Source organism: Paenibacillus sp. NPDC058174 (assembly GCF_042883865.1).
GTDB lineage: Bacteria > Bacillota > Bacilli > Paenibacillales > Paenibacillaceae > Pristimantibacillus.
In genome coordinates this window covers 1-56810 of sequence record NZ_JBHVUY010000014.1, presented here as the reverse complement: position 1 = coordinate 56810, position 56810 = coordinate 1, and the positions used below count along the sequence as shown (strand labels likewise).

The following is a 56810-nucleotide window of genomic DNA, read 5'->3' as shown; positions in this document are numbered from 1 at the left end:
CACCGGCAAAGGGCAATAAAAAAAGGTGGCCGCAAGGGTCCACCCTTTATCTACCACAGCCCAAACAGCTGTACCGCCCTAAGGCGGCTTCAGCTAAATGTGCATGTGTTACGCGCGGTCAACCAGTTCCAAATACACCATTGGCGCAGAGTCGCCACGGCGGGGTCCCAGTTTCAGAATCCGCGTGTATCCGCCCGCACGTTCCGAGTAACGGGTGGCCAGCTCGGAGAACAGTTTTTGGATTGCATCTTGCTCTCCATCAATAGTCTCACGACGAACAAAAGCAGCTACTTGGCGACGAGCGTGCAAGTCACCTTTCTTTGCTTTCGTGATCAGCTTTTCAGCGATCGAACGAACTTCTTTCGCTTTCGCTTCCGTTGTTTGAATACGCTCATAAAGGAACAGGTCAGTAACGAGGTCACGGAACAAAGCTTTCCGTGCACTAGCGTCACGGCCCAATTTTTGATATGCCATCTTGATTTCCCCTCCCTTGCCTAAAGTCTGTACTAGATGTTCTTGCTACTCTTCCATGCGAAGGCCAAGACCCAGCTCTTCCAGCTTCTCTTGAACTTCCTCAAGCGACTTGCGGCCCAAGTTGCGAACCTTCATCATGTCCTCTTCGGATTTCGTGATCAGCTCTTGAACCGTGTTGATGCCAGCGCGTTTCAAGCAGTTGTAAGAACGTACGGAAAGATCCAGTTCCTCGATAGTCATCTCCAGAACTTTCTCTTTTTTGTCTTCTTCCTTCTCGACCATAATTTCTGCGTCTTTGGCTTCGTCAGTCAGACCAACGAAGAGATCCAAATGTTCCGTCAGAATTTTTGCGCCGAGGCTCACGGCCTCTTCCGGTCGAATACTGCCATCGGTCCATACTTCAAGTGTTAATTTGTCGTAGTTGGTTACTTGACCAACGCGAGTATTCTCAACGCTGTAATTTACACGCGTAATTGGCGTATAAATCGAGTCAACGGGAATAACCCCAATCGGTTGATCGTCCCTTTTGTTGCGGTCCGCTTGCACGTATCCGCGTCCCCGATTAGCGAAAATTCGCATATGGAGGCGCGCACCGGAGGCCAAGGTCGCGATATGAAGATCAGGGTTCAAAATCTCGACATCGCTATCAGCTCGAATGTCGCCAGCCGTAACGATTCCATCGCCTTCAGCGTCGATTTCCAACACCTTTTCTTCATCAGAGTGGATTTTCAACGAGAGGCCTTTCAGGTTCAGAATGATTTCGGTAACGTCCTCAATCACTCCTGGAACCGTGGAGAACTCGTGAAGCACTCCGTCGATTTGAACGGATGTCACAGCTGCGCCCGGCAGCGACGACAGCAAAATTCGGCGAAGCGAATTTCCCAGCGTCGTCCCGTATCCGCGCTCCAGCGGCTCAACGATGAAACGTCCGTATGCTCCATCATCGCTCAAATCTACGGTCTCGATTTTCGGCTTTTCGATCTCAATCACTAATAGTACCCTCCTTCAAACGTCGCTCCGTTACCATACCGTTTTTTTAGTCAAATCTCGTAGTATGCCAAACCTTCACAACCATTATTCACAAGTTGCAGTTATTTGATACCACAGTGAATCAACTATACGCGACGACGTTTCGGCGGACGGCATCCGTTGTGAGGAACTGGCGTTACGTCTTTAATCAGGTTAACTTCGAGGCCAGCTGCTTGAAGCGAACGAATCGCTGCTTCGCGGCCTGCGCCAGGACCTTTAACCATTACCTCTACAGCTTTCATGCCATGCTCCATAGCTGCTTTAGCTGCGGATTCCGCTGCCATTTGCGCTGCAAACGGCGTGCTTTTACGGGAACCCTTAAAGCCCATGTTACCGGAGCTTGCCCACGAAATTGCGTTGCCGTGCGGGTCAGTGATCGTTACGATCGTGTTATTGAATGTCGAGCGGATGTGCGCTACGCCAGATTCAATATTTTTACGGTCACGACGTTTTGTACGAACGACTTTTTTAGGTTTTGCCATTGTCCTATTTCACCCCTTTATTATTTCTTCTTGTTAGCTACAGTCCGACGAGGACCTTTACGCGTACGCGCATTCGTTTTCGTGCGTTGACCGCGAACAGGCAAGCCGCGACGGTGACGAACACCACGGTAGCAACCGATTTCGATCAGGCGTTTAATGTTAAGCGAGATTTCACGACGCAGGTCGCCTTCTACTTTAACGGATTTGTCAATTGCTTCGCGCAATTTTGCCAGCTCATCTTCAGTCAAATCCCGAACACGAGTGTCAGGATTAACGCCTGCTGTGCTGATCAGCTTTTGCGAAGTTGTTGTGCCAATACCGAAAATGTATGTCAGGGCGATCACGACGCGTTTGTCACGCGGCAAGTCTACACCAGCTATACGTGCCATATGCCTAAGTCCCTCCTTTATCCTTGTTTTTGTTTGTGTTTCGGATTTTCACAAATCACCATAACGTTGCCTTTGCGACGAATGACTTTGCATTTTTCGCAGATCGGCTTTACCGAAGGTCTAACCTTCATTGTGATTACCTCCCGAATCCTTCGCAAGCATACCGCTGCCGGTCTACTTCCGATAGGTGATGCGCCCTCTGGATAAATCATAAGGCGATAACTGTATAACCACTTTGTCCCCAGTCAGAATCCGAATGAAATGCATTCTGAGCTTGCCGGAAACATGTGCGAGAATTTGATGACCGTTCTCCAGCTCCACCTTGAACATGGCATTCGGCAGCGGTTCAATTACCGTACCCTCGACCTCAATGACGTCTTCCTTTGCCACCGTCATTCTCCTTTCGCATGTGCGTACTTCTGAATCACATAACGTAACTTGGCATTGGTCACTCTGCCCGATTCAAGCAAGCTGTCTGTTACTTCGCTGCTTATAACGGGTTGTAACTCGAGATGCAGAACGTTCTTCTTCTTCGGCTGATCGAATCGCCGCTTATCACCGTCAACGATCATAACGAATCGCTCGTCTACGACAGTCAGGATGATCGCATAGCTGTTCTCATCTTTTCCCCGAAGCACCTTAACGATTTGTCCGACCTGCGGCTGTTTCTCCATATGGATTACCCCGATTTCGGCAGCATCGTCAAAATTTCAAAACCGTCCTCCGTTACGGCTACAGTATGCTCGTAATGAGCGCACCATGAACCGTCTTCCGTTACGACCGTCCAATTGTCTTCAAGCGTGCGTACATATCGTTCGCCGATGTTGACCATAGGTTCGATGCAAAGCACCATTCCCGGCTTTAGCTTTGGCCCGCGATCCGGTAAGCCGTAATTCGGTATCTGCGGTTCCTCATGAAGGTCCCTGCCGATTCCGTGTCCGACAAATTCGCGTACGACCGAGAAGCCGGCCGCTTCGACCACCTGTTGCACCGCATGCGATACGGTAAACAATCGAACATCCGGACGAATGAGTGCAAGCGCTGCGTACAGCGATTGCTCCGTCACCTCGAGCAGCTTAGCCACTTCATCCGATACCTCTCCGACCTTATAGGTCCAAGCGGAATCGCCATGAAAGCCGTTGTACTGCGCGCCGATGTCTATGCTTATAATATCGCCTTCGTTCAACGTTCGGGTTCCCGGAAAGCCGTGCACCAGCTCGTCATTCACAGAAGCGCAAATGCTGGAAGGAAAACCATTGTAACCTTTAAAGGATGGAACGGCGCCTTTGCTGCGAATATACGCTTCAGCGATTTGGTCAAGCTCTAGTGTCGTAACCCCAGGCTTTACCGCCTCTTTCATTAACTGATGCGTCTCCGCTACAATGCGGCCGGCTTCCCTCATCACTTGCAGCTCCGAATCGGATTTGCAAATGATCATTACAATGAACCTCGCAAGAGAGTCACGATGTCGGCCGTAACCGCATCGATTTCTTTCTCGCCGTCGACTTCGCGAAGAAGATTTTTACCGTTGTAATAGTCAAGAAGCGGAGCGGTTTTGGAAATATATTCGTCAAGCCGCGTGCCGACTTTCTCTTCCGTATCGTCCGACCGTTGATACAATTCGCCGCCGCATTTGTCGCAGACGCCTTCTTGCTTCGGCGGATTGAAAATCACATGGTAGGTCGAGCCGCATGCTTTGCAGATGCGTCTTCCCGTCAAACGAGCGAGCAGAAAGCCGCGGTCAACTTTTAAATTAATAACGTGGTCAATGCCCCGGTTCAATTCCGCGAGCATTACATCAAGCGCTTCAGCCTGCTGCAATGTGCGTGGAAAGCCGTCAAGCAAAAACCCTTTGTTGCAGTCGTCCAGTGCGAGACGTTCTTTTACAATCCCGTTCGTAATCTCATCGGGAACGAGCAGCCCTTGATCGACATACTCTTTCGCTTTGAGACCTAGCGGAGTCCCTTGTTTCATCGCAAGGCGGAATGCATCGCCAGTAGAGATATGCGGAATGCCAAACTCTGCAACGATACGTTCAGCTTGCGTTCCCTTGCCGGCTCCCGGAGGGCCCATGAATAAGATGTTCATTGACGTCTTCCTCGCTTTAAGCACAATAGGCTCATGCGGGTTCCGCAACATCGCATGCGACGAACACGGAATCCCGATCAGAACCTATTGTTATTTATTGATAAACCCTTTGTAATGGCGTTTGATCAACTGGCTCTCGATTTGCTTCATCGTGTCAAGGGCAACGCCGATAACAATCAGAAGCGAGGTGCCGCCGAGCTGCACCGTACGCGGCAATCCAGCAAGTGTTCCGAAGAGCACCGGAAGAATCGAAATAACCGCTAGGAAAATTGCACCCGTCAATGTAATCCGCGACATAACGCGAGTCAGATAAGAGGAAGTAGGTTTACCCGGACGAATGCCTGGGATGTAACCGCCATTCTTCTTCATTTGATCCGCCATTTGAACCGGATTAATTTGAACGAAGGTGTAGAAGAAGGTGAAACCGATGATTAACAATACATACAACACCATGCCAAGCGGCTGATCGTAGTACAGATTGTTAATGATCCAGTTCGCCCAACCCGCCCCGTTCCAGAACTGGGCAATCGTGATCGGGAACATAATGAGCGATACCGCGAAAATGACCGGAATAACGCCAGCGCCGTTCACTTTCATCGGAATGTGCGTCGACTGTCCGCCGTACATTTTTCGACCAACTACGCGCTTTGCGTATTGAACCGGGATTTTACGAATGCCTTGCTGAACGAAGATAACGCCTACGATGATTGCGATGATCGCGATAAGGATCAGAACCATCTTGCCAATGTTCAGGAACAGTTGGCCGTCTGCGTTAATGAATTGATCTTGGTAGATCGTACGGATATGTCCAGGAATACCTGCTGCAATTGCCGCAAAGATCAGGATCGAAATACCGTTGCCGATACCACGTTCCGTAATCTGTTCGCCGAGCCACATCAGGAAGGACACACCCGCTGTCAATATGATCGCGATGAGCAGGTAATCTACGAATGTAGCACCCGGGATCATTTGGCTGTTATATTGACGGTTGAAACCAACAGCTGTTGCAAAACCTTGTACCAAACCAAGAATAACCGTGCCGTAACGCGTGATTTGAGCGAGCTTCTTCTTCCCGTTCTCGCCTTCCTTCGCCCATTCCGCAAACTTCGGAATAACATCCATCGATAACAGCTGAACGATGATCGACGCTGTGATGTAAGGCGTTATGCCGATAGCAAAAATAGAGAATTGGAAGAGCGCACCGCCGGAAAAAGTGTTTAGCAAACCAAACATATCAGCGCCAGCAGCGTCTACTTGTTTGAATACGTTCTTGTCAACACCTGGCACCGGAATGAACGCACCGATGCGATATACGAGCAGAATGAAAAGGGTGAACAGGATCCGCTTGCGCAAATCCTCCACTTTCCAAATGTTGGACACGGTTTTGAACAATTAGATCACCTCGGTTTTACCGCCGGCAGCCTGGATCTTCTCTACCGCAGATTGAGAGAATTTACTTGCTTTTACAGTCAGTTGAACCTGGATTTCGCCATTACCCAAAATCTTAATACCTGCGAGTGGATTTTTAACAATCCCCTGCTCAAGAAGAACTTGTGGAGTAACTTCGGTACCTGCTGCAAAGCTGTTCAATTCTTCAATGTTGACTACGGCATATTCTTTGCGGAAACGGTTGTTGAAACCACGTTTCGGAAGACGACGGTACAATGGGTTTTGACCACCCTCGAAACCAGGGCGTACACCGCCGCCGGAACGAGCGTTTTGACCTTTGTGGCCTCTGCCTGCTGTTTTGCCGTTACCGGAGCCAATACCGCGGCCTTTGCGCTTGTTAACTTGCTTAGAGCCTGGTGCTGGTGCGAGTTCATGCAATTTCATCGTTCTTGCACCTCCTTATAGATTTCTGCTTGCATCTATTACTAAACTTCTTCGACTTTGATCAAGTGGCTAACCGAGCTAACCATACCGCGAACGGCTGGGCTGTCGTTCAGTACAACCGATTGACGAATCTTGCGAAGACCGAACGATTCGACGGTTGCGCGTTGTTTCTCGTTGCGGCCGATCAAACTGCGAACGAGGGTGATTTGCAATTTTGCCATCTTATTTCCCTCCTTAACCTAACAGCTCTTCGACAGTTTTTCCGCGAAGCTTCGCAACGTCTTCCGCACGTTTCAGACGGGAAAGACCTTCGAGCGTTGCGTTAACCATGTTCATGGAGTTCGAAGAACCGAGGGATTTCGTCAAAATATCGCCTACACCAGCCAGTTCAAGTACTGCACGAACTGGGCCGCCGGCGATAACACCAGTACCTTTGGAAGCTGGTTTCAGAAGAACTTCACCAGCGCCGAAGTGACCAAGCACAAGGTGAGGAATAGTTGTACCAACGAGTGGTACGTGGATCAGGTTTTTCTTAGCATCTTCGATACCTTTGCGAATCGCATCTGGTACTTCGCCTGCTTTACCGATCCCTGCGCCGACGTGACCTTGGCCGTCGCCGACAACTACGAGCGCGCTAAAGCTAAAACGGCGTCCGCCTTTTACTACTTTTGCTACGCGGTTGATATGAACCACTTTTTCAGTCAGTTCACCCAACGTATTCGGATCTATACGCAAGTCGTTTACCTCCTTTTAAGTAAATTCGACTAGAATTCCAGACCAGCTTCGCGAGCTGCGTCAGCAAGCGCCTGAATTCTGCCATGATACAAGTAGCCACCACGGTCAAATACGATTGCCGTATGACCTTTCGCTTTTGCACGTTGTGCTACCAATTCGCCGACCTTACGAGCAGCCTCAACGCTGCCGCCGTTGCCGATCGCTGTAGCCAGTTCTTTATCCAGCGTGGATGCCGATGCTACAGTTACGCCATTCACATCATCAATCAGTTGAGCGTAGATGTGCTTGGAAGAACGGAACACCGAGAGACGCGGACGAGCAACCGTTCCAGTGATTTTTTTACGAACACGCAAGTGTCTTTTCAGACGAGCCTTGTTTTTATCGCCTTTCGTAATCATTCAAGGTTCACTCCTTTCCTTATGCCTTATACCGCTATTTTAAGCAGCCCAATCAGACTGCTTATTTCTTCTTACCAGCTTTACCTTCTTTGCGGATGATGCGTTCGCCTTCATACTTGATACCTTTGCCTTTGTAAGGCTCAGGCTCACGTACGGAGCGGATTTGAGCAGCAACAGCGCCTACGCGCTCTTTGTCGATACCGCGAACCGTGATTTTCGTGTTCGCAGGAACATCGAACTCAATGCCTTGCTCAGGAGTGATCTCCACAGGGTGGGAGTAACCAACGTTAAGAACGATCTTATCGCCAGTTTTGTTAGCACGGTAACCTACACCTACGAGCTCCAAATTTTTCGAGAACCCTTCAGTAACGCCGCTCACCATGTTAGCGATGACGCTGCGTGTCGTTCCGTGCAGGGAACGATGCAATTTATTGTCAGAAGGACGTTCTACTACGATCTCGCTCTCCGCAACATTGATTTTCATGTCTTTGTGCAGTTCGCGGGACAGCGTACCTTTCGGTCCTTTAACGGTAATGACTGTGTTGTCCAAGTTGATGGATACGCCGTTAGGCACTTGGATTGGTTTACGACCAATACGGGACATTGTTACACCTCCAATCGTTGTGACTTGTTACTTACCAAACGTAGCAGACGACTTCGCCGCCAGCTTTGCTTTGACGAGCTTCTTTATCGGTGACAATCCCTTTGGACGTGGAAATGATAGCAATTCCCAGACCGCCCAACACGCGAGGGACTTCAGTCGATTTTGTATAAACACGCAGACCTGGTTTCGAAATACGTTTCAAACCAGTGATAACGCGCTCTTGGTTAGGGCCGTATTTCAAGAAAATACGGATAATCCCTTGTTTGTTGTCCTCGATATATTCAGCATCGCGGATAAAGCCCTCGCGCTTCAGAATTTCAGCGATTTGCTTCTTAACTTTCGAAGCGGGCATTTCCACGGTTTCGTGACGAACGACATTCGCGTTGCGAATGCGCGTCAGCATATCTGCAATCGGATCAGACATAACCATTTGTGTTAACCTCCTTCCCGAACTAGGCTGATTACCAGCTTGCTTTTTTAACGCCAGGAATCTGGCCTTTGTATGCTAACTCGCGGAAACAAATCCGGCAAATTTTAAACTTTTGCAAAACAGAGTGCGGACGGCCACAACGTTCACAGCGCGTGTATGCACGCACTTTAAATTTCGGTGTACGTTGTTGCTTCACTTTCATCGAAGTTTTTGCCACTGGGTATTACACCTCCTAAAAGTGGATTACTTCGCGAACGGCATGCCCAATTGGGTCAGCAGTTCACGAGATTCTTCGTCCGTTTTTGCCGTAGTGACGATAACGATGTCCATACCACGAACTTTATCGACCTTATCGTACTCGATCTCTGGGAAGATCAATTGCTCTTTCAAGCCAAGCGTGTAGTTACCGCGTCCGTCGAATGCTTTCGTCGACACACCGCGGAAGTCACGAACGCGTGGGAGCGAAATGTTGAACAGCTTGTCAAGGAAGTAGTACATGCGCTCACCGCGCAGTGTTACTTTAACCCCAATCGGCATGTTCTCACGAAGTTTAAAGCCGGCAATGGACTTCTTCGCGCGAGTAACAACAGGTTTTTGACCGGAAATGATGCGAAGCTCTTCGACAGCCACATCAAGCACTTTGGAGTTAGCAACTGCTTCGCCAACACCCATGTTGATTACGACTTTCTCGATTTTCGGCACTTGCATTACAGTCGTATAGTTGAACTTCTGCATTAGAGCAGGCGTAATGTCATTAAGAAAACGATCTTTCATTCTTGCAGCCATTTTCATGGACCTCCTTTCCTACGGTTAACGATTAGTCGATCACTTCGCCGGAACGTTTAGCGATCCGGACTTTTTTGCCGTTGTCCAGCACTTTGTATCCGATACGAGTTACTTTGCCGCTCTTCGGATCAATGTGCATTACGTTCGATACGTGAATCGGAGCTTCTTGCTCAATAATACCGCCTTGCGGGTTAACCTGCGAAGGGCGAGTATGCTTCTTCACCATATTGACGCCTTCTACGAGTACGCGGTTTTCACGCGGATACGCAGCGATTACACGGCCTTTTTTGCCTTTGTCCTTACCGGAGATGACGATGACCGTGTCGTCTTTTTTGACGTGCAATTTGTTGTTGTGCGATTCAAGAATTTTTTTCAGTCTTGGCATTGATTACACCTCCTGCTCACTTAAGCTTTAAGCGTTAAGCATTCTATCGGGGCCCCCGCAAAGTATTCGGAATCATCTTCAAGACTACGCTTCACTTTGTGGGGTGTACATTAGATAACCTCTGGAGCAAGCGATACGATTTTCATGAAATCTTTATCGCGCAGCTCACGGGCAACTGGTCCAAAGATACGAGTGCCGCGAGGGCTCTTATCTTCTTTAACGATAACCGCTGCATTCTCGTCGAATGCGATGTAGGAACCGTCTTTACGACGAACCGCACGCTTCGTACGAACGATAACCGCTTTTACTACATCACCTTTTTTGACAACGCCGCCTGGTGTTGCTTGTTTGACGGAGCACACGATCAGATCGCCGATTGCACCGACACGGCGTCCAGTACCGCCAAGAACACGAATACACATCAGTTCTTTCGCACCAGAGTTATCAGCAACTCGCAAACGAGTAAATGGTTGAATCATTTTAACGTCCTCCTTTACATCAGGATCTTTGAACCATGTTCAAAAGAACGTAGCTCAAATCACTCATTGTTCTAAGCGTCGCTTGTATTAAAGGACAACGGCCACTTCAACAACTTCAACCAGTCTGAAGCGTTTGTCTTTCGAAAGCGGACGAGTCTCCATGATTTTCACGATGTCGCCAATTTTCGCTTGATTGTTCTCATCATGCGCTTTGAACTTCTTCGTGTACTTGATGCGTTTATGGTACAAATCATGTTTTTTGTAAGTTTCTACAGCAACCACGATTGTTTTATCCATTTTATCGCTAACGACTTTTCCGATTTGAACTTTGCGGGCATTGCGTTCGCTCATGTTCTTCCTCCTTCCTTACACCTTGGTATGATCAAGGTCAGCTTAGTTAGCTGCTATACCGAGTTCTCTTTCATGCAAAATGGTTTTAGCGCGAGCAATGTTCTTACGCACGTCACGAATACGTGTCGGGCTTTCCAGTTGGCCGGTAGCCAATTGGAAACGAAGGTTGAAGAGCTCTTCTTTAAAACCAGCGATTTTTTGTTCTATCTCAGCAGAGGTAAGGTTGCGAAATTCACTAGCCTTCATTTGCTTCACCACCCACTTCTTCGCGTTTCACGAACTTCGTTTTGATCGGGAGTTTGTGGGACGCGAGGCGCATCGCTTCACGAGCGATTTCTTCGGAGACACCAGCCAGCTCAAACATGATTTTGCCAGGTTTGACTACTGCAACCCACTTCTCAACGTTACCTTTACCGCTACCCATACGAACCTCGAGAGGCTTTTGAGTGATCGGCTTATCAGGGAAAATCTTAATCCATACTTTACCGCCACGTTTGATGTAGCGAGTCATAGCGATACGAGCCGCTTCGATCTGACGGTTAGTGATCCATGAAGGCTCAAGTGCTTGCAGGCCGTATTCGCCGAAAGCTACGTCAGTGCCGCCTTTAGCGCGACCTTTCATGTGACCGCGTTGTTGTTTGCGGTGTTTGACACGTTTAGGTACCAACATAATTAGTTGCCTCCTTCCTGGGGAGCTTTCTTCTTAGCTGGAAGGACTTCACCGCGATAGATCCATACTTTTACGCCGATACGGCCGTAAGTCGTATGCGCTTCAGCTGTGCCATAGTCAATATCAGCACGCAGCGTATGAAGCGGAACTGTTCCTTCGCTGTAGCCTTCCGAACGAGCAATTTCAGCACCGCCGAGACGACCGCTAACCGCAGTTTTGATCCCTTTAGCGCCTGCACGCATCGAACGTTGGATCGCTTGTTTCAAAGCACGACGGAATGAAACGCGACGCTCAAGTTGTTGCGCGATGCTTTCAGCTACAAGAATAGCGTCCAGATCTGCTTGTTTGATTTCGGAAATGTTAATGTGTACTTTTTTGCCTTTAGTGATCTTGCCAAGCTCCGTGCGCAGGTTTTCCACTTCGGAACCGCCTTTGCCGATAACCATGCCCGGCTTAGCTGTTTGAATCGTCACGTTAACGCGGTTAGCCGCGCGCTCGATCTCGATGTGGGATACTGCCGCATCTTTCAGTTTGTTCTTCAGGTACTCACGAATTTTCACGTCTTCAAGAAGAAGATCGCCGAAATCTTTGCCTGCGTACCATTTGGATTCCCAATCACGGATAATCCCTACACGCAAACCGATTGGATTTACCTTTTGACCCACACGTTATCCCTCCTTATTTTTCAGATACCACCAAAGTGATGTGGCTGGTTCTTTTGTTGATCCGGCTTGCACGTCCCATAGCACGAGGGCGGAAACGTTTCATTGTCGGACCTTGGTTCACGAATACTTGCGTGATAACCAGTTTGTTCACATCCAATTGGTAGTTGTGCTCAGCGTTAGCAATAGCAGAGTTCAGCAACTTCTCAACAATCGGGGAAGCAGATTTCGGCGTGTGACGCAAAATAGCGATCGCTTCGCCAACCTTTTTGCCGCGAATCAAATCGACAACCAGCTGTGCTTTACGAGGAGCAATACGTACGAAATTTACGTGCGCTTTAGCTTCTGGCATGGATGAACCTCCTCTCAACATTCATAAAAGATAGTGGGCAAATTAACGTCTGCCCGTTTTCTTATCGTCGTCATGGCCTTTGTACGTACGAGTTGGTGCAAATTCACCGAACTTGTGTCCTACCATGTCTTCTGTTACATAAACCGGCACGTGTTTACGGCCGTCATACACCGCAATTGTGTGTCCAATGAATTGCGGGAAAATCGTCGAGCGGCGCGACCAAGTTTTGATCACGACTTTTTTGTTGCTTTCGTTCAGTTCCTCGACCTTTTTGAGCAGGTGGCCGTCAATAAACGGTCCTTTTTTCAAACTGCGACCCATTCGGAGTCCTCCCTTCGCAGAAACGTAGCTTGTATCAAGCGGTTATTACTTCGTACGACGACGAATAATATATTGGCTCGATGCTTTTTTCTTCTTGCGCGTTTTGTAACCAAGCGTCGGTTTGCCCCAAGGAGACATAGGGGATTTACGACCGATTGGAGCACGGCCTTCACCACCACCGTGTGGGTGATCGTTCGGGTTCATTACTACGCCGCGGACTTCAGGACGTTTGCCCATCCAACGGGAACGGCCGGCTTTACCGATTTTCACGAGTTCGTGATCTTCGTTGCCAACAGAACCGATTGTTGCACGGCAAGTGTTCAGGATACGACGTACTTCACCAGAAGTCAGACGGATCGAAACATAATCTTCTTCTTTACCAAGAAGTTGAGCATCAGTACCAGCTGCGCGAACCAATTGGCCGCCTTTGCCTGGCTTCAGCTCGATGTTGTGGATAACTGTACCTACAGGAATGTTCACAAGCGGCAATGCGTTACCAATTTTGATGTCTGCATCAGGACCGGAAACGACTTTATCGCCAACTTTCAGACCTTTTGGTGCGATGATGTATGCTTTCTCACCATCAACGTAGTTGATCAAAGCGATATTCGATGTACGGTTTGGATCGTATTCGATCGAAGCCACGTTACCGATGATACCGTCTTTGTTACGTTTGAAATCGATGATCCGGTATTTACGTTTGTGTCCGCCGCCGTGGTGACGAACCGTAATTTTACCTTGGTTGTTGCGGCCAGCTTTTTTGAAAAGCGGAGCAAGCAACGATTTCTCCGGTGTGCTTGTTGTGATCTCTTCAAAAGTCGAGACGGACATGCCGCGACGGGCCGGGGAAGTCGGTTTATACTTTTTGATTGGCACTTGTATTCCCTCCTTTTCTATACAGACGTTTCAAAGAACTCAAGTTCTTTGCTGTCATCGCTCAGTTGAACGATTGCTTTTTTCCAATCAGGTCTATAGCCACTGTGTTTACCATAGCGTTTAGGCTTGCCTGCAACGCGCATTGTGTTAACGCCAGTCACTTTTACTTTAAAGATTTGCTCAATAGCATCTTTAATTTCGGTTTTGTTAGCACGGAGATCGACTTCAAACACATAACGTTTGGCAGCCATGTAATCGCTCGTGCGCTCCGTAATAACAGGGCGTTTGATAATATCGCGAGGATTTTTCATTACGCAAACACCTCCTGTACTTTCTCTACCGCTTCTTTCGTGATGATGAGCTTGTCATGTACCAAGACATCCAGAACATTAATGCCGTCAGCTGCGACGAATTTCACGCCTGGGATGTTACGTGCAGACAATGCTACATTATCATCATAGCTTGGCAAAACAACAAGTGCTTTGCGGTCAGCTTTCAGGTTGTTAAGAATCGCTGCGAATTCCTTCGTTTTAGGTGCCGCGAATGCCAGTTGATCCAGAACGATAATTTCGTTCGCGATCACTTTGGAAGACAATGCGGATTTAATCGCCAGACGGCGAACCTTCTTAGGAAGCTTGAACCCGTAAGAGCGTGGAGTAGGTCCGAAAACCGTACCGCCGCCAACCCATTGCGGGGAGCGAATGCTGCCTTGACGTGCACGGCCCGTACCTTTTTGTTTCCAAGGCTTACGACCGCCGCCGCGTACTTCGGAGCGTCCTTTAGTTTTGTGCGTTCCAGCGCGCTCTGCAGCTTGCTGAAGAACAACAGCGCTATGCAGCACGTGTGCGTTAGGTTGAATTCCGAATACGCTATCGGAAAGCTCAACTTCACCAACTTGTGCGCCACTCACGTTGTATACTGTTACTTTAGGCATTTCTTGTTCCTCCTTTCTTATAGCAATTAGTTCTTAACTGTTTGTTTTACTTTAACGAATCCGTTTTTCGGTCCAGGAATGGAGCCTTTAACGAGCAGTACGTTGCGTTCTGCATCTACACGGATAATTTCAAGCTTTTGAATCGTAACCGTTTCGCTGCCCATGTGACCTGGAAGGCGTTTGCCTTTCGGTACGCGGTTCGCTTGGATCGAACCCATGGAACCAGGACCACGGTGATAACGGGAGCCGTGAGCCATAGGACCCGTGCTTTGTCCCCAACGTTTGATAACGCCGGCAAAGCCTTTACCTTTGGAAATACCCGTTACGTCAACAAATTCGCCCTCTGCGAACAAGTCAGCACTTACTGTTTGGCCAACTTCATACTCACCCAGGTTAATTCCGCGAATTTCACGAACGTAGCGCTTAGGAGTTGTATTGGCTTTCTTCGCGTGGCCGATTTCCGGCTTGATCACTCTGGATTCCTTCTTATCGGAGAAACCGAGTTGAACAGCTTCATAGCCATCGTTTTCTTGGTCTTTCTTCTGAAGAACAACGCAAGGACCTGCTTCGATAACCGTAACCGGAATTACGTTACCTTCAGCGGTAAACACTTGAGTCATTCCAAGTTTTTTCCCTAAGATACCTTTCATGTTGACACCTCTTTTCCCTTCAATGATCAATTATGCTGTTATTACAGTTTGATTTCGATATCTACACCGGATGGTAAATCCAGGCGCATCAACGCATCAACCGTTTGCGGCGTTGGGTTCACAATGTCGATCAAGCGTTTATGTGTACGCTGTTCGAATTGTTCCCGAGAATCCTTGTACTTGTGTACCGCACGGAGAATGGTGATGATTTGCTTTTCCGTAGGTAACGGAATCGGCCCGGATACGCCTGCACCGGAACGTTTTGCAGTTTCAACGATTTTCTCTGCAGACTGGTCAAGAATTCTGTGATCGTATGCTTTCAAGCGAATACGAATCTTTTGCTTTGCCATATAAGTCCCTCCTTCTATCGCCCAATTTATTATCGGACATACTCCGTGAGAAAACCCGGCACATGCCCCATGGCAAAGGGGCCGGGTGTGTCGGCAACCTCTCACATCATCGCAACGTCACAGACCAACAGTCAATATTATAACGAAGTGGGCGGGCAATTGCAAGGGAAAATTGAATAACTTCGCCAGTATTGCTGCAATACTTGAATTATGATGCAGAAACGGCATTTTTATCGTTAAAATGGCCTTCTGCCACAGCCGCTGCTGATTCCGCTCGTTAATGTCTTTGACTAGCATAACTGACCTGTCCATCGAATCTCAAATCCAATTTCGCCCTGTAAGGGGCGAGGGGATTCACTTGTTGCTCAATAGCTTCTCTATATAATAGAAGAAACAAATTTATATACAGGCATCTGAACGCAAAAAATGCAGCTATGTCGTTGGATGCACGGGCAAGCCCGGACCCAACATAGCTGCATTCCTACCAATCAAATCATTAACCGAGTACGACGCGGTCATCCGCCATCTTCTTGCCGCTGATCTGTTCGAATTCGCCAAGCAGACGCTCGACCGTCAGATCCTTCTTCCGGTCTTCATTAACTTCAAGAATGATCTTGCCTTTGTCCATCATAATCAATCGATTGCCAAGACGAATCGCCTGCTCCATGTTGTGGGTAACCATCAGCGTAGTGAGATTCATCTCACGAACGAGTGATTCCGTCAATGTCGTAATGAGCTCGGCACGTGCAGGATCGAGCGCCGCGGTGTGCTCGTCCAGCAGCAATATCTGAGGCTTCGTAAACGTCGCCATCAGCAGGCTAAGCGCTTGGCGCTCGCCGCCCGACAGCAAGCCTACCTTTGCGCTAAGACGGTTCTCAAGGCCAATGCCAAGCCGTGACAGCTGCTCACGGAAAATCGTACGGCGGCCTCGATTAATACTGAGCGAGAAGCCTCTTTGCTGGCCGCGTTTGTAGGCCATCGCCAGGTTTTCTTCAATAGACATACGCGGAGCCGTTCCCGCCATTGGATCCTGAAAAACGCGGCCAATCCATTTGCTTCTGCGGTATTCAGGCAAGCCGCTAATATTTTTTCCGTCAATGCGCACTTCACCGATATCCGGCTTCATAACGCCAGAGATAATATTCATTAACGTCGACTTGCCAGCTCCGTTACTCCCGATAACCGTTATGAAGTCACCCGGCTTCATGGCCAGATTGACATTAACGAGCGCTGTTTTCTCGTCCAGCGTACCTGGGTTGAACAGCTTGGATACTTGAGCAATTTCCAGCATCAGCGTCCTCCCCCTTTCTGTCCGTTCCCGCCCAGAATTTCAGCGGTGCGCTTGCGTGCCAGGCTCTTCTGCTTCCATGACTTCTGCATGGAAGGGAATACAAGCGCTACAATAACGATTACCGCCGTTATGAGCTTGAGATCCGAGGCTTCGAGGAAGTCACTTTGATAAGCAAGGCCGATAATAATACGATAGACAATAGATCCCAATACGACTGCAAGCGTTGCGCGGAATACGGACTTGGCGCCAAAAATCGCTTCGCCGATAATAACGGAGGCTAGTCCGATTACAATCATGCCTACACCCATCGAAATGTCGGCAAATCCGCTTTGTTGCGCAATCAGCGAGCCGGATAGCGCAACCAGACCGTTGGATAACGCGATGCCCAATATTTTCGTATTGTCTGTGTTTGTACCAAAGCTTCTGATCATCCGTTCGTTATCACCGGTCGCACGCAGGCTAAGCCCGAGATCGGTACGGAAAAACAAGTCCAGCAGCAATTTAATTGCAATTACGACAAACGGCATTAGCAGCAGCACCTTCATGCTGGAGAATACCGTTACAATATCTGGCCCCATCAGACCGATATTCGGTTTGCCGCCGAGTATTCTCATATTAATGGAGTACAAGGCGATCATCATCAGAATACCAGACAATAGACCATTAATTTTACCCTTTGTATGAAGAATGCCTGTTATTGATCCAGCGATCGCGCCGGCCCCAAATGCTGCAAGGCAGGCCACCCAAGGTGAAACTCCGTCTGTAATGAGAACCGCCGCAACCGCCGCACCGGTCGTAAAGCTGGCGTCGACCGTAAGGTCGGGAAAGTCCAAGATGCGGAAAGTAATGTAGACGCCTAGAGCCATAAGCGAGTAGATCAATCCAAGCTCAAAAGCACCGTTTAACCATACTGGCACCGGTGGCACCTCCTTAGAAAATAGAAAACAGGATGAACACAAGGAGCGTTCACCCCGTTCTCTTCCTTACTATTCGATAATGTTTTTAGCCGGGTCTTTAACGCCAGCTTTCATTTGGTCTGTTACTGTAATGCCTTGGTCAGCAGCTGCCTTCATATTAAGGATCAGATCCAGCTTATCCGGAACGGTTACTTTCATTTCAGCCGGGTTTTTGCCTTTCAAAATTTCAGCAGCCATTTCACCAACCTGGTAGCCGTGATCGTAGTATTTGAAACCAACTGTTGCAAAAGCACCTTTCTCAACCGTATCACGGTCACTCGAGAAGAATGGGATATCGTTATCCTTCGCGATTTGCAGCAGGCTCTCAACAGCAGCTACAACCGTGTTATCAAGCGCGATGAACATAGCATCTACTTTACCTACCAGAGATTCACCAGCTTGCTTAACTTCAGATGTGTTCGTTACTGCAGCTTGTACCAGCTTAATGTTATGCTTAGCGAGCGCTTGCTCCGCGTTTTTCGCCATTACGACTGCGTTAGTCTCGCCTTTATTAATAACCATACCTACGTTTTTCACATTCGGAAAGTTAGCAGCGATGAAATCCATCAGTTGAACGACTGCTTCAGGGTTCGTATCCGAAGCGCCTGTTACATTGCCGCCTGGAGCGTCAAGGTTCGATACGAGCTTAGCATCAAGCGGATCCGTTACAGCTGCGAACAATACAGGGCCTTTGTTGCCTGCTTTGTCATAGGCTTGTACAATGGCTTGTGCCGACGGCGTTGCGATACCCAGTGCCAGGTCTGCTTTCGCACCGGCAATTTTTTGTGCAATGGAACCGTTGTTTGTTTGGTCGCCTTGTGCTGTATTAAAATCTACAGTCAAGTTGTCGCCTTCAACAAAACCTGCATCCTTCAAGGCAGCAAGAAAACCTTCTCTTGTTGCATCAAGGGACGGGTGCTCTACGATTTGTGAAATCGAAATTTTATACTTTTTGCTATCCGTTGGTGCTTCAGAACCGCTGTTCTCTGTACCTGTGGACCCATTGTTACCGCCCGATGTGTTATTTTCCGTCTTGCTTCCGCATGCCGAGACAACCAGCAGCAGGACCAGCGCAAGCGGTACCAGCCATTTCATTTTCATTATTGTTTAACCCCTCTCGTCTCTTTGCCGACCTCATTATCCCCAATAATTATCAATACAATAAACAGGAATAATTGTTATTCAGTAAAATAGTCAATTGCCGACAATATTAGTTTTATAGTAAATGCGCCATTTCATCATGTCAATGCTTATGTTAGAGTAAAAATTAACATATGAAAGCGGTTTCTGTTTTTAGAAACAAGCCCGCAAATAAAGAAGGCTATCCCGAGCAAGCCCGGAATAGCCTTCTTGTATTCCAATGCGGCTTAAAGCCGCGTGGAATTATTTTTGGATAGTTGCTACAGCGCCAGCGCCTACAGTACGGCCGCCTTCACGGATGGAGAAGCGAGTGCCTTCTTCAACCGCGATTGGAGCGATCAGTTCAACTGTAACCGTGATGTTGTCGCCAGGCATAACCATCTCAGTGCCTTCTGGCAGGTTGATGATACCTGTAACGTCAGTTGTACGGAAGTAGAACTGTGGACGGTAACCAGTGAAGAAAGGTTTGTGACGTCCGCCCTCTTCTTTAGTCAGAACGTAGATTTGAGCTGTGAAGTTAGTGTGTGGTTTAACCGAAGCTGGTTTAGCCAAAACTTGTCCACGCTCGATATCTTTACGGTCAACACCACGAAGCAGTGCGCCGATGTTGTCGCCCGCTTGAGCGGAGTCCATCAATTTACGGAACATTTCTACGCCCGTAACAACGGATTTGCGAGTTTCTTCAGCCAGACCAACGATTTCGATCTCGTCGCCGACTTTAACCACACCACGATCGATACGGCCAGTTGCAACTGTACCACGACCAGTGATTGTGAATACGTCCTCGACAGGCATCAGGAAAGGCTTAGCAGTGTCGCGCTCTGGAGTTGGGATGTAAGCATCCACTTGCTCGAACAGCTCAACGATTTTGTCAGCCCAAGGACCATCTGGGTTTTGCAGAGCTTCACGCGCTGCGCCACGGATGATTGGAGTGTCGTCGCCTGGGAACTCATACTCGGAAAGAAGGTCGCGAACTTCCATCTCAACCAGTTCAAGAAGCTCTTCGTCTTCAACCATGTCGCATTTGTTCAGGAATACAACAATGTAAGGTACGCCTACTTGGCGGGACAACAGGATGTGCTCGCGAGTTTGCGGCATAGGGCCGTCAGCTGCGGATACAACCAGGATTGCGCCGTCCATTTGAGCAGCACCAGTGATCATGTTTTTAACATAGTCGGCGTGACCTGGGCAGTCAACGTGAGCATAGTGACGGTTAGGAGTCTCATACTCAACGTGAGCTGTCGAGATTGTGATACCACGCTCGCGCTCTTCTGGAGCTTTGTCGATTTGGTCGAATGCGATTGCCGCGCCGCCGTATTTTTTGGAAAGTACAGTGGTGATAGCTGCAGTCAGAGTCGTTTTACCATGGTCGACGTGACCGATAGTACCGATATTAACGTGCGGTTTGTTACGTTCAAATTTAGCCTTTGCCATTGAACTTAATCCTCCTTAATATAACTAAAGTTTTATGTGTGGGCCGAATCTCCGCTTGCCGGGCAAGTGAAGATGTCGACCTAAGCAACCCGAAGGTCAATCAGCACTTTATTCTATTGAATTAAGCGCCTTTGCTTTTGGAGATGATTTCTTCAGAGATGTTGCGCGGTACTTCTTCATAGTGCGAAAGCTCCATGGAGAATACGCCACGGCCTTGCGTACCGGAACGAAGTGTTGTGGAATAACCAAACATCTCAGCCAAAGGCACCTTAGCACGGATAATTTGTGCGCCTGCACGAGTATCCATACCTTCGATGCGACCACGACGGGAGTTCAGCATGCCCATAACGTCGCCCATGTACTCTTCAGGAACCGTAACTTCAACTTTCATGATTGGCTCAAGCAGGACAGGTTTACACTTGTCTTTAGCTGCTTTAAGCGCCATCGATCCAGCGATTTTGAACGCCATCTCCGAGGAGTCAACGTCATGGTACGATCCGTCGAATACGATTGCTTTCACGTCAACGAGTGGGAAGCCGGCAATAACGCCGTTCTTCATTGATTCCTCGATACCCGCTTGGATAGGAGCAATAAATTCGCGCGGAATGGATCCGCCCACTGTTTTGTTTTCGAAAACAAATCCAGCGCCTGGCTCTTGTGGAATGAACTCAACCCAGCAATGGCCAAATTGACCTTTACCACCGGATTGACGAACGAACTTACCTTCCACTTTCGCTGCTTCACGGAATGTTTCACGATAAGCAACCTGCGGTTTACCAACGTTCGTCTCAACTTTGAATTCGCGAAGCATACGGTCAACCAGGATTTCAAGGTGAAGCTCACCCATACCCGAAATGATCGTTTGGTTCGTTTCTTCATCCGTATGAGCACGGAATGTTGGATCTTCTTCAGCAAGTTTGGAGATTGCGATACCCAATTTGTCTTGGTCTGCTTTCGTTTTTGGTTCGATAGCAACCGAGATAACCGGATCAGGGAAGTTCATCGATTCGAGAACGATCGGGAACTTCTCTTCGCAAAGTGTATCACCTGTAGTTGTATCTTTCAGACCAACTGCAGCGGCGATGTCGCCGGAATACACTTCGGAAATCTCTTGACGGCTGTTCGCGTGCATTTGCAGAATCCGGCCAATCCGCTCGCGTTTGTTCTTTGTTGCATTCAGAACATACGAACCGGATTTCAGGACGCCCGAGTACACACGGAAGAACGTCAGCTTACCAACATAAGGGTCAGTCATGATTTTGAATGCAAGAGCTGCGAACGGCTCTGTGTCGGAAGAAGGACGTACGCCTTCTTCACCGTCTTCAAGCGTACCTTTGATTGCTGGTACGTCAAGCGGCGACGGCAGGTAATCGACAACTGCATCCAATACCAATTGAACACCTTTGTTACGGTAAGAGGAACCTGCAACAACCGGGAAGATTTTAACTTCGCAAACACCTTTGCGGAGTGCTGCTTTCAGTTCTGCAACAGTGATTTCTTCACCTTCCAGATACTTCATTGTCAGCTCTTCATCCAATTCTGCAACCTTCTCAACAAGTTCCAGACGAAGTTCTTCAACTTGGTCTGCATATTGAGCAGGAATTTCGATTTTCTCAGGATCTTTCCCGAGATCATCTACGTATTTGTAAGCTACGCGTTCAACAATGTCGATAACACCAACGAAGTCGGACTCAGCACCGATAGGAAGCTGAATGGCAACTGCATTAGCTTGCAGACGCTCACGCATGTCTTTAATAACATTCAGATAGTCTGCACCGATGATATCCATCTTGTTGATGTAAGCGATCCGAGGAACGCCGTAACGGTCAGCTTGACGCCATACGGTTTCAGATTGAGGCTCAACGCCTTCTTTTGCACTGAAAACGCCAACGGCCCCGTCCAATACGCGCAGGGAACGTTCAACTTCTACTGTGAAGTCAACGTGTCCCGGGGTGTCGATAATATTAATGCGGTGACCCTTCCATTGAGCGGTCGTCGCGGCAGACGTAATCGTAATACCGCGTTCTTGTTCTTGTTCCATCCAGTCCATTGTCGCAGCGCCTTCGTGCACTTCGCCAATTTTGTGAGTACGGCCCGTGAAGAACAGAATCCGTTCAGTTGTTGTGGTTTTACCAGCGTCAATATGCGCCATAATCCCGATGTTACGCGTATTATTCAAGGAGAACTCTCTTGACATGAATTTGTCTCCTTTCGAATTGCGAGATTATCTCGGCAATCGATCTTTGTATTATGATTCTACCAACGGTAGTGAGCAAACGCTTTGTTCGCTTCTGCCATTTTGTGCGTGTCTTCGCGTTTCTTCACAGATGCGCCAGTGTTGTTGGAAGCATCGATGATTTCAGCAGCCAGACGTTCTTCCATCGTTTTTTCACCGCGGTTACGTGAGTAGTTCACGAGCCAACGGAGACCAAGCGACGTACGACGCTCTGGTTTAACCTCGATCGGCACTTGATAGTTAGCGCCGCCAACACGGCGAGCTTTAACCTCAAGTACAGGCATGATGTTTTTCAATGCTGCTTCGAACACTTCCATCGGATCTTTACCCGTGCGTTCTTGGATCAGCGTGAATGCATCATACAGCAACGTTTGTGCAACGCCGCGTTTGCCGTCGATCATAATACGGTTGATCAGACGAGTTACCAATTTGCTATTGTACACCGGATCCGGCAATACATCGCGTTTTGTTACAGGACCTTTGCGTGGCATGAGAAAGTCCCCCTTTCTTTCATAGTCGTTTAGCTTGCATTTGCAATTGGCTCACCCGAACGGGTGTATCCAACTTATTTTTTAACTTTTGGACGTTTAGTACCGTATTTCGAACGGGATTGACCGCGGTTGTTAACACCCGCTGTATCCAATGCGCCGCGAACGATATGGTAACGTACGCCCGGAAGGTCTTTTACACGACCGCCGCGGATCAGTACGACACTGTGCTCTTGCAGGTTGTGTCCGATACCCGGAATGTAAGCCGTTACCTCTACTTTGTTCGTCAGACGCACACGTGCGTATTTACGAAGCGCGGAGTTCGGTTTTTTCGGAGTCATCGTACCTACACGAGTGCACACACCGCGTTTTTGCGGAGCGCTGATGTTCGTAGCTTCACGTTTCAGGGCGTTAAAGCCTTTTTGCAAAGCAGGCGATTTCGATTTTACGACTTTAGCTTGACGTCCTTTGCGGACGAGCTGGTTAATTGTTGGCATGTTGCCACCCCCTTCCCATGATTCATGTCTTATTTAAAAATACAAGAATTCAATAAGCGTTACACTTACAACAAAATACTTGTATTTCTTCGCGAAACGAACTTTTGTTTACCAAAGGTTAACGAAAGCCGTTACGCTTATGGCAAGACATTACACCCAACTTTTAAGCCCACAGATCCAGGTGGTTCGTAAAAGAACAAAAGAAAATTTCTGCCGGTCTACTTCTTGCAAACTACACCAGCAAAAATAATAGCAATTATTCGCCATCAGGGACAAGCGCTGCAGTTGCAGCACCGACGTCAATGCCGCAGGTTTCCCCTAGGCTCTCCATCGTGTCGGTCCACCGAATCGGTACACCCAGCCTCTCACACAGATGAACAATCTTCTCCTTCATCCGCTGATCTGCATCACGGGCAATGTAGACTTCGACTGCTTTATTCTGCTCAAGCATCTTCGTCGTCTGTTTTGCGCCAACCTTGAACTGCATGAAATCACCTTTCCTTATCGGAAGACACGTCACACAATTAGGCACACTTCGATATAGTATCACCTTGAACAGCCTCTGTCAAGCAACTACGGCTTCATGATAATTGTTAAACTTTTCTTAAGCCGTTTCAAACATGATGAGGCTTGTTCACTCATAAAAAGAGCGGATATCCGCCGTTAGGCTCATGCCCTCGCAGCGGATATCTCGCTCTTCGTCCAGAGCTTTGTACAAAAGGTGAATCTAGCTTACCTATTCAATCGCAACGGCTTCCGATTCCACTTCGCCCTGCTCTGCAACTTCCTCGTCTTCCAAACCAACGAGTTTGATGTTGCGGTAGCGAGTCATGCCGGTACCGGCCGGAATCAGCTTACCGATAATAACGTTCTCTTTCAGGCCGAGCAATTGGTCCACTTTGCCTTTGATCGCTGCATCGGTCAATACGCGAGTCGTCTCTTGGAAAGATGCTGCCGACAAGAAGGAGTCGGTCTCCAGGGACGCTTTCGTAATACCGAGCAGGACTGGCTTAGCGACTGCTGGCTCAAGTCCGGAAAGAATCGCTTCGCGGTTCTGAGTTTCATATTCATGAATGTCAACGAACGCGCCAGGAAGCAGCGTCGTGTCGCCTGCATCTACGATACGGATTTTGCGGAGCATTTGCTTAACGACAACCTCGACATGTTTATCATTGATTTCTACGCCTTGGTTACGATATACGCGTTGTACTTCCTGCAAAATATAGTTTTGAACGCCACGGATGCCTTTGATGCGCAGCATGTCTTTCGGATCGATCGAACCGTCCGTCAGCTCATCGCCGGCTTCAATTTGCTGGCCTTCCGTTACGCGGATACGCGAGCCGTAAGTAATTGCATATACTTTGGACTCTGCTTCGCCTTGAATTTCAATTTCGCGGCGGTCTTTCGCTTCGCGAATTTCTTTCACGACGCCGTCAAGCTCCGTAATGATCGCTTGACCTTTCGGATTACGCGCCTCGAACAACTCCTGGATACGCGGCAAACCTTGCGTAATATCGTCTCCGGCTACACCGCCGGTGTGGAACGTACGCATCGTGAGCTGTGTTCCCGGCTCGCCGATCGATTGCGCTGCGATAATGCCAACCGCTTCGCCGATTTCAACATGTTTGCCGGTCGCCAAGTTGCGGCCGTAGCAAATTTTGCAGACGCCGTGACGTGCGCGGCAGCTGAGAACCGAACGAATTTGCAGTTTTTCAATACCGGCATTGATGATCGCGTCTGCTTTGCTCGAATCGATCAGCTCGCTTTTCTTAACGATAATCTCACCCGTTTGCGGGTGACGAATCGTCTCGAACGAGTAGCGGCCTTCGATACGGTCATACAGATCCTCGATAACCTCTTTGCCGTCTTGAATTTTGCTGACGGTAAAGCCTTTATCCGTGCCGCAATCATCCTCGCGAACGATTACGTCCTGCGCAACGTCTACCAGACGACGGGTTAAGTAACCCGAGTCAGCGGTACGAAGCGCCGTATCGGCCAGACCTTTACGGGCACCGTGGGTCGAGATAAAGTACTCGAGGACGGTAAGGCCTTCACGGAAGTTCGATTTAATTGGCAACTCGATAATCCGGCCGGACGGGTTGGCCATCAGACCCCGCATACCGCCGAGTTGGGCGATCTGCGATTTGTTACCCCGTGCTTTGGAGTCAACCATGAGCATGATGGAGTTGTAACGGTCCATCGATCTCATGAGAATTTCGGTAATTTGATCTTTCGCTTTGCTCCAGATCTCGATTACGCGGTCATAGCGCTCTTCGTTCGTAATCAGGCCACGGCGGTACTGGTTCATAACGACCGCTACCTTGCCGTCGGATTCCTTCAGAATTTGAACCTTTTCTTCCGGAACGATAACGTCTGCTACTGCAACGGAGATACCCGCGCGAGTCGAATAGGTGAAGCCAAGCTGCTTGATGCGGTCAAGAATAATCGACGTCAATGTCGTATGGTAAATGCGGAAGCATTCGCCGATGATGTTGCCCAAATACTCTTTGCCTACGCCGCCGGCAATTGGAAGTTCATCCATGAACTTGTTCAAATCGCTGCCTTTGTCATAGACGAAGTATTTGTCAGGCGTCCCATACAGCAAGTTGGCTTTAGTAGCTTCGTTGATGTAAGGGAAATCTTCCGGATAAATTTCGTTGAAAATAACTTTACCAACAGTTGTACAAATGAGCGAATCCTGTTGTTTCTCTGTAAAGTTTGTTTTCTTCAAGACGCGGGCCGGTATGAAGATGCGGGCATGCAGCGACACGATGCTGCGCTGATAAGCGGAGATCGCTTCGTTAACCGAAGCAAATACAGAACCGCTTCCTTTCGCTTCCTTGTTGTCCATCGTCAGGTAGAAGGATCCGAGAACCATATCCTGCGATGGTGTAACGACCGGTTTGCCGTCTTTCGGGTTCAAAATGTTGCCCGATGCAAGCATGAGCAGACGCGCTTCCGTTTGAGCCTCAGCAGATAACGGTACGTGAACGGCCATTTGGTCACCGTCAAAGTCCGCGTTGTATGCTGTACATACGAGCGGGTGAAGCTTGATAGCGCGGCCTTCGACAAGGATCGGCTCAAACGCCTGGATGCCGAGACGGTGAAGGGTCGGTGCACGGTTCAGCAGAACCGGATGCTCCTTAATGACTTCTTCGAGTACGTCCCAAACTTCAGGGCTTACGCGTTCAACCTTGCGCTTCGCACTTTTAATGTTATGAGCAAGACCTTTGTTGACAAGCTCCTTCATAACGAATGGCTTGAACAGCTCCAGCGCCATTTCCTTCGGAAGTCCGCATTGGAACATCTTTAGGTTCGGTCCAACTACGATAACCGAACGGCCAGAGTAGTCAACCCGTTTCCCGAGCAAGTTTTGACGGAAACGGCCTTGTTTACCCTTCAGCATATGGCTGAGGGATTTCAAAGGACGGTTGCCTGGTCCTGTAACCGGACGGCCGCGGCGACCATTGTCGATCAGGGCGTCAACAGCTTCCTGAAGCATCCGTTTCTCGTTTTGTACGATGATGTCAGGAGCGCCAAGATCAAGCAGACGCTTCAGACGGTTGTTCCGGTTAATTACGCGACGGTACAGGTCATTCAAGTCGGACGTTGCAAAACGGCCGCCGTCGAGCTGAACCATTGGACGAAGCTCCGGAGGAATAACCGGAAGCACGTCAAGAATCATCCACTCCGGCTCATTGCCAGAGTTGCGGAATGCTTCAATGACTTCCAGACGCTTGATCGCACGGTTACGGCGTTGCCCTTGTGCAGTGCGCAGCTCTTCCTTCAGCGTCTCAAGCTCTTTCTCCACGTCGATATCCTGAAGCAGTTTTTTGACTGCTTCGGCACCCATGCCGGCTTGGAATCCGTAGCCGTATTTCTCACGGTAGCTGCGGTATTCTTTCTCCGACAACAGTTGTTTCTTCTCCAAAGGCGTATCGCCTGGGTCCGTTACAACATAAGATGCAAAGTAGATAATTTCCTCTAGCGAACGAGGCGACATATCCAAAGCCAAGCCCATACGGCTTGGAATCCCTTTAAAATACCAGATATGCGATACAGGAGCAGCCAATTCAATATGGCCCATACGCTCGCGGCGTACTTTCGCACGAGTTACTTCAACGCCGCAGCGATCGCAGACAACGCCTTTGTAACGTACACGCTTGTACTTGCCGCAATGGCATTCCCAGTCTTTGGTTGGTCCAAAGATTTTTTCGCAGAAGAGGCCTTCCTTCTCCGGTTTTAAAGTCCTATAGTTGATCGTCTCCGGTTTTTTGACTTCTCCGCGGGACCAAGAACGAATTTTATCCGGCGAGGCAAGCCCGATTTTCATATACTCGAAGTTGTTCACGTCCAACAAGGAGCAACCCTCCTTCGTCATGTATGGCTATGTCGTGCAAATTAGCGGCTGCACGTCCACGCATTAAGCGGGACGAGCAGCCTTGGTCATTTTTATTCAGCGCCCATTTCTGAGCCTTCAAGATTCAGGTTCAGCTTATCGCCTGCACCCTCATCCTCGTCATCCATTTCTTTCATCTCGATCTCTTCTTCATTCTCCGTCAGGATCTTAACGTCCATACCGAGAGATTGAAGCTCTTTGATCAATACTTTGAACGATTCCGGAACGCCTGGCTCCGGCACGTTCTCGCCTTTGACGATCGATTCATACGTCTTAACCCGGCCGACAACGTCATCGGATTTAACCGTAAGAATCTCTTGAAGCGTGTAGGCTGCGCCATAGGCTTCAAGCGCCCATACTTCCATCTCCCCGAAGCGCTGGCCGCCGAACTGGGCTTTACCGCCGAGTGGCTGCTGCGTAACGAGTGAGTAAGGACCTGTCGAACGAGCATGGATTTTATCGTCAACCATGTGCGCGAGCTTGATCATGTACATGACGCCGACCGTAACTTCACGTTCGAAGGATTCGCCCGTACGTCCGTCATACAAGACCGTTTTGCCGTTGCGCTGCATGCCGGCTTCTTCCATCGTATCGAATACGTCATACTCGCGCGCGCCGTCGAATACCGGCGTTGCGGCATGAAGTCCGAGCTGTTTGCAGGCCATGCCCAGATGGACTTCGAGCACTTGCCCGATGTTCATCCGCGAAGGTACGCCCAGCGGGTTCAATACGATTTCAACAGGAGTGCCGTCCGGCAGGAAAGGCATATCTTCCTCCGGCATAATGCGGGCGATAACCCCTTTGTTACCGTGACGTCCTGCCATTTTGTCGCCTTCGGAAATTTTCCGTTTTTGAGCAATATATACACGAACGAGCTGATTAACGCCTGGAGGCAGTTCATCGCCGTTCTCACGGGTAAACACTTTAACGTCAACGACAATGCCGTCCGTACCGTGAGGTACGCGGAGCGAAGTGTCGCGAACCTCGCGAGCCTTCTCGCCGAAGATCGCGTGGAGCAGCCGCTCTTCCGCTGTCAGCTCTGTTACGCCTTTAGGCGTTACTTTGCCGACAAGGATATCGCCTGCGCCAATCTCGGCGCCTACACGGATAATACCGCGCTCGTCAAGATTTTTGAGTGCTTCTTCGCCGACGTTCGGAATGTCGCGCGTAATTTCTTCCGGTCCAAGCTTCGTATCACGAGCTTCAGATTCATATTCTTCAATATGAATTGAAGTGTACACGTCTTCTTTAACCAGTTTCTCGCTAAGAAGAATAGCATCCTCGTAGTTGTAGCCTTCCCAAGTCATGAAAGCAACGACTACGTTGCGGCCAAGCGCCAATTCGCCTTGCTCGGTCGATGGACCGTCAGCAAGAATGTCGCCTTTTTTGATAACGTCGCCCTTACGGACGATTGGACGCTGGTTGATACAAGTTCCTTGGTTGGAACGTGTAAATTTGTGCAGCTTGTGTTTGACGAGGTCGCCTGTAACAGGTTTTCCGTCAAGCAGTTCAATACGGCGCAGCCAAATTTCGTTAGCCGATACGCGCTCGATGACACCATCGAACTTGGATACGATACATACGCCGGAATCTTTAGCAGCCTTGTGCTCCATCCCTGTGCCGACAAGCGGCGCTTTCGGAATCAACAGCGGAACTGCTTGCCGCTGCATGTTCGATCCCATCAGGGCGCGGTTGGAGTCATCATTCTCCAAGAACGGAATGAGCGCCGTCGCAACGGATACGACCTGTTTCGGCGATACGTCCATGTAATCGACGCGATCACTCGGCATGGTCAGAATGTTATCGGCTTGCTTGTTGTAACGTACGATCTGGCTTTCGTCTTCGAAACGGTTGTCTTCCGTCAGATTCGCATTTGCCTGACCGATGACATAGTTGTCTTCCTCATCGGCAGTCATATACGAGATTTGTTCGGTTACGACACCGCTCTTCGGATCAACCCAGCGGTATGGCGCCTCAATGAAGCCATACTCATTGATCCGAGCGAATGAGGACAGGGAGTTGATCAGACCGATATTCGGTCCCTCTGGCGTCTCGATCGGACACATCCGCCCATAGTGGGAGTGATGGACGTCACGGACTTCAAAGCCTGCGCGCTCACGCGTCAAACCGCCCGGTCCGAGTGCGGACAGACGACGTTTGTGCGTCAGTTCGGCAAGCGGATTCGTTTGGTCCATAAACTGCGACAGCTGCGACGAACCGAAGAACTCTTTAATCGACGCGATAACAGGCCGGATGTTGATCAACGCTTGAGGCGTGATCGCATTCGCGTCCTGAATCGACATTCTCTCGCGCACAACGCGCTCCATACGGGACAAGCCGATACGGAACTGGTTCTGCAGAAGCTCGCCTACCGAACGCAAACGGCGGTTGCCGAGATGGTCGATATCGTCCGTGCTTCCGACTCCGTGCAAGAGATTGATGAAATAGTTAATGGACGAAATGATGTCCGCAGGTGTAATATTTTTAACCGTTTTGTCAATGATGCCGTTGGAGATGACCTTAATCACCTTCGCATCATCAAGCGGCGAGAATACGCTGATCGTTTGCAGTGGAATACTATCTGCATCCAATACACCGTTGGCAACATGATAAGTCTTGAAGCCGACGTTTTTCTCCAGCTTGTCGAGGATATCGTCCAACAGGCGGCGGTCAATCACTTGGCCTGATTCAGCGATAATCTCGCCAGTTCCCGGATCAACAAGCGTCTCTGCAAGGCGCTGGTTGAACAAACGGTTTTTGATATGAAGCTTTTTATTGATTTTGTAACGACCGACATTCGCCAGATCGTAACGCTTTGGATCGAAGAAACGTGCAACCAGCAAGCTCTTCGCATTATCCAAAGTTGGCGGTTCGCCCGGACGCAGACGCTCGTAGATTTCGATCAGCGCTTTCTCTGTCGAATCCGTATTGTCTTTGTCCAGCGTGTTGCGGATATACTCGTCATGCCCTAGCAATTCGAGAATTTCAGCGTCAGTACCAAAGCCTAGAGCACGCAAAAGCACCGTAACCGGAATTTTCCGGGTGCGGTCGATACGAACGTAGATGATGTCCTTGGCATCCGTCTCGAGCTCCAGCCATGCTCCACGATTCGGAATAACCGTCGCCGTGTATGTTTTCTTACCGTTCTTATCAACCTTCGTGCTGAAGTACACACTAGGGGATCGCACCAACTGGCTGACAATAACGCGTTCCGCACCATTAATAATAAAGGTGCCGGTCTCGGTCATAAGAGGGAAGTCACCCATAAATACTTCCTGCTCTTTCACTTCGCCGGTTTCCTTATTAAAGAGCCGTACTTTAACGCGCAGCGGAGCCGCATACGTTACATCGCGTTCCTTTGATTCATCGACCGAATATTTCGGTTCGCCCAAGCTATAGTCGATAAACTCAAGCGATAGATTTCCCGTAAAGTCCTGAATCGGCGAAATGTCCTGGAACAACTCAAGCAAGTCGTTATCCAAAAACTTTTCGTACGATTTTTGTTGGATTTCAATCAGGTTCGGGACTTCCAGCACCTCGTTGATCCGGGCGTAACTTCTCCGCGTGCGCCGACCATACTGAACAAGTTGTCCTGCCAACTTAACCTCACCCCTCATGTCTGTCTCACAGCATCGATATCACTGCGTCAATTCAAATAAAGAAAAGCCCTTATCGAATATAGTTCGAAAAAAGAGCATGTTCCGGCAGTCAACCAAACGCAGCGCGGGCGTAATGGTTCCATATCAAGTAATTTTGCCCAAAATGTAAACATTATACGTCAAACGTGTTTTATTTATTCATTTCGCGCTGAAAATTCACGCTTGACATTTTAGTTGACTAAAGAGATTGAGCCCAATTTAATGCTGACATTTTATAATATTACCATATACGGATTGTCAAGTCAAGAAGACAGACATCCCTATTTTTTTGCCATATAAATCCGGTAGCCTTTGTCCTTGGAAACCTCTTCTACTTCTTCAAACAAAGATTGCAATTTCGCTTCCGCTGAGGGAGCTCCTTGCTTCTTCTGAATAACAACCCACATCGTTCCGCCAGGCACCAGAAGCTCGTAGCCCTCTTCAAAAATGCGGTGTACGGTCGCTTTGCCTGCTCGAATCGGTGGATTCGTCAGGATGACGTCAAAGCTTCTGCCTCCTACCGATTCATAGAGATCGCTCTGCAGCACCTCGACATTGGAAATGCCGTTTAGAGCTGCATTCTCCTTCGATAGCTCTACTGCTCTTTCATTGATGTCTATCATCGTGACCTTCCCTTGCGGAGCCAGTCTGGCAGCTGTCAGGCCGATAGGCCCGTAGCCGCATCCGACATCAAGCACATTGGCCGAAGGCGCAAGCTCCAACGCATTCAACAGCGCCCGGCTGCCATAGTCGACGCCGGATTTGGAGAACACACCGGCATCCGTCACGAATTTCAGCGTGAAGCCGCGAAGCTCGTCTTGATGAACTTGACGGTTATGCTTCACTCCCGGTTTCTGAGAGTAATAGTGGTCCGACATCTCGTGTATTCCTCCTGCCGCATCATATCGTTCGCATCAACATACAACGAACCCCTTGAAACAAGACGTTTCAAGGGGCCCGTTATGTTTCGCGAACGCGCACCGCTTCCAGCACGCACTCGCGAAAGGATTAAAGCGATATTACTTCACTTCTACAGCTGCGCCAGCTTCTTCAAGCTTAGCTTTAACTGCTTCTGCTTCTTCTTTAGCAACTTTTTCTTTGATTGCTTTAGGAGCGCCGTCAACCAGGTCTTTCGCTTCTTTCAGGCCAAGACCTGTGATTTCGCGAACAACTTTGATTACGTTGATTTTCGATGCGCCTGCGCTAGTCAGGATTACGTCGAATTCGGATTGCTCAGCTGCTTCAGCAGCGCCGCCAGCTACAACTGCTACTGGAGCAGCAGCTGTTACGCCGAATTCTTCTTCGATTGCTTTAACAAGATCGTTCAGTTCAAGAACGGTCATAACTTTGATGGCTTCCAAGATTTGCTCTTTAGACATGGTTATACCTCCGAAAATGGTTTTAGTTTTTTGTTGGTTGTTACGCCGCCGGCGTTAACCGCCGTCCGGTATTTATGACGTTGCTAGACTCAAGCGAATTAAGCTTGAGCTTCTTTTTGTTCGCCAACTGCTTTAACCGCAAGCGCGAAGTTGCGAACTGGAGCTTGCAGAACGCTGAGGAGCATGGAGAGCAAACCGTCGCGGGACGGAAGTTCCGCCAACGCTTTAATTTGTTCATGTCCTACAACTTTACCTTCAACAACGCCGCCTTTCAGTTTCAAAGCGTCGTTCTTTTTAGCGAAATCGTTAAGGATTTTCGCTGGAGCGACTGCGTCTTCACCGCCGAAAGCGATGGCTGTAGGACCAACCAGAATTTCGTTCAGGTCAGTCAATTCCGCAGCTTCAGTTGCGCGGCGAACGAGCGAGTTTTTCAATACTTGAAACTCGACACCAGCTTCACGCAGCTGTTTGCGAAGTTCGGTAACTTGCGCAACGTTCAATCCGCGATAATCGGCAACGACTGTGCTGGAGCTCTCGCGGAGCTTAGCCGTAATCGTCTCAACCGCTTGTTGTTTCTCTTGGATGATTTTTGCGTTTGCCAAACTGTACACCTCCTGTAATAGTTGTACATCCCGTTTACTACGACGAGCTTTCCCTGCCGAAAGGCATAAGAAAAGCCTTCGCACGTACCAAGACTGCGAAGGCCATGATGGTTCGTTAACGCGCTCAATCCGTTAAGGCAAGCTGCTTACAAACACTTTATCATAACACCTCGGTAGGAAATTAAGCCCTTCGGCACCTACTGTCTACGGCATGCATATTCGAATTTAGTTCCGTTCTTCTTAGCGGTAAACCGCAGTGGAGACGCGAGCGCCTGGGCCCATTGTCGAAGAAACGGCGATGTTTTTCAGGTAAACCCCTTTAGCTGCAGCCGGTTTTGCACGGTTCAGAGCATCAACCAATGCTTTGAGGTTCTCAGTGAGTTTCTCAGCATCGAAGGATACTTTACCGATTGGCGCATGGATTTGACCTGCTTTGTCAAGACGATATTCGATTTTACCGGCTTTGATTTCTTGCACGGCTTTCGTCACGTCAAAGGTTACCGTACCTGCTTTAGGGTTAGGCATGAGACCTTTACCACCCAGGATACGACCCAATTTACCAACTTCAGCCATCATGTCCGGCGTTGCTACGCAAACGTCGAATTCGAACCAGCCTTGTTGGATTTTGTTGATCATGTCTGCATCGCCTACGAAGTCAGCGCCAGCAGCTTCCGCTTCTTTTGCTTTTTCGCCTTTCGCGAATACGAGAACACGTTTTGTTTTACCAGTACCATGCGGAAGTACAACTACGCCACGTACCGCTTGGTCTTGTTTCCGCGGGTCTACACCCAGACGGACAGCAACTTCGACAGATTCGTCAAATTTTGCTGTTGCAGCTTTTTTCACAAGCTCAATCGCTTGAGCCGGCTCGTAAGTTGCTTCGCTGTCAATCAGCTTAGCAGCTTCCAGATACTTCTTGCCATGTTTAGCCATTGTAAGTTCCTCCTTATGTGGTATAGCGGAGCATCCTCCTAGGAATGACCCTCCCACTTGACATCAGGATTTTGAGGGACTCAAAATCACTCGATATCTGACATCAGGATTTTGGAGAATCCAAAATCACACGATATCTGGACATCAGGATTTTGAAATAATCAAAATCACTCGATATCCGCGACTATTAGTCGACGATTGTTACACCCATGCTGCGTGCAGTACCTTCAATCATAAGCATTGCTGCTTCGACAGAAGCTGCATTCAAGTCGGGCATTTTTTGCTCAGCGATTTCGCGAACTTTGTCACGTTTAACTGTAGCAACTTTCTTCTTGTTTGGTTCGCCGGATCCTTTTTCGATACCTGCTGCTACGCGGAGCAATACTGCTGCCGGCGGAGTTTTAGTCTCGAACGTGAAGGAACGGTCCTCGAACACCGAGATAACTACCGGAATAATCAAACCAGCTTGATCTGCAGTACGAGCATTGAATTCTTTACAGAATGCCATGATGTTAACGCCTGCTTGACCAAGGGCTGGACCGATCGGCGGAGCCGGGTTCGCTTTACCTGCAGGAACCTGCAGTTTGACCATCTTGATGACCTTTTTTGCCATGACTTTTACACCTCCTTACTAGTAATTCCAAAGAACAGAAACATTTCCCGTGAAACCCGTCTCTTAAACCTTTTCCACTTGCGTGTAATCCAGTTCAAGCGGGGTTTCCCTGCCAAACATGTTAACATGCACCTTCAGCTTCGCTTTGTCGAGAAGAATTTCTTCTACTGTGCCGACAAAATCTGCGAAAGGCCCTACTTTGACGCGTACGGTTTCTTTCAGCTCGAACTCGATCTTCGGCTTCGGCTCTTCCATACCCATATGCTTGAGAATTTGTTCCACTTCATCAGGCATGAGCGGAGTCGGCTTCGATCCCGATCCAGTCGATCCTACGAATCCCGTAACGCCCGGCGTATTACGAACAACGTACCAGGAATCATCCGTTTGAACCATTTCCACAAGAACATATCCGGGATAGACTTTACGCTGAACGGTTTTTTTCTTACCGTCCTTCTCTACCACTTCATCTTCCATAGGAACGAGCACGCGGAAGATTTTGTCCTCCATGCCCATCGATTCAAGGCGGCGCTCCAAATTGGCTTTCACCTTGTTCTCATAACCGGCGTAAGTGTGTACGACATACCATCTTTTTTCCATTCCAATCCACCTTTGGACCCTTCTTAAACAATCAGTTCAATTATCGACGAGATCCCGATGTCAAGAAGCCAAAAGTAAATCGTCACAGCCGTGATCGTCAAAAGCACTACGATCGAATAGCTTGTCAACTCTTTACGGTTTGGCCAGCGAACCTTCTTCAGTTCTGCCCAGCTGTCGGCAAAGAAACTAAACGTTGTTCCAAAGCTTTGCTTTAGTTTAGCCAAAAATGCCACGTTCACACCTCCATAGACTATCTCGTCTCGCGATGAGGAGTCTGCTCGTTACAGAACTTGCAAAACTTCTTCAACTCGATGCGGTCGGGGTGATTGCGTTTGTTCTTGCTGCTCGCATAGTTTCTCTGTTTGCAGTTTGTGCATGCCAACGTGATAATTACCCGCATTGAAGTACACCTCCCGAACTGCTACTAAATGCTTTAGTGATGAGATAGTAGCCTACCCCTCACGAGAATGCGGCCCCAACACGAAAAAAAACCTCACATTTAGGCCTACCTAAAACACTTTATCACACGGCATATTTGATGTCAACGATTAGATAGCTTCCCCATACGGTTCAGATAATGGAAAAAGGCTTGCTTCGGAATCTCGCTCGTCCTATCAGTATAGTCCATATTATCCCTTTTAAAACCGAAAATAGCTGTCCATCCGAATCGGGTCCTTGCCCGAATGGATAGACAGCCTACTCTCAAATAGCTATATAAGAATGCCGTTGCTCTAACTGCTCAGATCTCTTACTTCCAAGTAACGTTCAAGCTTGCGTTTCACCCGCTGCAATGCATTGTCAATTGATTTCACATGCCTGTCCAAATCGACGGCAATCTCCTGATAGGACCTTCCGTCCAAATAGAGCATCAGCACCTTGCGTTCAAGGTCGCTCAATATTTCAGACATCTTGTCTTCCAGACCGATAAATTCTTCTTGGTTGATAATCAATTCTTCCGGGTCGGACACTCTTGTCCCGCATATGACATCAAGCAGCGTACGGTCAGAGTCTTCATCATAAATCGGCTTATCGAGCGAGACGTACGAATTGAGCGGAATATGCTTTTGCCGTGTAGCGGTCTTGATCGCCGTAATGATCTGCCGCGTAATACACAGTTCAGCAAAGGCCTTGAAGCTCGCGAGCTTGTCTCCCTTGAAATCGCGAATAGACTTATACAGTCCGATCATGCCTTCCTGCACAATATCTTCCCGATCCGCACCGATTAGAAAATAGGAACGCGCCTTGGCACGCACAAAGTTCTTGTATTTGTTTATCAAATATTCAAGAGCCAGGCTGTCGCCATTGCGGACCGCTTCGACGATGTCCTCGTCCGTACTGCAGTCATATTCGAGCGTACTCCATTCTTTGAGGTCGATGCTCACGAACTATCCCTCCGGCCTGCAAGGCGTACACCGCTAGATTCATAGAAATAGAAAAATACCTGCCACAATAAATATAGAGCCAGTATACATTATGTAACCTTACACCGTCAACAAATTTGCCCGGCGGGCACTATCGATTTAATTGCAGAACTGTAACTTTGTTACAAAAGCGCAGAAACAGCGGAACGGGACTATTTCTCCCCCCGCCGCAGCCGCTCCAGCTTGCTCCGGACCTCGAGACTCAATATCCCGTCAAGCGAGTTGCGCTTGCCCGGCTTCTCCTCGCGGAGCGTATGCTCAATCTGCTTCCGGCTTTGTTGCACATCAATGAGAAGCTCGCGGGCCGACAGGCGCAGCGCCCCCTTGCCGAAAGCGACATGCTGCTCGACGAGATCGGAGGTAGCGACGAATACGTTGCGGCGCTTCGAATAGAGCGCGACAACGAGCCGCTCGATGCACTCATCGGCCGTCTCCTTCTCCTTCGTATAGACGATATCCAGCTTGTGATGCTTATAGGTAGCGCCAAGCCCGGGAACCTGATGCGCATCAAAAATGACGTAAATCTTCAATCCGGAGAAGCCCTGGTAGTCGGCCAGCATCGTCAGCAGCTTATCCCGGGCTTCCTCCAGGTTAATTTCTTTCAATCGCTCCAGCACTGGCCATGCGCCGATAATATTGTAACCGTCCACCAGCAAAATATCGTCGGGCCGGCTCATCCTCTACAGGCTCCGGCGCTGCCGGACCACTTCATACATCAATACTCCGGCAGCCACCGAAGCATTCAGCGAGTTCAATTGTCCGAGCATCGGAAGCTTCACTAGAAAATCGCATTTGTCTTTAATAAGACGGCCGATGCCTTTGCCTTCATTGCCGATAACGATAGCAAGAGGCAGATCGAATTTCGTCTTGTACACATCCTGCGGCGCGCTGAGATCGGTTCCTGCTATCCACACGCCTTCTTCCTTCAAGCGGTCGATCGTTTGCGCCAAATTGGTTACCCGCGCGACAGGAACATGCTCGGCAGCGCCAGCCGACGTCTTCAATACAGTAGCCGTCAGTCCTGCTGCGCGGCGCTTCGGAATGATAACGCCATGCACGCCTGTGCATTCCGCAGTACGGAGAATGGAACCCAGGTTATGCGGATCCTCAATTTCATCCAGCAGCAAAATAAACGGCGTTTCACCGCGGCTGCGCGCCCGCTCCAGCAAATCTTCAATTTCAACATAGGCAAAAGCCGCTGCTTGTGCAACTACGCCTTGATGCTGAACGCCTTCCACCATGCTGTCCAGCTTGCGCTTGTCCACAAATTGAACGACGATGCCGTTCTTTTTCGCTTCCGCCGTAATCGGCTGGGTCAAGCTCTTCTGAGCGCCCTCGGCAATCCATATTTTATTGATCTCCCGACCGGAGCGCAGCGCTTCCATTACGGGATGCTTGCCTGCGATCAGTTCTTCTTGGTTGTATGCTTCAGCCATGCTAATCCCTCCTAATCCAATGCTTCTGCCGCGTCGACCGGTACGATCGCGACCTCAAACAGCTCCTTCAAGCGAGCTGTCCGTCCTTCATAATACAAATAGCCGACCAGGCATTCCAGCGCCGTTGCTTGGCGGTAATCGGCAGGGTCCGCGTTCTTCGGAGGCGCCCCTGATTTCGCATTCCGGCCGCGGCGCACGATATCGGCTTCTTCCTCCGTAAGCAGCGGCTGCCAGCGCTCCAGCAGCTTCCGCTGCGCCTTGGCGGAGACCATGCTCGTCGCTTCGCGGTGCAGATGATGCGGTTTATGGTTCGGCAACGATACGAGATATTGCCGGACCATAAGCTCGAATACGCCGTCGCCGACATACGCAAGCACGACCGGATTAATCAATTGCGGCTTTTTGGACGGCGAGTGGAACAGAAGCGAGGAACGGCCCCGCTCCAATACATCTACAGCTTCGCCCGCTCCGCTGTTGTCATCATTCAGCATTAATATTCCTCCATTCGGCCCTCCGCTCGCCCGCTTACAGCCGGCGCCAGCGGATTCCTTGCGGAGTATCTTCCAGCGCGATGCCTTTCGCAGTCAACAGGTCGCGAATCTCATCGGCTCTCGCCCAGTTTTTCGATTTGCGCGCTTCTGTGCGGTCCACGATCAATTGCTCGATCTCCGTATCCAGAAGCTCATCGTCTGCCGCCTGCTGCGGCAGCAAGCCCAGCACGGCGTCCATTTGCTCCAGCGCGTTCAGCAGCGCTGCCAGCCCCTCTGCGGATGCGTCGGCGCGGTTCATGTACTGGTTAGCCTCTGTGACCAGCTCGAATACAGCCGTAATCGCGTCCGGCGTACTGAAATCATCGCCCATCTTCGCTTCGAACTGCTCGCGGATCGCCGCCAGCTTGCCGTCCAATTCGGAAGGCGCGGCTGCGGCCGCTTCTGCACCCAGTGCAGACAAGCGATGCTTCAGGTTCGAAGCGCAGTTAACGATGCGCTCGACGCTTTTCTCCGCTTGCGCAATGGTGTCGTCGCTAAAGTTCAGCGGACTGCGGTAATGCGTCGCCAGCATGAAATAGCGGATCGCGTTCGGCTTCACCTGCTTCACAAGCTCATGGACCGCAATGCCGTTGCCCAGCGACTTGGACATTTTCTCATTATTGATATGAACATAGCCGTTATGCATCCAATAGTTGGACAACGGATGGCCAGTCAACGCTTCGGACTGCGCCACTTCGCATTCATGATGCGGGAACTGCAGGTCATGACCGCCGCCGTGGATGTCCAGCGTGTTCCCGAGATAAGTGCGGGCCATCGCCGAGCATTCGATATGCCAGCCTGGGCGCCCAGCTCCCCAAGGGCTCTCCCAGTTAATCTCACCCGGCTTCGCGCCTTTCCACAATACGAAGTCCTGCGGGTTTTCTTTACGGTCGCCGATTTCGATCCGGATGCCGAACTGCAGCTCCTCCAGATTCTGATGCGACAGCTTGCCGTAATCCTCGAACTTGGAGGTGCGGAAATAGACGTCGCCCTCGCTCGTATAAGCATAGCCTTTGTCGACCAGTTCTTGAATAAATGCGATGATTTCCGGGATATGCTGTGTGACCCGCGGATTCATCGAAGCCTTGTGCACGCCAAGCGACTCCAAGTCTTCGTTAAAAGCGTTAATGAACTTCTCTGCAACTTCAGGTACAGTAGCGCCAAGCTGCTCTGCTTTGCGAATCAGCTTGTCATCTACGTCCGTGAAGTTGACGATGTAATTAACCTCGTAGCCTGCATACTCCAGGTAGCGGCGAACGACGTCAAAAAAGATAACCGGACGCGCATTGCCGATATGGATATAATCGTACACGGTCGGACCGCATACATACATTTTGACCTTGCCCGGCTCTTGCGATACGAACGCTTCCTTGGAACGGGTCAGCGTATTGTAAATATGAACTGTCATTTTCTCAAATCTCCTCCAGCAACGGGCTCCCTAAGCTTCTCCAGCTCGGACTTTAAGCCGTCGATTTCCTTCTGCATTTCGCGGAACATCTCGATGACGGGATCGGGCAGCTGCTTATGATCCAGCCGGTCTCCGACACGCTCTCCGTTCCGTTTCACGATGCGGCCCGGATTGCCGACAACGGTACTGTTGTCAGGCACTTCGCGAAGCACAACCGCATTTGAACCTATATTAGAATTATCGCCTACCGTGAACGAACCTAGTACTTTCGCGCCTGAGCCAATAACGACGCTATTGCCGATAGTAGGGTGCCGCTTGCCTTTCTCTTTGCCTGTACCGCCAAGCGTAACACCCTGGTAGATGACGACATCGTCGCCAATCTCGCAAGTTTCCCCGATAACGACCCCCATGCCATGATCGATGAACAGCCGGCTGCCAATTGTTGCGCCGGGATGAATCTCAATGCCTGTCATAAAACGGCTGAACTGCGATATGATACGCGCCACCGTATACCATTTGTTCCGATAAAGCGAATGGGCAATCCGATGCGCCCATATCGCATGCAAGCCGGAGTAGGTGAAAATAACCTCGAAGCGGCTTCGCGCCGCCGGATCATTCTCGAATACCGCATTTATGTCTGAATGAAAATGGCGAAACATCCCTCTCTACCTCCCCCAGCCCTCACAACACGCTCTAGCGCTTTGCGAACCATAACAGCATCGAACGGCGGACATATAAAAAAGCCTCCGCAGCATCGTTGCCGATGCTGCAGAGGCGTGCATATCGCGTACGCGGTTCCACTCTGCTTGGACTCGTACTGTGTTCCCGCTTCCCGCGAGCTTCACCCAAAGGGTAAAAAATTCACGCAAAAGCCACAGCCGGCTGTCCGTCTTAGAGCCCTTAACGCAGGCTTACGTTGCTGCCTACCCCGCTTCCCCTCCATCCTAAGATGGCTGGCAACCGGATCGGAACAAAGCTCCCAGGTGCATATTTCCGCTTGGGGACTAGACAACTCGCAGCCTGCAATGCACCCTGCCGGAATGAACCGGCAACGGGCCTCATTGACCGTTGTCCTCTCTGCAAATCCTGCCTTGCGTACTTCTCCTGTTCATCGCTTATCGTTTCATCGAATTGTTATGGTAGTACCAGTATACTCAATCGTCAAAAAAGTGACAAGGAAATTTGTACAGCTGCAATTAGCGCGCCAGACGGCCTTGCAGTCTGCCGATCACTTTATCTTTGCCCAGCAGGACGATCGACTGATTCAGGTCAGGACCGTGCGTCTGCCCGGTAAGCGCCGCGCGGATCGGCATAAAGAGCTGCTTGCCCTTAAATCCTGTTTCCTTCTGAACCGCCTTGATCATCTCTTTCACGCCGTCTGCATCATACGGCTTCTCTCCGGCTTCCACCTGTGCGAGGAAAGCAGCCAGTACAGTCGGAACCTGCTCCTCAGCAAGCACAGCCGCAGCTTCCTCCTCGTCCTCAACCGTTTCACGGAAGAAGAGCTCCGTAAGCGGCACGATTTCCGAAGCGAAGCGAATCTTATCCTGATACAGCGCAACGAGTGCATCTACCCATTCGCGGCCTTCTGCCTTCAGTTCGGCTTCTACGCGGCCGGCCTTCTGCAAATGCGGGAGGCAAAGGTCAACGAGACGCGGCAGCTCGGTTTTTTTCACATATTCATTGTTCATCCATGTCAGCTTGTTCGTATCAAATACAGCCGGGCTCTTGCTGAGACGTTCAGCGTTGAAGACCTCAATCAGCTGCTCGCGGGTGAAGATCTCCTGCTCGCCCTCCGGCGACCAGCCGAGCAAAGCGATAAAGTTGAACAGCGCCTCCGGCAAATAGCCAAGATCGTCATATTGCTCAATGAACTGAATGATCGATTCATCGCGCTTGCTGAGCTTTTTGCGGCTCTCGTTGACGATAAGCGTCATATGACCGAAGCGCGGCGCTTCCCAGCCAAGCGCCTCATAGATCATCAGCTGGCGAGGCGTATTGGAGATATGGTCTTCGCCGCGGAGCACATGGCTGATGCGCATCAAGTAATCGTCAAGCACAACCGCAAAGTTGTAGGTCGGGATGCCGTCCTTCTTCACGATGACGAAATCGCCCATCTCAGCGGTATCGAAGCTGATCGTGCCTTTGACCATATCGTCAAATGCAAACGTACGGTTCTCCGGCACGCGGAAACGGATGCTCGCGACGCGTCCTTCTGCTTCGAATGCCTGGCGCTGCTCCTCTGTCAGATTGCGGTGGCGGCCGGAATAACGCGGCGTCTCGCCGCGGCCGAGTTGCTCCTCGCGCTCCTGCTCCAGCTCCGCTTCCGTGCAATAGCAGCGGTATGCCAGGCCGCGCTCAAGCAGATCCTGCCAGTATTCTTTATAGATATCCAGTCTCTCGGTCTGACGGTATGGTCCATAGCCGCCGCCGATATCGACGCTCTCATCCCAATCCATGCCAAGCCATTTCAGATAAGTAAGCTGGCTTTCTTCCCCGCCTGCTACATTCCGTTTCACATCGGTATCCTCAATGCGAATGATAAATTTGCCGCCTTGACTGCGCGCGAATAAATAATTGAATAATGCCGTTCTGGCGTTGCCGATATGTAAATGGCCCGTCGGCGAAGGCGCATACCGTACGCGGACTTCCTGTGTCATGTGAAAAACCCCTCTCTTGAACTATGCTGCTCTATTGTACCAGAAAACTGATGAGATGATTGAATTCGCCCATCTCGCCTATCTGCTCCGTTTTAAGCTTTAATCAGACAAACAACCGATTGGGCAGCGATGCCCTCGCCCCGGCCGGTGAAGCCGAGCTGCTCTGTCGTCGTCGCTTTCACATTAATTTGCGAAATGTCGGCTTCCAGTGCGCGTGCAATAATTTCCGCCATCTGTGGAATATATGGCGCCATTTTCGGCTTTTGCGCAATGATCGTGGAATCGGCGTTGCCCAGCTTATAGCCGCGCTCCTTCGCCAGCTCCCATACCCGCTCCAGCAGCTTCAGGCTGTCCGCGTCCTTGAACGCCTCATCCGTATCGGGAAAATGCTTGCCGATATCGCCAAGGCCGAGCGCCCCCAGCACCGCGTCAGTGATCGCGTGAAGCAGCACGTCTGCGTCGGAGTGGCCCAGCAGCCCCTTCTCGTATGGAATCGTAACGCCGCCAATGATACACGGCCGTCCTTCCGTCAATTGATGCACGTCAAAGCCTTGTCCAACTCGAATCATCGTTAATTTCCCCTCTCCCGCTTCTCTAGCAAAAACTCCGCCCAAGGCAAATCCTCGGGCGTCGTAATTTTAATATTCGTATAATCGCCCTCTGCAATCGTTACGGCAGCGCCTGTCCACTCGACGACCATCGCGTCATCGGTGCCCAAATACCCTTCGGCCTGCGCACGTTCATGCGCTGCAACGAGCAGTTCACGACGAAAAGCTTGCGGCGTTTGAATCGCCCACAAGCTTCGGCGGTCAGGCGTGGAGACGATCAGTCCCGTCTCATCCACCTGCTTAATCGTGTCCTTCACCGGTACGGCAAGCACCGCCGCCCCGACCCGCTCCGCCGCAGCGCAGCAGGCGCGAACCGCTTCAGGCGTCACAAGCGGCCGTACGCCGTCATGCACCATGACCCATTCCGCAGCAGGCGGCAGCGCCGCAATGCCGGCATAGACCGAATGCTGCCGTTCACCGCCGCCGGAGACAACTGCCGAGACCTTGTCCAGCCCATGCTCGCTCACGAGCCGGCTGCACCGCTCCACATCATCTCCGCCGACGACAAGCGCAATCTCCGCGATCTCCTCCATCGACTGAAACAGCTCCAGCGTATGAATGAGTATCGGCTTGCCCCGCAGCGGCAAATACTGTTTGCTCTCCGCCGTCCCCATGCGCGAACCTCGTCCGGCCGCGACGACGACGACTCCCCACTTGTTCATGCTTCCTACTCTCCCTATATAGCGACAAACTGATTACTACTACTATACAGGGTTAGAGCGCTTTTTCCAACAGCTTCGGCTTGGCGAAAATCATCCGGCCGGCTGAAGTCTGGAGCACGCTGGTGACCAAGACCTCCATCGTCGTGCCGATATAGTCGCGTCCGCCTTCGACCACGATCATCGTGCCGTCATCCAAATAAGCGACGCCTTGCCCGTGCTCCTTGCCGTCTTTAATAACTTGTACGATAATTTCTTCTCCCGGAAGCACGACCGGCTTGACCGCATTCGCCAAATCGTTAATATTGAGCACCGATACGCCTTGCAGCTCGCATACTTTGTTCAGGTTGAAATCATTCGTCACAACTTTGCCGTGCAGCGCTTTCGCCAGCTTCACCAATTTGCTGTCCACCTCGCTTATTTCTTCAAAATCCCCTTCATAGATCAGAACCCGGACATCAAGCTCCTTCTGGATTTTGTTCAAAATATCAAGCCCGCGCCGTCCGCGGTTGCGCTTAAGCAGATCGGAAGAATCCGCAATATGCTGCAGCTCCTCCAGAACGAATTCCGGAATAACGAGCGTGCCTTCAATAAAGCCCGTTTTGCAAATATCGGCGATGCGCCCGTCAATAATGACGCTCGTATCCAATATTTTATGTTCCTCAAAGCCGCTGGTCTCATCCGGTGCCGGGGCTGCTTTACGCTGTTCTAGCACCGCTGCTGCCGCTGCAGCCAGCTCCTCTTTCTTATGCCAGGCGATACGAAGCCCCAAGTAGCCGAAGCACAGTGACATCGCCGCCGGCAGCAGGATGCCGGGTCCTCCAAGATCCGATACCGCCGGGTAGAGCAGCACCGAAAGCAGCAGACCGGCCAATAAGCCGCCCGCTCCTGCGAACAGATCCGAAACCGGAAGAGCTGCCGTCTTCTCGGCTCCATTTTGCAGCAGCCGGATCAGCTTGCCCGCAACCATGGTAGCGATAATTAGACCTGCAATGGCTCCTAGTGCCACATTCATGTAATAAGAGCTTGAACGCTGCAGCATGCCGAAGGAAGGCTCCGACCAGAGCGCCGTTCCATTTGTCCAGCTATGTACTTCGCTTCCGGCCATTGCGCCAAACAGCACGCCGATAATTTGAATTATTTTTTTGACCATCATTCCCACCTCCATTACAATTATGTTCCAATTTTGGACGACCTAACCGTCATGGTGAATGATTTTTAATTTTGAAAAGATCACTGGCTAGGCTTATAATGGAAATAGTGATAACTTCTGTAGAAGCTGATGAAAGAGGTGGAACTGATGAGCGCTCCAACATTGGATCAATTTCAGCAACAAGTATCGGAATTACTGCTGCGGCATCGCAGCCTGCTAGACGTCATGTCCAAATTCGGCCAGTCCGGCGCATCTGTCAATCGTGCAGTATCGAAAGCGGTTACCGATTGCGGCTGCATCGAATTAAATGCCCGCAAGCAGCAGTACTCAAACGAGCTTAACCTCGAAAATGCCAAATCGACGCTTCAAAGCCATCTTTCCGGACAAGTATGCGAGAATTGCCGCGACGCCCTCAAGAACGATCTCGGGCGCAACTTGTTCTATATGACCGCCATGTGCAATCTGCTGGATATTGAGCTTAGCGAAGTCATTGCTGACGAATACGACAAATGCTCGACGCTTGGACTGTTTAATCTCACTTGAATATAGCAAAAAAACAGCGTTCTCCTTCAATCAAGGAGAACGCTGTTTTCATTTGAAATGCTATGCCTGTTCCGTCTTCTCTGCCTTTACAGACACAGTCGTGGATACAGTTGCAGTTGTTTCAGTTTCAGTTGCAGTTGAAGCTGTCTCTGCTTCTGCCGCAAGCAGCCGCTCGCGCTTTTGGCGCATTTTTTTGCGAATGAATAAGAAGATGACGATCAGCGGAACGCCGATTGCGAAAATATATAAGGATACATCCTTTACCATGCCCTCGGCAGAGCGTCCGTAAAAATAGAACAGAGCGCCAATCGCGTAAAACTTTACAGCTCTTCCGATAGCGGCATATACCATCAGGCGCCATAACGGAAATTTAAGCGAGCCAGAAAGAATCGTGAACACTTTAAAGGGGATAGGAGTAAAGGAGCCGATCATAATGGCAGCTTCGCCATTTTTCTGAAACAAGGCGGTCGCTTTGTCGACCCACTCTTTTTTCAAAATTTTGTACAGAACCGTAGCACCCAGCGATCTCCCGATATAGTAGCCGACAGGAGAGCCAAGCAAGCACGCGACGAAACCCACAGTTGCGAGCCAAAGGGCATTAGAGGGATCAACTAGACTTAGAGGGATTTGCAGAAACAACGCTGGCACCGGAAAAATAATCGCATCGATAAAGGAGTGGATAAATAGGCCAAGCGCTCCGAATTCCATTAAATAATCTATAAAATCTTGAATCATATAAGGCCTCTCTTCTGCTTGACGAGAACAAATTCTCTCGAACATCGGTATGCGTACAACATACAGTATACGACATTACCGGTATGAAGTTTCACTTTTTTTATTGGAAGGAAAAATTGATTCGTCAATATGCCGAACTTCCTAGCTTTTGTACAAGAAAAAAGCTGTTCGAAAGCCGGACGACCGACCTTCAAACAGCTTTGCTTCTTCCGTTCTATACTAGGCCGACGAATCGGATTGTATAGGCTCCTCCGTCCCGATTGCTTCGGGATGGCGTTTGCGGTACCGGCGCTTTAACCGCCGATCAACGTTTTTTTTTAATCCGTACAATGCGTATAACAGCAGCGGCAAAAATAAAATTTTCGATAACTGGTGCGGCAGCAAGATGCCTAACACAACCGCAATCGCTACAACGATTGGAACAACCCAGACCGCGCTGCGCGGAATACCGATTTTTTTGAAATTCGGATACTTGACGGTACTCACCATTAACAAGGACAGCACAAGTGTGCTTGCCAGCAGAATCGTAACCGAAATATCATTCTTGAACAATGCCATCGTTGCCAGCACGCCGCCCGCAGCCGGAATCGGCAAGCCGATAAAATAGCCCGGTGCACAAGAGACGACATTAAACCTCGCAAGCCGCAAAGCCCCGCAAATTGGAAACAACGCAGTAATGATCCATGCTACCGTCGGATTCAAATTCTGAAACGCGACCACATACATTATAAAAGCCGGCGCTACGCCGAACGAGATCACATCGGATAACGAATCGAGCTCTTTGCCGAATTCGCTTTGTACATTCAATGCCCGAGCTACGCGGCCATCCACACCGTCCAACAGCATGGCGATAATAACCATCATGGCGGCATGTTCAGGCTTTTCGTTAAACACAAGAATAATGGCGGCTATTCCTAGAAATAGGTTCCCCACCGTGAGAAGGCTCGGTATCGACTTTGTGATCATCTGTTCCACCTCTTCTCTACTATGCCCTAAAAACCGATTACTGATGTGCCGACTATGCCTTCCAGCAAAAACAGACCGACACGCATTCTACCCATTGTATGAGATTTAAATTTGTCTGTCAATGAACATCTGCTCTTGAATCCGCTTCAGGCCGTCTTTAATTGCTCTCGCCCGAACCTCGCCAATGCCGTCGACTTCATCCAATTCCTCGATCGTAGCCATGAGAACATGCGGCAGACGGCCGAAACGCTCAATCAGATTATTCATGATCATGAGCGGCAGGCGCGGTATGCGGTTAAGCAGCCTGAACCCGCGCGGAGACACGGCTTCCTCCACCATAGAGCCTGCATTCGGGTAGCCGAGGAGGCGAATAATCGGCTGAGCATCCAGCAGCTCATCCGAGCTGAGCTTCTTCAATGCAATGCGCAGCTCGCGGATTTTGTCATCCGCATGATCCTTCGCATAATCTTTAAGCAAATACCAGGCTTCCTCATCAACGCCGTCCACCAGCTCTTCCAGCTGCATCGCAATGAGCCGGCCTTCGACGCCAAGCTCGGTCACATAGCGCTTGATCTCCATCTTGACGCGCAGCACCATCTCTACACGCTGAACGACATGCGCAACCTCTTGAAGCGTAACCAGCTCCTCGAATTCAAGCGCGGACAAGTTCGTCAGCGATTGGTTCAGCACAGCCCGGTACTTCTCCAGCGTCTGAATCGCTTGATTGGCCTTGGTCAGAATGACGCCCATCTCCTTGAGGGAGTAGCGCAGATTGCCTTGGTACAGCGTAATGATGTTGCGGCGCTGCGAGATCGAGACGACCAGCTTGCCGGTCTGCTTTGCAACCCGCTCCGCTGTCCGGTGCCGAATGCCAGTCTCCGTCGAAGGGATAGAGCTGTTCGGGATCAGCTGCGTATTGGCATACAAAATGCGGCGCATATCCTCGCTTAAAATGATCGCCCCGTCCATTTTTGCAAGCTCATATAAGTAGTTTGGCGAGAAATCGCAATTGATGGAAAAGCCGCCGTCCACGACTTCCATGACTTCCGGGCTATAGCCCACGACGAGCAGAGCGCCCGTTTTCGCCCGCAGTACATTTTCCAGCCCTTCGCGGAACGGGGTGCCGGGTGCGACTAACTGCAACAACTGATTCATTATGTCTTGCTGACTTGGTTCTTTCATCGTATGCCCCCTATCCAAGTGCTGCCTTAAGTGCTTCCGATACGGTATTGACTCCGATAATCTCGATGCCTTCTGGCGCCTTCCAGCCTTTCAGGCTTTTCTCCGGCATAATAACCCGCTTGAAACCGAGCTTCTCCGCTTCCTTCACCCGCTGCTCTGCCCGCGATACAGCACGGACTTCGCCGGTCAAGCCAACTTCGCCGAATATAACATCGTAAGGCTTCGTAGGCGCATCACGGAAGCTTGAAGCCAGCGATACGGCCGCTGCCAGATCGACAGCCGGCTCGTCAAGCTTAACGCCGCCCGCTACGTTCAAATATGCATCCTGCGTCTGCAGGAACATGCCGATACGCTTCTCCAGCACGGCGATAATGAGCGCCATTCGGTTATGGTCGATGCCCGTAGACATACGGCGGGGCGACGGGAAGTTCGTCGTTGCTACAAGTGCCTGCAGCTCGACAAGCACCGGCCGCGTTCCCTCCATACTGGCGACTACAGTTGAACCGGATACGCCAAGCGGACGCTCGGATAGAAACAGCTCCGACGGATTGGCAACCTCGCGCAGCCCTTCCTCGCCCATTTCGAATATTCCGATTTCATTCGTCGAGCCGAAACGGTTTTTCACCGCCCTCAGCAGCCGGTAGGTATGATGCCGCTCGCCTTCGAAATAAAGCACGCAGTCGACCATATGCTCCAGCAGCCTAGGACCGGCAATTGCGCCTTCCTTCGTAACGTGCCCGACGAGCACCGTTGCGATGCCCTTGATCTTGGCTACCCGCATAAAGTGCGCTGTACATTCGCGGACCTGGGCAACGCTGCCCGGCGCTGATTGTACGTTCGGATCATATACCGTCTGAATGGAGTCAATGACGAGAAAATCAGGTGCGATCGTTTCAATGGCATCGTTAATATGATCCATATTCGTTTCGCACAGCACATACAGCATTTCCGTCAAGGCACCAAGACGATCCGCCCGCAATCTTGTCTGGCGAACCGATTCCTCTCCGGAAATATAGAGCACCTTCAGACCCTTAACCGCCATAGCATGCGAGGTTTGCAGCAGCAGTGTCGATTTGCCGATGCCGGGGTCGCCGCCCACCAATATCAGCGAGCCTGGAACGACGCCTCCGCCCAGTACACGGTTCAGCTCCTGCATCTTTGTTTCAATACGCGGTTCTTGCCCGCTTTCTATATGTATGATGGATTGCGCCTTTTCTTTCGTATGAACCATCCGAAGACCAACGCCCTGCGTCTTCACAACAGTCTCCTTCTCTTCGACCATTGTATTCCACGCGTGGCAGCCCGGGCATTTGCCCAGCCATTTCGGCGATTCTGTGCCGCAATCTGTACATACGAACTTCGATTTTATTTTTGCCATGACAGGCTCCTTTTAACATACGCTTTCATTCAAAGTTTACCATTTAATCCCCAACCTATAAACCCCTGTGTCCATGAAAAAAAAATGCGCCCCTTCCGTTTCCGGAAGAAGCGCATTGTGTTCAAGCTGTTATTTGGCTGCCGGTTCCTCGGAAACGGCTTCCTTCTCGACATCGGAGGAGCGGGTTACGGTCAACGCGCCGTCCTTCTCGTCGATTGTAAACGTATCGCCTTTGCTGATTTTGCCCATCAGCAGATCCTCGGACAACCGATCCTCGATATGCTTCTGAATCGCACGGCGCAGCGGACGCGCACCGTATTGCGGATCGAAGCCTTCCTTCGCGAGGAATGCTTTGGCAGCATCGGTGAGGACGAAGTCCACCTCTTGCTCGCGCAGACGCTTGCGAAGATCGTCGGACATGAGCGTCACGATTTGAGCGATATGCTCCTGCTCCAGCGAGTGGAACACGATCGTCTCGTCGATCCGGTTCAAGAACTCCGGACGGAAGCTTTTCTTCAGCTCGCCCATTACTTTATCTTTCATTTGTGCAAAGTCGCGGCCGGCATCGTGTACCGCTGTGAAGCCAAGCGACGAATTGCGTTTGATTTGATCGGCGCCAACGTTCGACGTCATGATGATCAGCGTATTGCGGAAGTCAACGACCCGGCCTTTGGAATCGGTCAAGCGTCCATCCTCCAGCACTTGCAGCAGAATGTTGAACACTTCCGGATGCGCCTTCTCAATCTCATCGAGCAGAACTACGGAATATGGCTTGCGGCGGACCTTCTCGGTCAGCTGGCCGCCTTCCTCGTAGCCGACATAGCCTGGAGGCGCGCCGACGAGGCGGGAAGTCGAATGCTTCTCCATATACTCCGACATATCGATACGGATAACCGCATTCTCGTCGCCGAACATCGCTTCCGCAAGGGCGCGGGCCAGCTCGGTTTTACCAACACCGGTTGGACCCAGGAAGATGAAGGAGCCCATTGGACGCTTCGGATCCTTCAGGCCGGCGCGAGCGCGGCGGATTGCTCTCGATACCGCTTTGACCGCTTCGTCTTGACCGATAACCCGGTCATGAAGAAGAGCTTCCATGTTGAGCAGACGCTCCGTTTCTTCTTCTGCGAGCTTGCTGACCGGAATACCGGTCCAGCTTGCCACGACTTGTGCGATATCTTCAGGCGTAACCTCGGAATCGGTACGGCCTTGTTTTTCTTTCCATTGGTTTTTCGTTACGTCCAGCTCTTCACGGATCTTCTGTTCCGTATCGCGCAGAGCTGCAGCCTTTTCGAACTCTTGGCTTTGCACCGCCGCGTCCTTCTCCTTGCGGATATCCTCCAGACGGTTTTCCAGCTGCTTCAGATTCGGCGGTACCGTGTACGAGTTCAACCGGACTTTAGAGCCTGCCTCATCAATGAGGTCGATCGCTTTATCCGGCAGGAACCGGTCGGTGATGTAGCGATCCGACAGTTTGACTGCTTGAACGATCGCTTCATCCGTAATTTTGACCCGGTGATGCGCTTCATAACGGTCACGAAGTCCCATCAGAATTTGAACCGCTTCTTCCGGCGACGGCTGATCCACTGTAATCGGTTGGAAACGGCGCTCCAGCGCTGCGTCCTTCTCGATATACTTGCGGTATTCATCCAGCGTCGTCGCGCCGATGCATTGCAGCTCGCCGCGGGCCAAAGCCGGTTTCAAAATGTTGGAGGCATCAATCGCGCCCTCAGCACCGCCGGCTCCGATGAGCGTATGCAGCTCGTCGATGAAGAGGATGATGTTGCCGGCTTGCCGGATCTCATCCATAATCTTTTTCAGCCGATCCTCGAATTCACCGCGGTATTTCGTGCCTGCAACGACTGACCCCATATCGAGTGTCATTACACGTTTGTCACGCAGCGTCTCCGGAATTTCATTGGCGATAATTTTTTGCGCCAGGCCTTCCGCGATCGCCGTCTTACCTACACCCGGCTCGCCAATAAGCACTGGATTGTTTTTCGTCCGGCGGCTGAGCACTTGAATAACACGCTCGATTTCCTTGCTGCGGCCGATAACAGGGTCCAGATTGCCTTCCTTCGCATAAGCCGTCAGATCACGTGCCAGGCCATCCAGCGTTGGCGTGCTGACATTGGAAGGGGCACCGTGGTTGCTGGATACCGCTTCGCTGCTTCCAAGAAGCTGCAGCACTTGCTGGCGGGCTTTGTTCAGGCTGATGCCCAGATTGTTGAGCACCCGCGCTGCTACGCCTTCGCCTTCACGAATGAGGCCGAGAAGAATATGCTCAGTGCCGACGTAAGTATGGCCAAGCTTTCTCGCTTCATCCATCGACAGCTCAATTACTTTTTTCGCACGAGGCGTGTAAGCGATATTCGTCGGCTGCTCTTGTCCGCGGCCGATTAACGCTTCTACCTCATCCTGTATTTTTTCAAGTCCAAGGCCAAGACCGATCAAAGCTTTCGCTGCGATGCCTTCGCCTTCTCTAATCAGACCAAGCAAAATATGCTCTGTACCAATATTATTGTGTCCAAGACGAACCGCTTCCTCTTGTGCTAGTGCCAGCACCTTCTGCGCCCGTTCCGTAAATCGTCCAAACATCATATTCACGCACCCCCATGCTCGGTTTGACTCCGCAATTGCTTGCGGATTAATTCAGCCCGCCTGTAATCCCGCTGTTCAGCGCTCATTTTCTCATTGAACGCCTGCTGCAGGAAGCCCGGCTGTGTCATTACGATTAATTCATTCATAATTTGCGGCGAGACATCATCCAGCAATCCCAGATCGACTCCGAGCCTAACGTCCGACAACCGCTGCGCCGACTCCTTGGAGTCCATTACAGCTGCATAAGACAGAATGCCGTAAGAACGTTTGACGCGATCTTCGATTCGCAGTCGCGATTCCGACATCAGTCTTGAACGGGCCGCCTTCTCATGTTCGATAATCTGCTTGGCTACGCCGTGCAAATTCTCGATAATTTCGGTCTCGGATTGCCCCAGCGTAATTTGATTCGAGATTTGAAACAAATTGCCGAGTGCCTCGCTGCCTTCCCCATACAGCCCTCTTACGGCTAAACCGACCTGCGTTACCGCGGATAAGATCCGATTAATCTGCTGCGTCAGCACGAGTGCCGGCAGATGCATCATAACCGAAGCCCTTATTCCGGTGCCGACATTAGTCGGACAACTTGTTAAATAGCCTTTCTTTTCATCAAAAGCGTAATCCGTTTCGTCTTCGAAGACATCATCGATCCGATTCGCATGCGTCCAAGCTTCTTTAATTTGAAATCCTGGATATAAACATTGAATGCGAAGATGATCCTCTTCGTTAATCATTATGCTTACGGATTCATTGTCGCTTAAAATAACCGCCCCGCCCCGCGATTCATTCGCCAGGTTCGGACTGATCAAATGCTTCTCAACCAGCACTCGCCTCTCCAGCTCATTAAGCTCGGACAGTACAATCGTCTCGAACTTGCCGACTGGCTTCAGCTTGCCTGAATTCGCAACCTCCGTCAGCTGCTCCATCACTTCAACCAATTGATCATTGGTCGCCAGCATCGGAAACGGCTTGTGACGCAAATTGCGGGCGATGCGGATTCGGCTGCTTATGACGATATCGGATTCAGGGCCGTCCCCTTTCATCCAATCGCTAACCGCCTGTTGTGAGAAACGACGTTTCGTCAAGAGGAACCCTCCTTCATGCGGCCTTGCCCTAATGCTTGCTTCATGCTTTTATTGTTTTGTTGCTTTATTGGCTAGAGGTCTGCTATTTTACGCTCAAGCTCGCGAATACGATCACGAAGCTCAGCTGCACTTTCAAATTCTTCACGTTCAATATGGCCCTGCATTTCTCCGCGAAGCTGTTCGATTTCACGTTTGTACTGAATTTGGCTTCCGGTACGCTTCGGTATTTTACCGCTGTGCACCGTATTGCCATGTACTCGCTTAAGGAGCGGATCGAGCCTGTCGGCAAAATACCGGTAGCAGGAGCTGCACCCAAATCTTCCGAGCTTGCTGAACTGCGTATACGTTAAGCCGCATTCTTCGCATCGCAGCGCTTGCTGCTGTTTCAAGCTTGCACTGCTTGCTGAGCCGGAGGGATCGAAGTCGAGCAGCCCCGACAGCAGGTTGTGGATCGAAAATCCATTCACCGCTCCAGGGATACTGTCTCCTCTTTCTCTGGCGCATGCTTCACAGACGTGAAATTCAGTTTTCTCACCGTTAACGATCTTCGTAAAATGAAGCGTTGCCGGCCTATTGCCGCATTCTTGGCAAATCAAGCCGAAATCCCTCCTTTCCTATCACAACAACGAACGCAACTTCAAGCGCGTGATGTGAAAGCATCAACGGCGCACTATCTGCCTTAAGGCAGTCTAGATTACCGCTTTAGCTTCGAAATAAAAGCAATGCGTTTCGGCTTTGCTTTTACGGCGCGTTACTTAACAAGAAGCGATATCAGCATGGCCCGCAGCAAGCGTGCCCTGATTTCGTCCCGCAACGGCAGCTTCACGGCGATTGTCTCGCGATCCACTGCTGCGCGGAGCAGATTGCCTTCCCGCTTTGTAATGAGACCTGCTTCTTCCAGCTGATAAATCAATCCCTCTGCCGCACTCTGCTCGACGCAATCGCCAATCGTATCATGGATATGGAATTGAATCGTCTTGAGTGCCGGAAGGTCTACCCGTTGAATCCGGATATAACCGCCGCCTCCCCGTTTGCTTTCAACCATGTAGCCTTTCTCCAGTGTAAACCGGGTACTGATTACATAATTGATCTGAGAAGGTACACAGGAGAACCGGTCTGCCAGCTCGTTGCGTTGGATCTCGACAGCGCCCTCTGGACTATCCTGCAGCATATGCTTCAAATATTGCTCGATGAGATCGGAAATGTTACGCAAATCACCAACCTCCCAGTATTGCTTTGGAGCCTTTATTGCATTGCTTTTGAAGGGCTCCAACTGACTTTGACTTTCTTTGACTTTAACTTTATTATACGCAAAATAAGTCAAAGGTCAAGTGATGGATTTGCAATTTTCTGACGATTGTCAGTTGCTTAGTCAAAACGCCCGTAATACCTATCTTGATGCGCTTTACAGTTATTTATACCCCATTTCGGAAGGGATGACACGGATAGGGTGTGTGGGGGGGCAAAATGCCGGCTAGAAACATTTTGCAGGGCAGTATTCCTTTGTTTAAATAAGGGGTTAAAGATCAGATGAAAATGAAGGAAAGGCGCTATTAATGAAATTATATTTTGCGGCACCGATTATTGCAGTCATTACAGCTTCTTTGTATGTTTGTCCGTTCAGGTTGATGGGCTTGGTTGTGCACGTTGTTATAAACAGACTGTGGATCATGTGGAGAAAACAAGGGATAAGCATCCCCTTAAAGTTATGCACATGTGATTATCGAAATGTCGTGATTCATCAACATTTGCCATTTTTAATTATGCACTGTGCATAATTAAATGACGCAAGTTGTGCAAGGTGCATTGGGGAAAATGTGCACAAAGTGTGTGTACGATTGAGGAAAGCGTACGACTAGGCGACTAGGAGGCGTATTGTATGGCTATGGTGAGTGAGGGACCACGCTGGGGAGTGGGCTGCAGCTGCCGATGTGTAGTGAGGAAGCAGTAGTAAGCATAATTGAGTGATGAGGTAGCACCATACGGTGTGCTTGTACTACTTAAAGTGCGTGTACAAAGCAGTAAAGATATGTACAAATGGATCATCTATTGCAATTCAGGGTTATGTACTACAGTGCAGATTCGCACTTAGACGCAGTAGTACTGCTTTCACAATGCATAAGAGTATCCTAGAAATACGGCTTATGGGTAGTGCAGTACGATACCACTGAATCAACAATGCCTGTTCTATATGCAAGCAGAGCTGTGGACTATTTTGTGCGATTTCGGCTGAAGGTACATTCAATGCTTGAGTCTAGTGCGTTTATAATTGCAGCAGCCCCAGCAATACCTACTTATTCACATTGATATAAGTATTAGTACCTTTTGAGCTAAATACTTACGCACATGTTAAATGGTTGGCTCTCGAAAGGCAGCTGCTAATTCACATCTTATCCTCTACCTCTATCAATGTACTAACTTTTTCAACCTCATACAATCTAACAATCTAAGCTGCTTAAATCCTGAGTATACTCTGCGGCATACTCCCATCTTAAAAAGCTCCTGCTTTTGATCTTGCTCATCAAAATGTAAAAATACAGTTTGTTTTACCCGAAAAGGCAATTTTAGCTCATCAAAATGCAAAAGTGCAGTTTGCGAGGGGCTTTTTGGCCTATTTCAGCCGAAACGACCATTTTTAACTGTACTTTTGCATTTTGATGCTTATTTTTCATACTTTTAGCGGAATCAAACTGCACTTTTGCATTTTGAAGCGGCCAGGAGCATGAAACGAACATGAATTATCATTACCAGCAAGACTGCGCTGCGTAAAAAGAATATATTGAGCGTTGTATACTTTGTTCGAGGCAAGAGTTACTACCAGACTTAATGTTAGTTGAAATTCCGTGCATGCCCATGGGATCTAGAAAGGTCCCGGCACAACAAAAAACCTGCCGCAATCATGCGGCAGGCCTCTCGTGCTTGGCGACGTCCTACTCTCCCAGGACCCTGCGGTCCAAGTACCATCGGCGC

At 50.0% G+C, this 56810-nt stretch carries 68 protein-coding genes and 1 other annotated feature; of the genes, 1 reads left to right on the top strand and 67 read right to left on the bottom strand.

Annotation, left to right across the window (positions count from 1 at the left end):
* Positions 1-108: 108 nt before the first annotated feature.
* The 59 genes from rplQ to ACFVVF_RS28580 all read right to left on the bottom strand — a co-directional run bounded on the left by rplQ (position 109) and on the right by ACFVVF_RS28580 (position 45356).
* A complete protein-coding gene (rplQ, locus tag ACFVVF_RS28870; protein ID WP_042171395.1) occupies positions 109-474 on the bottom strand; it encodes a 50S ribosomal protein L17 in 366 nt (121 codons plus the stop codon).
* A gap of 45 nt (positions 475-519) precedes the next feature.
* Positions 520-1464 carry a DNA-directed RNA polymerase subunit alpha gene (locus ACFVVF_RS28865; RefSeq protein WP_042171396.1) on the bottom strand — a complete coding sequence of 315 codons (945 nt, stop codon included), beginning with the start codon at positions 1462-1464 and terminating at the stop codon, positions 520-522.
* A 125-nt stretch (positions 1465-1589) separates the two neighbouring features.
* Positions 1590-1985, bottom strand: coding sequence for a 30S ribosomal protein S11 (gene rpsK / locus ACFVVF_RS28860; protein WP_042171398.1), 396 nt, complete (start codon positions 1983-1985; stop codon positions 1590-1592).
* A gap of 20 nt (positions 1986-2005) precedes the next feature.
* On the bottom strand, positions 2006-2374 hold the full coding sequence (gene rpsM, locus ACFVVF_RS28855) for a 30S ribosomal protein S13 (RefSeq protein WP_042171401.1): 369 nt from the start codon (positions 2372-2374) through the stop codon (positions 2006-2008).
* 17 nt (positions 2375-2391) lie between these two features.
* The gene (gene rpmJ / locus ACFVVF_RS28850) at positions 2392-2505 is read right to left on the bottom strand and encodes a 50S ribosomal protein L36 (protein ID WP_003333770.1); all 114 of its coding nucleotides are present in this window, start codon (positions 2503-2505) and stop codon (positions 2392-2394) included.
* Positions 2506-2548: 43 nt separating this feature from the next.
* Positions 2549-2764, bottom strand: coding sequence for a translation initiation factor IF-1 (gene infA / locus ACFVVF_RS28845; protein WP_015847200.1), 216 nt, complete (start codon positions 2762-2764; stop codon positions 2549-2551).
* Positions 2765-2766: 2 nt separating this feature from the next.
* Positions 2767-3048 carry a KOW domain-containing RNA-binding protein gene (locus tag ACFVVF_RS28840; protein WP_042171405.1) on the bottom strand — a complete coding sequence of 94 codons (282 nt, stop codon included), beginning with the start codon at positions 3046-3048 and terminating at the stop codon, positions 2767-2769.
* Positions 3049-3053: 5 nt separating this feature from the next.
* Positions 3054-3812: a type I methionyl aminopeptidase gene (map, locus tag ACFVVF_RS28835; RefSeq protein ID WP_387816717.1), complete on the bottom strand. Its 759-nt coding sequence runs from the start codon at positions 3810-3812 to the stop codon at positions 3054-3056.
* Positions 3812-4462 (bottom strand): adenylate kinase, encoded by a 651-nt coding sequence (locus ACFVVF_RS28830; RefSeq protein WP_387816715.1) that lies wholly within the window; start codon positions 4460-4462, stop codon positions 3812-3814. Before ACFVVF_RS28830 ends, map begins: the two co-directional genes overlap by 1 nt.
* Positions 4463-4552: 90 nt before the next feature.
* Positions 4553-5854 (bottom strand): preprotein translocase subunit SecY, encoded by a 1302-nt coding sequence (secY, locus tag ACFVVF_RS28825; RefSeq protein WP_387816713.1) that lies wholly within the window; start codon positions 5852-5854, stop codon positions 4553-4555.
* On the bottom strand, positions 5855-6295 hold the full coding sequence (rplO, locus tag ACFVVF_RS28820) for a 50S ribosomal protein L15 (protein ID WP_042171414.1): 441 nt from the start codon (positions 6293-6295) through the stop codon (positions 5855-5857). It abuts the gene before it with no gap.
* Positions 6296-6336: 41 nt separating this feature from the next.
* Positions 6337-6516, bottom strand: a complete 180-nt coding sequence (rpmD, locus tag ACFVVF_RS28815) for a 50S ribosomal protein L30 (protein ID WP_042171416.1) — start codon at positions 6514-6516, stop codon at positions 6337-6339.
* 13 nt (positions 6517-6529) lie between these two features.
* Complete coding sequence (gene rpsE, locus ACFVVF_RS28810; protein WP_042171418.1) at positions 6530-7030, bottom strand: 30S ribosomal protein S5; 501 nt, start codon at positions 7028-7030, stop codon at positions 6530-6532.
* A 29-nt stretch (positions 7031-7059) separates the two neighbouring features.
* Positions 7060-7428, bottom strand: a complete 369-nt coding sequence (gene rplR / locus ACFVVF_RS28805) for a 50S ribosomal protein L18 (protein WP_387816710.1) — start codon at positions 7426-7428, stop codon at positions 7060-7062.
* A gap of 61 nt (positions 7429-7489) precedes the next feature.
* Positions 7490-8032 (bottom strand): 50S ribosomal protein L6, encoded by a 543-nt coding sequence (gene rplF / locus ACFVVF_RS28800; RefSeq protein ID WP_387816708.1) that lies wholly within the window; start codon positions 8030-8032, stop codon positions 7490-7492.
* Positions 8033-8063: 31 nt separating this feature from the next.
* Positions 8064-8462 carry a 30S ribosomal protein S8 gene (rpsH, locus tag ACFVVF_RS28795; protein ID WP_387816706.1) on the bottom strand — a complete coding sequence of 133 codons (399 nt, stop codon included), beginning with the start codon at positions 8460-8462 and terminating at the stop codon, positions 8064-8066.
* A gap of 31 nt (positions 8463-8493) precedes the next feature.
* Entirely contained in the window at positions 8494-8679 is a 186-nt protein-coding gene (locus ACFVVF_RS28790; protein ID WP_013312154.1) for a type Z 30S ribosomal protein S14, read from the bottom strand.
* A 26-nt stretch (positions 8680-8705) separates the two neighbouring features.
* Positions 8706-9248 (bottom strand): 50S ribosomal protein L5, encoded by a 543-nt coding sequence (gene rplE, locus ACFVVF_RS28785; protein WP_042171426.1) that lies wholly within the window; start codon positions 9246-9248, stop codon positions 8706-8708.
* Between the two features lie 31 nt (positions 9249-9279).
* Positions 9280-9633 carry a 50S ribosomal protein L24 gene (rplX, locus tag ACFVVF_RS28780; RefSeq protein ID WP_387816704.1) on the bottom strand — a complete coding sequence of 118 codons (354 nt, stop codon included), beginning with the start codon at positions 9631-9633 and terminating at the stop codon, positions 9280-9282.
* Positions 9634-9743: 110 nt separating this feature from the next.
* Positions 9744-10112 (bottom strand): 50S ribosomal protein L14, encoded by a 369-nt coding sequence (gene rplN, locus ACFVVF_RS28775; RefSeq protein WP_015847214.1) that lies wholly within the window; start codon positions 10110-10112, stop codon positions 9744-9746.
* A gap of 87 nt (positions 10113-10199) precedes the next feature.
* Positions 10200-10463 carry a 30S ribosomal protein S17 gene (rpsQ, locus tag ACFVVF_RS28770; protein ID WP_015847215.1) on the bottom strand — a complete coding sequence of 88 codons (264 nt, stop codon included), beginning with the start codon at positions 10461-10463 and terminating at the stop codon, positions 10200-10202.
* A 42-nt stretch (positions 10464-10505) separates the two neighbouring features.
* Positions 10506-10709 (bottom strand): 50S ribosomal protein L29, encoded by a 204-nt coding sequence (gene rpmC / locus ACFVVF_RS28765; protein WP_387816701.1) that lies wholly within the window; start codon positions 10707-10709, stop codon positions 10506-10508.
* Positions 10699-11133 carry a 50S ribosomal protein L16 gene (gene rplP / locus ACFVVF_RS28760; protein ID WP_387816699.1) on the bottom strand — a complete coding sequence of 145 codons (435 nt, stop codon included), beginning with the start codon at positions 11131-11133 and terminating at the stop codon, positions 10699-10701. Before rplP ends, rpmC begins: the two co-directional genes overlap by 11 nt.
* 2 nt (positions 11134-11135) lie before the next feature.
* Positions 11136-11798 carry a 30S ribosomal protein S3 gene (gene rpsC / locus ACFVVF_RS28755; RefSeq protein WP_387816697.1) on the bottom strand — a complete coding sequence of 221 codons (663 nt, stop codon included), beginning with the start codon at positions 11796-11798 and terminating at the stop codon, positions 11136-11138.
* 13 nt (positions 11799-11811) lie between these two features.
* Positions 11812-12147, bottom strand: coding sequence for a 50S ribosomal protein L22 (rplV, locus tag ACFVVF_RS28750; RefSeq protein ID WP_387816695.1), 336 nt, complete (start codon positions 12145-12147; stop codon positions 11812-11814).
* Between the two features lie 42 nt (positions 12148-12189).
* On the bottom strand, positions 12190-12468 hold the full coding sequence (gene rpsS / locus ACFVVF_RS28745) for a 30S ribosomal protein S19 (RefSeq protein WP_042171439.1): 279 nt from the start codon (positions 12466-12468) through the stop codon (positions 12190-12192).
* A gap of 45 nt (positions 12469-12513) precedes the next feature.
* Positions 12514-13344 (bottom strand): 50S ribosomal protein L2, encoded by an 831-nt coding sequence (gene rplB / locus ACFVVF_RS28740; protein WP_387816693.1) that lies wholly within the window; start codon positions 13342-13344, stop codon positions 12514-12516.
* A gap of 17 nt (positions 13345-13361) precedes the next feature.
* On the bottom strand, positions 13362-13655 hold the full coding sequence (gene rplW / locus ACFVVF_RS28735) for a 50S ribosomal protein L23 (protein ID WP_387816691.1): 294 nt from the start codon (positions 13653-13655) through the stop codon (positions 13362-13364).
* Entirely contained in the window at positions 13655-14278 is a 624-nt protein-coding gene (gene rplD, locus ACFVVF_RS28730) for a 50S ribosomal protein L4 (protein WP_387816689.1), read from the bottom strand. The genes rplW and rplD overlap by 1 nt, the downstream gene beginning before the upstream one ends.
* A gap of 26 nt (positions 14279-14304) precedes the next feature.
* Positions 14305-14928 carry a 50S ribosomal protein L3 gene (gene rplC / locus ACFVVF_RS28725; protein ID WP_042171445.1) on the bottom strand — a complete coding sequence of 208 codons (624 nt, stop codon included), beginning with the start codon at positions 14926-14928 and terminating at the stop codon, positions 14305-14307.
* Between the two features lie 41 nt (positions 14929-14969).
* On the bottom strand, positions 14970-15278 hold the full coding sequence (gene rpsJ, locus ACFVVF_RS28720; protein ID WP_017692074.1) for a 30S ribosomal protein S10: 309 nt from the start codon (positions 15276-15278) through the stop codon (positions 14970-14972).
* 496 nt (positions 15279-15774) lie between these two features.
* A complete protein-coding gene (locus tag ACFVVF_RS28715; RefSeq protein ID WP_387816687.1) occupies positions 15775-16569 on the bottom strand; it encodes an ABC transporter ATP-binding protein in 795 nt (264 codons plus the stop codon).
* Positions 16569-17486 (bottom strand): ABC transporter permease, encoded by a 918-nt coding sequence (locus ACFVVF_RS28710; protein WP_387816685.1) that lies wholly within the window; start codon positions 17484-17486, stop codon positions 16569-16571. Before ACFVVF_RS28710 ends, ACFVVF_RS28715 begins: the two co-directional genes overlap by 1 nt.
* Before the next feature lie 69 nt (positions 17487-17555).
* Positions 17556-18626 carry an ABC transporter substrate-binding protein gene (locus ACFVVF_RS28705; protein ID WP_387816683.1) on the bottom strand — a complete coding sequence of 357 codons (1071 nt, stop codon included), beginning with the start codon at positions 18624-18626 and terminating at the stop codon, positions 17556-17558.
* A gap of 282 nt (positions 18627-18908) precedes the next feature.
* Positions 18909-20099: an elongation factor Tu gene (gene tuf, locus ACFVVF_RS28700; protein WP_042171459.1), complete on the bottom strand. Its 1191-nt coding sequence runs from the start codon at positions 20097-20099 to the stop codon at positions 18909-18911.
* Positions 20100-20220: 121 nt separating this feature from the next.
* Positions 20221-22296 (bottom strand): elongation factor G, encoded by a 2076-nt coding sequence (gene fusA, locus ACFVVF_RS28695; protein ID WP_387816680.1) that lies wholly within the window; start codon positions 22294-22296, stop codon positions 20221-20223.
* A 59-nt stretch (positions 22297-22355) separates the two neighbouring features.
* Positions 22356-22826, bottom strand: a complete 471-nt coding sequence (gene rpsG, locus ACFVVF_RS28690) for a 30S ribosomal protein S7 (protein WP_042171461.1) — start codon at positions 22824-22826, stop codon at positions 22356-22358.
* Positions 22827-22900: 74 nt separating this feature from the next.
* On the bottom strand, positions 22901-23320 hold the full coding sequence (gene rpsL / locus ACFVVF_RS28685) for a 30S ribosomal protein S12 (protein ID WP_188893047.1): 420 nt from the start codon (positions 23318-23320) through the stop codon (positions 22901-22903).
* Positions 23321-23576: 256 nt separating this feature from the next.
* Positions 23577-23807: a ribosomal L7Ae/L30e/S12e/Gadd45 family protein gene (locus ACFVVF_RS28680; RefSeq protein ID WP_387816678.1), complete on the bottom strand. Its 231-nt coding sequence runs from the start codon at positions 23805-23807 to the stop codon at positions 23577-23579.
* A gap of 249 nt (positions 23808-24056) precedes the next feature.
* Positions 24057-27653, bottom strand: coding sequence for a DNA-directed RNA polymerase subunit beta' (rpoC, locus tag ACFVVF_RS28675; RefSeq protein WP_483875039.1), 3597 nt, complete (start codon positions 27651-27653; stop codon positions 24057-24059).
* Between the two features lie 119 nt (positions 27654-27772).
* The gene (gene rpoB / locus ACFVVF_RS28670; RefSeq protein ID WP_387816676.1) at positions 27773-31336 is read right to left on the bottom strand and encodes a DNA-directed RNA polymerase subunit beta; all 3564 of its coding nucleotides are present in this window, start codon (positions 31334-31336) and stop codon (positions 27773-27775) included.
* A gap of 302 nt (positions 31337-31638) precedes the next feature.
* Positions 31639-32235 (bottom strand): class I SAM-dependent methyltransferase, encoded by a 597-nt coding sequence (locus ACFVVF_RS28665; RefSeq protein ID WP_387816674.1) that lies wholly within the window; start codon positions 32233-32235, stop codon positions 31639-31641.
* A 141-nt stretch (positions 32236-32376) separates the two neighbouring features.
* Positions 32377-32736 (bottom strand): 50S ribosomal protein L7/L12, encoded by a 360-nt coding sequence (gene rplL / locus ACFVVF_RS28660; protein ID WP_042171466.1) that lies wholly within the window; start codon positions 32734-32736, stop codon positions 32377-32379.
* Positions 32737-32834: 98 nt separating this feature from the next.
* Positions 32835-33338, bottom strand: coding sequence for a 50S ribosomal protein L10 (gene rplJ, locus ACFVVF_RS28655; protein WP_387816672.1), 504 nt, complete (start codon positions 33336-33338; stop codon positions 32835-32837).
* A 59-nt stretch (positions 33339-33397) separates the two neighbouring features.
* Positions 33398-33566: a sequence feature (ribosomal protein L10 leader region), on the bottom strand.
* Between the two features lie 12 nt (positions 33567-33578).
* Positions 33579-34271: a 50S ribosomal protein L1 gene (rplA, locus tag ACFVVF_RS28650; protein ID WP_387816670.1), complete on the bottom strand. Its 693-nt coding sequence runs from the start codon at positions 34269-34271 to the stop codon at positions 33579-33581.
* 187 nt (positions 34272-34458) lie between these two features.
* The gene (rplK, locus tag ACFVVF_RS28645; RefSeq protein ID WP_188893054.1) at positions 34459-34884 is read right to left on the bottom strand and encodes a 50S ribosomal protein L11; all 426 of its coding nucleotides are present in this window, start codon (positions 34882-34884) and stop codon (positions 34459-34461) included.
* A 63-nt stretch (positions 34885-34947) separates the two neighbouring features.
* The gene (gene nusG, locus ACFVVF_RS28640; protein ID WP_042171477.1) at positions 34948-35481 is read right to left on the bottom strand and encodes a transcription termination/antitermination protein NusG; all 534 of its coding nucleotides are present in this window, start codon (positions 35479-35481) and stop codon (positions 34948-34950) included.
* Between the two features lie 23 nt (positions 35482-35504).
* Positions 35505-35714 carry a preprotein translocase subunit SecE gene (gene secE / locus ACFVVF_RS28635; protein WP_042171479.1) on the bottom strand — a complete coding sequence of 70 codons (210 nt, stop codon included), beginning with the start codon at positions 35712-35714 and terminating at the stop codon, positions 35505-35507.
* A gap of 17 nt (positions 35715-35731) precedes the next feature.
* Positions 35732-35881 (bottom strand): 50S ribosomal protein L33, encoded by a 150-nt coding sequence (gene rpmG, locus ACFVVF_RS28630; protein WP_015847242.1) that lies wholly within the window; start codon positions 35879-35881, stop codon positions 35732-35734.
* Between the two features lie 331 nt (positions 35882-36212).
* The gene (sigH, locus tag ACFVVF_RS28625; protein ID WP_042171481.1) at positions 36213-36863 is read right to left on the bottom strand and encodes an RNA polymerase sporulation sigma factor SigH; all 651 of its coding nucleotides are present in this window, start codon (positions 36861-36863) and stop codon (positions 36213-36215) included.
* Positions 36864-37054: 191 nt separating this feature from the next.
* Positions 37055-37579 (bottom strand): NYN domain-containing protein, encoded by a 525-nt coding sequence (locus tag ACFVVF_RS28620; protein ID WP_387816666.1) that lies wholly within the window; start codon positions 37577-37579, stop codon positions 37055-37057.
* 3 nt (positions 37580-37582) lie between these two features.
* Positions 37583-38338, bottom strand: coding sequence for a 23S rRNA (guanosine(2251)-2'-O)-methyltransferase RlmB (rlmB, locus tag ACFVVF_RS28615; RefSeq protein ID WP_387816664.1), 756 nt, complete (start codon positions 38336-38338; stop codon positions 37583-37585).
* Positions 38339-38349: 11 nt separating this feature from the next.
* A complete protein-coding gene (locus ACFVVF_RS28610) occupies positions 38350-38829 on the bottom strand; it encodes a Mini-ribonuclease 3 (protein WP_387816662.1) in 480 nt (159 codons plus the stop codon).
* 34 nt (positions 38830-38863) lie between these two features.
* A complete protein-coding gene (cysS, locus tag ACFVVF_RS28605; RefSeq protein ID WP_387816661.1) occupies positions 38864-40276 on the bottom strand; it encodes a cysteine--tRNA ligase in 1413 nt (470 codons plus the stop codon).
* Complete coding sequence (gene cysE / locus ACFVVF_RS28600; protein ID WP_387816658.1) at positions 40273-40935, bottom strand: serine O-acetyltransferase; 663 nt, start codon at positions 40933-40935, stop codon at positions 40273-40275. Before cysE ends, cysS begins: the two co-directional genes overlap by 4 nt.
* A 537-nt stretch (positions 40936-41472) precedes the next feature.
* Positions 41473-42936, bottom strand: coding sequence for a glutamate--tRNA ligase (gene gltX, locus ACFVVF_RS28595; RefSeq protein WP_387816656.1), 1464 nt, complete (start codon positions 42934-42936; stop codon positions 41473-41475).
* A 92-nt stretch (positions 42937-43028) separates the two neighbouring features.
* Entirely contained in the window at positions 43029-43505 is a 477-nt protein-coding gene (ispF, locus tag ACFVVF_RS28590; RefSeq protein WP_042171494.1) for a 2-C-methyl-D-erythritol 2,4-cyclodiphosphate synthase, read from the bottom strand.
* Positions 43506-43507: 2 nt separating this feature from the next.
* Positions 43508-44206, bottom strand: coding sequence for a 2-C-methyl-D-erythritol 4-phosphate cytidylyltransferase (gene ispD / locus ACFVVF_RS28585; protein WP_387816654.1), 699 nt, complete (start codon positions 44204-44206; stop codon positions 43508-43510).
* 52 nt (positions 44207-44258) lie between these two features.
* Positions 44259-45356 (bottom strand): PIN/TRAM domain-containing protein, encoded by a 1098-nt coding sequence (locus tag ACFVVF_RS28580; protein WP_387816738.1) that lies wholly within the window; start codon positions 45354-45356, stop codon positions 44259-44261.
* A 147-nt stretch (positions 45357-45503) separates the two neighbouring features.
* Here ACFVVF_RS28580 and ACFVVF_RS28575 point away from each other — a divergent pair, with 147 nt between their 5' ends.
* Positions 45504-45899, top strand: coding sequence for a nucleoside triphosphate pyrophosphohydrolase family protein (locus tag ACFVVF_RS28575; protein ID WP_387816652.1), 396 nt, complete (start codon positions 45504-45506; stop codon positions 45897-45899).
* Positions 45900-45959: 60 nt separating this feature from the next.
* On the opposite strand, the gene ACFVVF_RS28570 is transcribed toward ACFVVF_RS28575, so the two are convergent.
* From ACFVVF_RS28570 to ACFVVF_RS28535, 8 genes are all read right to left on the bottom strand, one after another.
* A complete protein-coding gene (locus tag ACFVVF_RS28570; RefSeq protein WP_387816650.1) occupies positions 45960-46634 on the bottom strand; it encodes a YqaA family protein in 675 nt (224 codons plus the stop codon).
* Positions 46635-46853: 219 nt separating this feature from the next.
* Entirely contained in the window at positions 46854-47600 is a 747-nt protein-coding gene (gene pssA / locus ACFVVF_RS28565) for a CDP-diacylglycerol--serine O-phosphatidyltransferase (RefSeq protein WP_387816648.1), read from the bottom strand.
* A 105-nt stretch (positions 47601-47705) separates the two neighbouring features.
* Entirely contained in the window at positions 47706-48782 is a 1077-nt protein-coding gene (disA, locus tag ACFVVF_RS28560; RefSeq protein WP_042171512.1) for a DNA integrity scanning diadenylate cyclase DisA, read from the bottom strand.
* 10 nt (positions 48783-48792) lie between these two features.
* Positions 48793-50160 carry a DNA repair protein RadA gene (gene radA, locus ACFVVF_RS28555; RefSeq protein WP_387816645.1) on the bottom strand — a complete coding sequence of 456 codons (1368 nt, stop codon included), beginning with the start codon at positions 50158-50160 and terminating at the stop codon, positions 48793-48795.
* 129 nt (positions 50161-50289) lie between these two features.
* A complete protein-coding gene (clpC, locus tag ACFVVF_RS28550; RefSeq protein ID WP_387816643.1) occupies positions 50290-52758 on the bottom strand; it encodes an ATP-dependent protease ATP-binding subunit ClpC in 2469 nt (822 codons plus the stop codon).
* 2 nt (positions 52759-52760) lie between these two features.
* Entirely contained in the window at positions 52761-53840 is a 1080-nt protein-coding gene (mcsB, locus tag ACFVVF_RS28545) for a protein-arginine kinase McsB (RefSeq protein ID WP_387816641.1), read from the bottom strand.
* Between the two features lie 71 nt (positions 53841-53911).
* Entirely contained in the window at positions 53912-54436 is a 525-nt protein-coding gene (gene mcsA / locus ACFVVF_RS28540; RefSeq protein ID WP_387816639.1) for a protein-arginine kinase activator protein McsA, read from the bottom strand.
* Positions 54437-54591: 155 nt separating this feature from the next.
* Positions 54592-55053, bottom strand: a complete 462-nt coding sequence (locus ACFVVF_RS28535) for a CtsR family transcriptional regulator (protein WP_042171519.1) — start codon at positions 55051-55053, stop codon at positions 54592-54594.
* Positions 55054-56810: the final 1757 nt, after the last annotated feature.

Coding starts and splice junctions, on each gene's coding strand:
- ACFVVF_RS28665 (WP_387816674.1), bottom strand. CDS start 32,235: ATGTCGGACCACTATTACTCTCAGAAACCGGGAGTGAAGCATAACCGT.
- rpoC (WP_483875039.1), bottom strand. CDS start 27,653: ATGAAAATCGGGCTTGCCTCGCCGGATAAAATTCGTTCTTGGTCCCGC.
- rpsM (WP_042171401.1), bottom strand. CDS start 2,374: ATGGCACGTATAGCTGGTGTAGACTTGCCGCGTGACAAACGCGTCGTG.
- rplD (WP_387816689.1), bottom strand. CDS start 14,278: ATGCCTAAAGTAACAGTATACAACGTGAGTGGCGCACAAGTTGGTGAA.
- rpmC (WP_387816701.1), bottom strand. CDS start 10,709: ATGAAGGCTAGTGAATTTCGCAACCTTACCTCTGCTGAGATAGAACAA.
- rpsL (WP_188893047.1), bottom strand. CDS start 23,320: ATGCCAACAATTAACCAGCTCGTCCGCAAAGGACGTCAAGCTAAAGTC.
- rpsS (WP_042171439.1), bottom strand. CDS start 12,468: ATGGGTCGCAGTTTGAAAAAAGGACCGTTTATTGACGGCCACCTGCTC.
- rpsH (WP_387816706.1), bottom strand. CDS start 8,462: ATGGTTATGTCTGATCCGATTGCAGATATGCTGACGCGCATTCGCAAC.
- rpsK (WP_042171398.1), bottom strand. CDS start 1,985: ATGGCAAAACCTAAAAAAGTCGTTCGTACAAAACGTCGTGACCGTAAA.
- clpC (WP_387816643.1), bottom strand. CDS start 52,758: ATGATGTTTGGACGATTTACGGAACGGGCGCAGAAGGTGCTGGCACTA.
- rpmD (WP_042171416.1), bottom strand. CDS start 6,516: ATGGCAAAATTGCAAATCACCCTCGTTCGCAGTTTGATCGGCCGCAAC.
- rplA (WP_387816670.1), bottom strand. CDS start 34,271: ATGGCTAAACATGGCAAGAAGTATCTGGAAGCTGCTAAGCTGATTGAC.
- rplX (WP_387816704.1), bottom strand. CDS start 9,633: ATGCCAAGACTGAAAAAAATTCTTGAATCGCACAACAACAAATTGCAC.
- rplN (WP_015847214.1), bottom strand. CDS start 10,112: ATGATTCAACCATTTACTCGTTTGCGAGTTGCTGATAACTCTGGTGCG.
- fusA (WP_387816680.1), bottom strand. CDS start 22,296: ATGTCAAGAGAGTTCTCCTTGAATAATACGCGTAACATCGGGATTATG.
- rpmJ (WP_003333770.1), bottom strand. CDS start 2,505: ATGAAGGTTAGACCTTCGGTAAAGCCGATCTGCGAAAAATGCAAAGTC.
- ACFVVF_RS28610 (WP_387816662.1), bottom strand. CDS start 38,829: ATGCTGAATGATGACAACAGCGGAGCGGGCGAAGCTGTAGATGTATTG.
- rpsJ (WP_017692074.1), bottom strand. CDS start 15,278: ATGGCAAAGCAAAAGATTCGTATTCGCTTGAAAGCATACGATCACAGA.
- rplC (WP_042171445.1), bottom strand. CDS start 14,928: ATGAAAGGTATCTTAGGGAAAAAACTTGGAATGACTCAAGTGTTTACC.
- ACFVVF_RS28680 (WP_387816678.1), bottom strand. CDS start 23,807: ATGCAGTTCAAGGTTGGCGCAAAACAGACGACGAAGATGCTTGAGCAG.
- rpsG (WP_042171461.1), bottom strand. CDS start 22,826: ATGCCACGCAAAGGTCCTGTAACAAAACGCGATGTATTGCCGGATCCG.
- disA (WP_042171512.1), bottom strand. CDS start 48,782: ATGAAAGAACCAAGTCAGCAAGACATAATGAATCAGTTGTTGCAGTTA.
- rplR (WP_387816710.1), bottom strand. CDS start 7,428: ATGATTACGAAAGGCGATAAAAACAAGGCTCGTCTGAAAAGACACTTG.
- rplQ (WP_042171395.1), bottom strand. CDS start 474: ATGGCATATCAAAAATTGGGCCGTGACGCTAGTGCACGGAAAGCTTTG.
- map (WP_387816717.1), bottom strand. CDS start 3,812: ATGATCATTTGCAAATCCGATTCGGAGCTGCAAGTGATGAGGGAAGCC.
- ispD (WP_387816654.1), bottom strand. CDS start 44,206: ATGAACAAGTGGGGAGTCGTCGTCGTCGCGGCCGGACGAGGTTCGCGC.
- rplW (WP_387816691.1), bottom strand. CDS start 13,655: ATGAAAAATCCTCGCGATATTATCAAACGCCCTGTTATTACGGAGCGC.
- nusG (WP_042171477.1), bottom strand. CDS start 35,481: ATGGAAAAAAGATGGTATGTCGTACACACTTACGCCGGTTATGAGAAC.
- rplP (WP_387816699.1), bottom strand. CDS start 11,133: ATGTTGGTACCTAAACGTGTCAAACACCGCAAACAACAACGCGGTCAC.
- rplO (WP_042171414.1), bottom strand. CDS start 6,295: ATGAAATTGCATGAACTCGCACCAGCACCAGGCTCTAAGCAAGTTAAC.
- pssA (WP_387816648.1), bottom strand. CDS start 47,600: ATGATCACAAAGTCGATACCGAGCCTTCTCACGGTGGGGAACCTATTT.
- rpmG (WP_015847242.1), bottom strand. CDS start 35,881: ATGCGGGTAATTATCACGTTGGCATGCACAAACTGCAAACAGAGAAAC.
- ACFVVF_RS28830 (WP_387816715.1), bottom strand. CDS start 4,462: ATGAACATCTTATTCATGGGCCCTCCGGGAGCCGGCAAGGGAACGCAA.
- ACFVVF_RS28575 (WP_387816652.1), top strand. CDS start 45,504: ATGAGCGCTCCAACATTGGATCAATTTCAGCAACAAGTATCGGAATTA.
- ispF (WP_042171494.1), bottom strand. CDS start 43,505: ATGATTCGAGTTGGACAAGGCTTTGACGTGCATCAATTGACGGAAGGA.
- tuf (WP_042171459.1), bottom strand. CDS start 20,099: ATGGCAAAGGCTAAATTTGAACGTAACAAACCGCACGTTAATATCGGT.
- gltX (WP_387816656.1), bottom strand. CDS start 42,936: ATGACACAGGAAGTCCGCGTACGGTATGCGCCTTCGCCGACGGGCCAT.
- ACFVVF_RS28570 (WP_387816650.1), bottom strand. CDS start 46,634: ATGATTCAAGATTTTATAGATTATTTAATGGAATTCGGAGCGCTTGGC.
- rplE (WP_042171426.1), bottom strand. CDS start 9,248: ATGGCTGCAAGAATGAAAGATCGTTTTCTTAATGACATTACGCCTGCT.
- cysE (WP_387816658.1), bottom strand. CDS start 40,935: ATGTTTCGCCATTTTCATTCAGACATAAATGCGGTATTCGAGAATGAT.
- radA (WP_387816645.1), bottom strand. CDS start 50,160: ATGGCAAAAATAAAATCGAAGTTCGTATGTACAGATTGCGGCACAGAA.
- rplK (WP_188893054.1), bottom strand. CDS start 34,884: ATGGCAAAAAAGGTCATCAAGATGGTCAAACTGCAGGTTCCTGCAGGT.
- ACFVVF_RS28620 (WP_387816666.1), bottom strand. CDS start 37,579: ATGAGCCGGCCCGACGATATTTTGCTGGTGGACGGTTACAATATTATC.
- rplL (WP_042171466.1), bottom strand. CDS start 32,736: ATGTCTAAAGAGCAAATCTTGGAAGCCATCAAAGTTATGACCGTTCTT.
- ACFVVF_RS28840 (WP_042171405.1), bottom strand. CDS start 3,048: ATGGAGAAACAGCCGCAGGTCGGACAAATCGTTAAGGTGCTTCGGGGA.
- cysS (WP_387816661.1), bottom strand. CDS start 40,276: ATGACAGTTCATATTTACAATACGCTGACCCGTTCCAAGGAAGCGTTC.
- rplF (WP_387816708.1), bottom strand. CDS start 8,032: ATGTCCCGTATTGGTCGTAAACCAATCCAAGTGCCTAACGGCGTATCC.
- rpoB (WP_387816676.1), bottom strand. CDS start 31,336: ATGAGGGGTGAGGTTAAGTTGGCAGGACAACTTGTTCAGTATGGTCGG.
- ACFVVF_RS28580 (WP_387816738.1), bottom strand. CDS start 45,356: ATGGTCAAAAAAATAATTCAAATTATCGGCGTGCTGTTTGGCGCAATG.
- rplV (WP_387816695.1), bottom strand. CDS start 12,147: ATGCCAGAAGCTAAAGCGCACGTAAATTTCGTACGTATTGCTCCTCGT.
- ACFVVF_RS28705 (WP_387816683.1), bottom strand. CDS start 18,626: ATGAAAATGAAATGGCTGGTACCGCTTGCGCTGGTCCTGCTGCTGGTT.
- rpsQ (WP_015847215.1), bottom strand. CDS start 10,463: ATGAGCGAACGCAATGCCCGCAAAGTTCAAATCGGAAAAGTCGTTAGC.
- rlmB (WP_387816664.1), bottom strand. CDS start 38,338: ATGGCTGAAGCATACAACCAAGAAGAACTGATCGCAGGCAAGCATCCC.
- ACFVVF_RS28715 (WP_387816687.1), bottom strand. CDS start 16,569: ATGCTGGAAATTGCTCAAGTATCCAAGCTGTTCAACCCAGGTACGCTG.